Source organism: Erythrobacter litoralis (assembly GCF_029760855.1).
Taxonomy (GTDB): Bacteria; Pseudomonadota; Alphaproteobacteria; order Sphingomonadales; family Sphingomonadaceae; genus Qipengyuania; species Qipengyuania litoralis_A.
The window spans coordinates 398,489-452,953 of the sequence record NZ_SOSI01000003.1 but is presented as its reverse complement, the minus strand read 5'-3'; the positions used below and the strand labels follow the sequence as shown (position 1 = coordinate 452,953).

Sequence of the window (54,465 nt, the reverse complement as noted above, 5' to 3'; positions counted from 1 at the left end):
GAGCGGTTTTCGTATCCCCCGTAGGCGGTGAAACTCAAAGGACTGGCCGTGGTATATGTTGCCGAAACTGTCGCAGTGTTGAACTGGTCTTCGGTAAGGTTGCCTTCCGTACTCGGGGGCAGGGCTGCACTGTAGACGTAATTGCGATCGCGCAGCGAATAGGCGGCTCCGATGTTCCAGCGTTCGTTGACAGCGTAATCGGCGTTCACGCCATACGTCGTTTGCTTCATGTAAAGGGCGTCGTTGTTCAATACGGGCTGGACATCCTTCCCGAATTGCACCCCGAGCGAGAGGCGCGGCGGGAAGGTGCCGTTCAAGCCGATATTCCAACCGAGGCCGTTGTAATTTTCTTCGACAGCGGTCACGGCATTGGTATCGATATAAAAGCCCTCGATCCGCGCATTCCAGCGTGCGCCGATATCGCGAGAATATGCCGCCCCAGCGCGAAATACGTCAAAACCATCGAACTCGTCGCCAATCATCCGATTTTCGTATTCCGTACTCGCCTTGGATGCATAGAGATCGAGCGTACCGATTGATGGTTGCTGATATCCAAGGCCGCCATAGTAAGTGAACGTATTGAAATCGGCGAGCTGCCGCAGGTCGCTCGAATTATCGCCGCTACGGAAGCTGACGCCGCCGATGGGACGTAACCCAATGGAACGACCGCAGGCGACGTCGAGCTTGTATTCCTGGATCGTCTGCACGTTGTCGATGGCGATGCCGGGATCGATGACAAGCGAACGGTCGCCTCTTTCGGCTTGCCGGCGCTGGAAATTGATACCGGGGCGCAGTTCGCAAACGGAGAGTGAAATCAGACCGAGCAAATCGACGGAAATGCGTTCGCTGTCCAACCGTGGGTTTTGAAGGTGGAAATCGTAACCGATCAAGGCAGAGGCGCGCACGGCATTGCGCCCGAAGGTTTTGTTGATGGCTGCGGTAAGCGATGGCGTCACCACCTGGTCATCTCTACTGAAACCGCGAGCTTCCGCGCGCTGCGCATTGCCGTTTATGACGTTGCTATCGTAACGAAGATCGACTTGGCCGCCAAACTCGAGATAGTCTTCGCCTACGGTCTGCGCAGACACCCCGCTCGCGAAGGCAACCGAAGCCAATGCTGTGGCAAGTGTTGCGGTAGCGCGCAGATTGCGAAGTGTTTCAGCCATCGGAAATCCCCTAAGATGCAGCGACATGCGCGAGGTCCGCAATTCGGAATACTCGCGGAAACATGCCGCAATCCAACCCTTTATCAGATCCGTCCCTGAAAGACACGGCGTAACGTGCCGAGAAACTCCTTCAAAAGAAGATGCGGCCGCTCTTTTCGGGTCGCCTTAGCGACATGTAAACCTCTCATTTTAGGAACCGGTTTGCCAGCAACGCGCCATGCCGCCATCCGGGCGGCAATGCGCCGCTTCCGGCGCGCTTGGGCCGGTTGCATAAGGTTTACCTCGTCGATGTCGAGCCGCTCCGTGGCTACGATGCTTGTACGCCGCGCCCGATCGAGGAAGCGCCTGCCGCTCTCGGTCCGAACCATAACGAGGCTGCGGCCGTCCGCTTCGTCGAATTGGGGATAGCCGCTTTCGCCGCCATACCAAGCGTCTGCGCATGCTATGTCGGCGACGCCGCCTACGGGGTCCGGACAAATTTTGCAGCGAAACTGGACCTGGCTGGAGAGGTATCGGCCCCAGCTTTCTTCGTACGACATTTCTGCCGTTCGGCCGTCAGTATCTTCGGCGTGGGTGAGTCCCGGCCAGCCGTTGCCGCGATAACGGAATTGGCTCAAACGCTGTGGGTCGAGGCCCATTGTCTCGACGATGCGATCCGCGCCTGCATGGCTCGGGACTCCGCCGCAAAAGAAGGACAGCTTCAAGGGAAAAACGCGGTCGATACGCTCGTCGAGCAGAGCGAGCGAGCGGAGAGCCGCGACATCGCACGGCTTCCCGATGAATACGGTAGGCGTTCCATCGTCCAGCATTGCTTCGACATTCTCAAGCGGCGAGGAGGGCGCATAGCGCGATCCGGCCCGTGCAAGCACCTCCTGCGACGTCCGCGAGATGGCAGTGCGGTTGCCAGTCGGCTTCGTGGGATCGCCTTCGATATGTAGAACCTGCTGCGCCGCCCCCGTCTCGAGCGCATGCATGGCTAGCGCCGAGATCATGCCGCCGGACGAGCCGGAATGGCGGGTCTCGTCTTCGGTCGCATGGCCCGTAAGGCATTCAATATAGGGGCCCCAAGAAACATCGCTTGCGGTCGCTTCGGTCATCCGGTCCCAGCTATAAACTTCGAGTCCGGGGCAGGCTTGTTCGATTGCGCGCTCGACTCGATCGGAAATTTTCGCCACCTGTTCGGGGCGCGCGTATCCAGGCGCCTCCACTTCCATCGCGATCGCATCGTCCGAAATGCCCGCGCATAATCCGCAGCCCGCGCACAGTTTACCGCGCTCGACTTTTCTCAGGGCCGGTGAATCGGTCATGCGATCAGGCACCTTTGGCGAGCTGTTCTCGCAGCACGGCGCGATACCCGTCGAACATCGCATCGACCTTGTCCAAAACTGCGCGTTCGGCTCGCTGCATCGCGGCGCTCTCATCGATCGCGGAGACGACGAAGCTGAAGGCCTCGTCCTCGCTCATTCCCGATACCGGTGTGAGCCAAGGATATTCGAGCAAACCGAACAGGCCGGAGAATTTGCGGCTATAGGAAATCGGAACGACCGGTGTGCACGAGGAGAAGGCCGCGATGCACGCGTGCATACGTCCCGCCACGAGGAAATCGAGACCGGAAATATAGCTTTTCGCCTCGCTCGGATCCTTGAAATCCGGTACCCGGATGGCTTCGGGAAATTCCGCCCTCAGCGCATCGGCACGTGCGCCGTCGTCGTCGCTCTTGTCGTTTGCGCTGTTCGCATGAGTGACGAGGTGGACCTCGACGTTCTCCTGCGCAGTAAAATGCGCGATCAAACGGCGGTGCAAGGCGAGATAATCGAAAGAGAGGCCGAAGCGGTTTTCGCCGGTCTCGGCCTGGCGACACAGTAAGCCCGATGCATTGATACCCATACGGAACTTGCCGTTCGATCCGCGCAGCTGCGAGCGATCCTCGAACGGTAGCTTGAACGCGACATCAACTGCCAATTGCGCGTTCGCCTTTGGCGCGACCTCGGTAATCGCGGTAAGGGATTGACGGTCGCGAGCAATGACCGCCTTTGCCTGCTTCATAACCGATCCGGCGAGTGGGCGCAGGGCAGGGTTCTTGAACGGGCCAATGGTCTGCGGCGCCAAGATCAGCGGCACACCGTGCGCGGTCGTCAACTGCTTGGAAAGCCACATGAAGCCAAATCGCTTCGCGCCGTAAATGTCGGCAAAGCTGTCGCCCGCGCCGATATCGATAACGCAATCGAGGGTGCCGACCTTCTTCCAGAAACCATTGGGAGACAGCATCTTGCGGCTGTCGATCTCGTATTGCTCCACCCCCGGCGCGATCGAATCGGTATAGCTCTCGCGCATCGAGAGGACGACGAACTCGATCTCTCGCCCGACTTCCTCGGCAACGGCGCGAATTAACGCCATATTCCCGAGGGTCAGCGCGCCAACGCCGAGATTGCCGGCTCTTAGCGAATGCCAGAGCAGCCCGATACGAAAGGGTTTCAAAATAAGGCCTCGATTTGAACTGACCTGCAAGGCCGGTCGGATAGGATTAGTCGGGCGATCCGATCGGCGCCTGCGATCCAGCCGAACCGTTGCGAACGCCCTGCGGCGCGCCCGGTTGCTCCGGTGCCGAGAACTCGTCCGAATAGCGCACGGTCTTCTTCTTCTCGTCGATCACCGACTTGAAGACACTCTGCGCTTGCCCGCCAGACCGCTGCTGCGCCACCATTTCGCGTGCAAGATTCAGGGCCTGATCATCACTGATCGGATAGGTTTTTCGAGAAACGACCGCATTAATGCGCGCTCCGTTACCCTGCGGCAGGATGTAAACCTCGCCCACCCCGAGATCGACGAGCTGCTGTGCCACGTTCGGAGCGACCGTCAGCGAATCAACTGTTCCCATCGTGGAGGAATAGCGGACATTGTTCTGATCGAGCAGGGCGCGTACGCCGTCCAGCGTATCGATCGGCTCCATACGGCGGAGGAGGGCTTGATCAACCTGGGGGACCACGAGCTGTTCGACCACCGTCACGAACCGTTGGTCGAACATCGCCGGATTGTCGGATATGAAACGCCGCGCCTCGTCGTCCGAGGGGCGGGGAGACTGCGACTGCAGTTCGTTGCGCAGAAGGCCAACCAGAGCGGCCTCTTCGGCCCGTTGAAGTGCAAGCGCGCCCTGCGGTGTCTTGTCCAAACCGCGCTCGCGCGCTTCCGCCGCGAGTATTTTGCGATTGATTGCGGCATCGAGTGCGCGATTGGCGAGTTCCGGGTTCTGGGCTTGCTGCGCGACACCTAGCGCGGCGAGTTCCGAGCCGACCTGACTGACCGTGATTTCCTCGCCATCGACTGTCGCGGCAACCTGGCCGCTAGGCGCGTCACTGGAATCGCATCCTGACAGCGCAAGCGCGCTTACCGCGAATAAGACCTTTACGGATTTCATGATCTTCCTTAATTCCCCGGCTTCGACATAGGATGGCACGGTTGGGGTGCCGCCGTCGATGCGTCCGATACCACACTCGAAGGCACGTTAAAGGGAAAAGGTTTCAGTTGTTCCAACACCGTAAACCTCGAATTTAAATCTGGCGCTTTATACGCCGATTGACACCTTTATCGTAGCACCCAAGGGAGTTCGCGACCGACATGGCAGACGGAGAGAAACGCTTGCGCGTCTGCCTCGCCGCATCCGGCGGTGGCCATGTGCGCCAACTCCTTGATCTCGAACCCCTGTGGAAGCGGCACGACAGCTTCTTCGTAACGGAGGAATCGGCGCTGGGCCGTTCGATCGCGCAGACGCAGGAAACCTATTTCGTACCCCATGTCGCGCTTGGTCAGGCGCGTTTGGGCAAGCCGTTCAAGATGCTCGCGTCTGCTTTTGCCAGTTTGCGGATCTCGTTCAACATCCTGCGCAAAGCCAGGCCCGACGTAATTTTAACGACCGGCGCCGGCTCCATGGCTTTTTTAGTCCTTCTCGGCCGGCTGCTCGGCGCGCGTATTGTCCTGATCGATTCGTTCGCGCGCTTCGAAAATCCGTCTGCCTTTGCCAAGCTGATCGGTCCCTTCGCGCATCTGCGCATCGCGCAGGCGGCGAAGCTGGCAGAAAACTGGAAGGGTGCTTTGGTGTTCGATCCTTTCAGGACGATCGACGAACCGCGACCGGAAAAGGACGCACTTTTGTTCGGCACGGTCGGCGCGACACTGGCCTTCCCCCGGCTGGTTGATCTGGTAACGACCGCCCATCGCGACGGGATTGTGAAGGACAAGATCATCCTTCAAGTCGGCAACGGGGCGATTGTAGAACACGAAGGAATCGAATGGGCGGAAACCTATCCGTTCGACGATATCCAAGCCATGCTGTCGCGGTCGGATTATGTTGTCTGCCACGGCGGCACCGGCTCGTTGATCACAGCGCTTCGCGCAGGATGCCGGGTGATCGCCGTGCCGCGTCGCTACGAACTGGGCGAGCATTACGACAATCACCAGGCGGAAATCACCGAGAATTTCCAGAAGCGCGGTCTGATCGAGATCGCCGATACGCCCGAAGAGTTTGCCGCCGCAATCGAAAAACTACGTGCGCGCGAGCCGACGCGCGCAACCACGGATTATACGGCGCTAATGGCTTATCTCGACGGGTGGATGGCGCAACGCAGCTAAGGGCGACGCGCCGGATCGAACGATAAGTGTCTGGCCGGGTTCGAGAGTGATTTCGAGAGGATTTCTCGCTGCGGGAACCGGATCGCCTAGCCTGTTCGTTTCCAGCGGGACGTCGCCAACGAAATGCCTAGCGCAGTTGCCCTCGACCCGGCCGCCGAACTCTTCGATTCGCAGGAACGACGTTACATCGTCGTGCGACAGGATCGTGTTTTCCCGAACCTCGCCGTCGGCTGCGCCCGACACGCAAACTCCGTTTCGCAGCCCTCCGTCGATAAGGTTGCGAAGCACGCTAACACGGCCGAATCGCGGTCGGTCAGCATAGATACCGCGGACGAAGATGCCTTGCGCAGGCAGCCCTGTTCCACGGGTGAAAACATTGTCGGCAATAACGATGTCGTCGTTGTCTGTGTAACCAGCCAGTGGCCAGAACTGAATAAAATCGGGATGATCGCCTGCGCCACCCGTATCGATGGGGCGAAAATCGGTCGCCGTGTTCCGCAGGATCGCGACGCGGGAAGAGCCGCCGCCCCGGATCGCATCGATGCGCATGTCGGAGAAGGTGCAATCGCTGATTTCCAGTCCGTCCACGCCGCGATGCGCGATGCCATGTTTGAGGCCCTCGAACCGCATTCCGCGAAAGGCGATTTTACTCCCACGATCCACAAGGATGGCGCCTGCGCTGCGGTTCGCCCCGGTTACCCTGCCGCCTTCGAACGAAAGGCCGCAGCACGCATCGAACCGGAAGCAGCGCGCGGTGTCGTTCGCACACTGGAACACTCCGCCGCGTATGGTCACCGGCGGATCGAACACCGACCCTCGCAGATGGAACGGCGGGATGGGCTCGTCGCCCAAGTCGATTGTGTCACCGGCGATGGCGCGTGCGAGGCGATCAAGCATGGAGACGCTCGCCGTTCTGCGAAGAGACAATCGGGGCAGACGGACCTTCGGGACCGGCGGAGTGGGTGGATTCTTTATCGGTCTCTGTTACGCGGATCATCGATTTGCGAACCTTTCGGTTTGTGAGGGGTGGCCGCATAAGCCGTCCTCAATGCAGTAGGAAAATCCTTTGTCGTCACACTCGCCCGATCCTCGCCCGGCAACGGTTACGGCGCCCGAAATGGCTGTTATCGCGGTAAATTATCGGTCGCCGGAAGATACGATCGAATGCCTGGCCTCACTGTTTTCCGGCGAGCGCGTTCCTTACGTGATCGTTGCGGACAATGCGTCGGGCGACGGTTCTCTGGAGACCATCGCTGCTTGGGCGAAGGGCGAACGGGAAACGCGTTATGCAAGCGAATTCCATCGTAACGAGGCGACTGCGGCGATCCGGTTTCCGATTGAATGCGACCTGCGTGGTCCAGACGATCTTGATCGACCGATCGAAAAGCCGCTGACGCTGATCGATACGGGCGCGAATTTAGGCTTTGCCGGTGGTAACAATCGCGGACTGCAGGTCGCGGCGGGCAATCCGGCGGTCGAACTGCTATGGTTACTCAACAACGATACGACCGTCGGTCCGGAAACGGTCGGCATGGTGATCGACGCCTTCGGCGCGCATCCTGAATGGGGCATGGCGGGCACCCCCGTCCGCCTTTACCATGAGCCGCATACCCACCAGCTCGTCAACGGAATGCGCTTCAACAAGCTGACCGGAACGGGCCGCGGGATCGGCGCGGGAAGCGCTGTCGATACGAAGCTCGACCCGGACGCGGTAGCGCGGCAGACCGATTTCGTATGTGGCGCGTCGCTTATAATGAGCCGGGAATTTTTCGAAGACGTCGGCTATCTCGAGGAACGGTTCTTCCTCTTCTACGAAGAGATCGACCTTGCAACCCGCGGGAAGCAATACCCCATCGGGTTCATTCCCGACGCGGTCGTTTACCACAAGGAAGGCGCATCGGCCGGTTCTTCAAGCCGGTTGCAAGCGCGTTCGCCCTTGGCCGAATATCACCACATTCGCAGCAAGATGCTGTTCGTGCGCAAGCACTACCCGCTTTTGCTGCCGCTATATTTCGCGCAAAATCTTGTTATCGTAGCACGGCGCCTGATGCGAAGGCAGCCTCCCCAGGCGAAGGCGACGGCGCGCGCCACCTTCGGTTTGCCCCTCAGGTGATCTCGGAAGTCTGCATCGGATGATATCGCCCAGTCAGGATATTCACGCCGGTCAGTTTCCGCACTGCGACCAAGCTCGCGATGTTCCTGACGATAAGGATCGTGCTCATCACCAGAACGAGACCGAGCAACCCGAAATTCTGAGCGGCGAGGGGCAGGGCAATCAGCAGGACGACAAGACTAACGATCGTAAAGAGCAGATTGATGCGCTCATTTCCCGTCATTGCGAGCACAAGGCCCGAGGGGCCCGTACAAACATAGAGGATCTGTCCGGCCAACAGGATTTGAAGGATCGGGGCACCTTGATTGAATTCCGGACCAACGATGGTGAGAATCGGATCAGTGAAGATAATCGTGAACAGGCCAACTGGCAGGACGAGGAGACAGGACAGGACGGTCGCGGACCGTGCGAGCCTAGCGATCGCGGCGAAATCGCCCTTGGAATGAGCGACTCCGAATTTCGATGCGAAGACACTGAAAATGCCGATCGTAATGACGGGCAGGGCCGATGCGACCTGCATCGCGACGCGGAAAATGCCCGCATCGTACAACGAAAGCAGTGCTGCGACGACAGCCAGACTATACCAGTCGCTGAGGTTTTTCGACACGGCGACGCCCCAAAGAGGAACCGCCCTTTTAAACAAAGGACTCATCGGAACGTCGAGCGCGTCGACTGATCGACTGGTTTTTACCAAGCTCGTCGTTAAGCCCACACCCGCTGCAACAAGCCCGGCCAGCGCCGTCGAGAGTAAAACAGCGAATAGCGTATAGGTAACGCTGAGCAGGATCAGCGATACGACTATGATCGGAATGATCAGGACTTCGACCACGTTGCTGAACACATAGAGCGCCTGCGAGCGGAGAAAGCCGCTGGTGAGCCGTGTGAAGCTTCGCGAGACTGCGATCGCGATGAGGAAAACAATCGCATAGGGGGTCGTCGATCCTTCCAGCAGTTTCTCTCGGATCAAGCCTTCCAGTGCCCATACGACAGCGGAAACGAGCAGGAGGAGCAAGCTTGAAACCAAGACGAGCTTGCCGAAGGATTTTGTCCGCGGAAGCACTTTCTTCGCACGCGCCTCCGAAAAGCTACGTATGACGGAAAGGTCGAGGCCGCCTGCGCACACCAGAGAAAGAAACATGCCTGTCTGCGTTATCACGCCATACTCGCCCAATGCTTCGGGACCCATTGCCCGGCCGATAAAGAGCGTAATCAGAAATCCGAGCCCCACGCCGCCGATCCGGATCGCGATGGAAAGCAAGGAGTCGAGGTGAATTGTAAGGTAATTCGCAGCTTTTGCGATCATGCGAGGCACATTGGTTTCCTTTGGCGCAGGCGGCAGTTAGGCAATACGGATGCTATTAGCTAGCGGCTTGCGGCAGGTCCCTTTTAACTGGTTGGTTTCGAGACATCGATGACGCTTCTTCTCCATCCCGGATTGCACAAGACCGGAACGACCTGGCTGCAGGAAGCCGTCTTTTCGAACAGTCCTCTGTTCAACGATCTCATGACGCACCAAGAGATTTTTGATGTTTTTGTCCGTCCTCATGATTTCGATTTTGATCCACAGGTCGCGGCGGAATACCTCACCGATCGTCGGCGACAGATGAGCGACGGAAGGGTGGACGTGATTTCATCGGAAACCCTGTGTGGGACACGAATGACAGGGCAACGCGAAAGCCGTATCATCGCGGACCGTCTCGCTCAGACCTGCCAACCGGCGAAAATCCTGATTACCATTCGCGAACAGAAGGCGACGTTGAAGGCGTCTTACTTCCAATACATCAAGCGTGGCGGACGTAAGAGCATTGACGAGTATCTCAGTTTTCGTCCGGAACCGGGATTTTATTTCTTCGATAAGGATCAGCTCTCCTATGACCGTTTGATCGAGCACTATGCCAAGCTCTTCGGCGCGGAAAATCTGTTGGTACTTCCGCAAGAAGCACTGGCCCGGAAGCTCGAGGCGTATTTTGACCAACTGGTCCTGCACGCGACAGGACGGTTGCCCGATATCCATACGCCGATGCCGGATCGCACGCGGATCGGCGCAAGCCCCCCTGCAAGCGGCCTTCCGCTTTTACGGTTGTCGTCACACTTCAGGCGTACCCCGGTCGACAATGACCCGTTCATGCCGTTCGAGCCCATCGGAAACCTACTTGCGAGCTTAGGCTATCGCTGGAAAATCGGTGAGCGGGCCGCCGCGCATCGAATTGATGAGGCGATGTCGGCGGCGACCGAAAACCGTTACGCCGCGTCCAACGCGAACATACAGCGCTATTGCCCGTTCGATCTCGCCGAGCTTGGTTATCAGGTCGCGGGTGGCCCCCCAGTCGACTAGCCTCTTTCGAACATCGTCGGACGTTGCGCCATGTCGCGCGCCATGTCGCCGTAAATACGATCCAGCCCCTCTTGTATGGACGGGTCCATGCGGGACACGGACGACAACCGTTCGCGTTGCGGCGGGAAGGCACGCCTTTGCTCATCCGAAAGGTCGAGAAAGTCGAAGAACCTGTCGATGTTCTCATAAAGGTGATCGAAGCTGACGAAGAGCGTCGGGAAATTGGCCGGCTGCGTCGTCCAGTTCGACCAATGCCGGTTCAGGCCGAAGCGATCTTCTCCCGCCGCCAGCATGTCTTCCAATGTGAAGTTCCTCGAAGCCTCGCGTATAGCTCGATTGTATTCGTTCGCGTTGCGGTAGTCTTCGGCCGTCAGCTTGGCCGACATGTGCGATTGGAAATCGCGCCGGAAGAGCGAAAGCGCGGCTTTCGCCGGATCGCTATAAATATATACACACCGACTGATGGACAAGGGTTCGAAGACCGGATGCTGGGGGCTGTTGGCATGCTTTATGCCATCATTATGGCTGTCCCAACTGTTCACGCGCATGAAGTCCGACAGGTATTTCAGGATGAATGTGGTTCCACTGCCGCCATAGGAGACGAGAATGGTGTCGTACGCGTCAGACCTATTGGCTGATCGATATCGCCGTTCGGCAAGTTCATTGTACTTCGCGCGTGCCGCATGAACGACTTTTCTCATCTTGATATTCCTCGCAATCGCCCAAGCCGCCGTATCCCGCGAATCCGCTGGCTTTGAATTAGGTCGCTCCTAACCATACGACGCTCCTCTATCCATATTCCGCCTTCGATTGTGGCGAAAGTTTGATCCGTCTTCAAATCGGCACGCGTCACCGACCCCCTTGTTGCAGCAGCCAAGCGAATGGGCATGGAGCCGCCACGGCCATCGTTTCCTTCGCATTTCCAAGATGCGTTTCGGGATCGGAAGCGGTGGATCGCATCACAATCAGGAGACGGGATTTGCACTCTGCCCTTATCGGCAAACTGACAGGGTCAGCTTTTTTACTATCTGCTTTCACAATCGGCGCTATGCCGACGGCATCCGCCGCACCGGGACAAGCGGTGGTCGAACCGACGTCGCAATCTGTAACGGTATCGTCGAAAGCCGATATCCTTCGCGTATTAGAAAGGATCAATACGCCAACACGCATCCTGCTGCGACCAGGCAATTACGGTCGCCTCTTTTTGAAAGACATTGCCGTTCCGAACGGGACGGTTATCCAGTCCGCCGAAATGCGCCGTGTGGCAACATTCGAAGGCATTCGGCTCGATGGGGTTCGCGGTCTTTCGTTTGAGGGACTGGGCATCGAACCGCCAGCTAGCGGGCCAGTCGCGGGCCGTTACGGTATGCTAATTGTAAACAGCAGGTCGGTGGAAGTCGACCGTTTGGCATTTCGAGGACCCGGCCGCACGGTAAACGACCGCTTCGGAGCGGCACTTATGCTTCGGAACAGTTCTTCAATTACGGTCAAGCGTTCCTACTTCAAGAATTTCCGACATGGTATCGCGATGCTGAAGCTTGAAGATGCCACGATCGAGCTTAATGAATTCGAGGAATTGCAGACCGACGCTATTCGTGGCGGCGGTGTCAGTGACACGCGGATAGCGAACAATGTCATCACGAATTTTTCGCCTGCCGCCAAAGACCATCCGGACGGCATCCAGCTATGGTCCAATCAACAGCGCAAAGCAGCGAAGGACATCGTAATCGAAGACAACCTCGTCGTGCGCGGAAAGGGCGGGCCGACGCAAGGCGTTTTCATTCGCGACAATCGCCTGCGTCTTCCGTTTGAGAACCTCCGGGTCACGGGAAACCTCGTTATCGGCGGGTTGTACAACGGGATCAGCATCGGGGGAGCCGATGGAGTTCGTCTGCTCGACAATACGGTCATATCCCGACCGGATCAGAAAAGCTGGATTCGGTTGGAGCATACCCGGAATACCTATGCCGCCGGAAACAGCGCGGCAGCGTATGTGGTGAAGAACAATCCGATGCCTCCCAAGGTTAGGAACAACGAACTCACCGACCCTGTACGCGGCGATCTGACTAGGACAATCAGCGAATGGGTCCGCTCGAAAGAAGGGTTCGCAACCTATCGCGGCGCGGTGCTCCAGCGCCTGATGAAACGAGGTGAATAGTGCCGCGCGGAATTAGCGTTACGCTGCTCGGAATACCGGCCGCAAGAGCTTTGAGTTCTTGCGGCCGGAGCGTTTTTCTCCTGTGCCTAAGACCTTGAGGTCAAGACTTTTCAAGTCCTCCGCTGATCGCACGCGAATCTGAAGGAGCGAGAAGAGCAAGCCCGTCAGCATGGCGAAGAGAGCACCGAATCCCGCGGCCGCCGGAATGGCGAAATTCGCTCGCGGATAGTAGACATCTCCACGGGCCGACACGGCTCCCCCGGACGATGCACCGGGGCGCTGCGACACGCTGTCCAGCGCATAATTTTCCCGCTGCTGGGTCAAAGCTGCAAATCGCGCTTCTAGCAATTCGAGTTCCGCGTGATAGCGCTTGGCGGTTTCGATCGCTCCGGCCTTGGCGAGATACTCGTTTTCACGTTGCTTCCGAATTTCCTCAGGGCTTGGCCCGCGCTCGACCGGTTGAGGCGTTACGATCTTGTTAGCGGCCACCGCTAGTTCCTCGCGTTGGGCTCGAAGATCCTTTAGCCGCGGGTGGTTCGGTCCAAGACTTTGAGAGAATCGCGCGATCTCACCGTCGATTTCTGAAAGCTGCCGATCATAGGCTGCGGACCCCACCGGAATTTCCACTTTCGGTCTGCTCGGCAGGACAAGGGCAGAGACGGCGCTATTCATGCGCATCTCGGTAAGCGAGATGCCATCGGCATTGAGAATGACGTCGTTCGCTTTGCCAAAGGCGGTGTTCCGATCCTCGATTGCGGTCATGCGCTCTCGTAGCTGCGCGATTTCGCGATCCAGTTTCGCTTCGTTTTCACCGGCGTTTCGGCGCCCCTCGTAGCGGGAGTTTTCGATATATGCATCGCGGATAAAGCCGACCATCGTTTGCGCTTCGACCGGTGAAAGCCCGACGTAACCGACGGTGAAGGAGGGGCTGCCTTCGGTGAAGTTCAAGATGATCCCATCCGCGATTATGTCGCCTAGCCATGTTCTGAAGTCGCGATTGCCGGCAGCCGACGAATTGTTGAATTGTTGGGCGAGCGCGTAGGAATTGGTCCATCCCAGCCTCTCAGCAACCATACCCGTTACGCGCGGATCCTTGATCACGGCCGCTTGCGATTTCACAAAATTGTCGATCTGCTTGTTGGTAACTGCATATTGCTCTGCATTCGCCTGAAATTTAGTCTCTAGCTGAATGGTAGCTGTCGCGAGATAGCGCTCGGGAGTTAGCCAAACGATGACAGTCGCTGCTGCTGCGCAAATGCCCGCTGAAAACACGATGAAATAACGAAGCTTCCAGATGCGTTCTAGGATTTGGGACCACGTCATGGTCTTGCTGCCCCCCGCTCGATTTTAATGCGCCAACACATGGCGCATAGAGCACCAAGCGTCGCAAACACGAGGGGATGGTTCTCCTGCTGTGCGAATACAGACTTGACGATAATAAAAACGGAAATGAGAATCATAAACGGAATGAGAAGCAGGTGCTCGCGGGTTTGAACCTGGAAGAGATATTTAACGCCGTACAATAAGGCGCCAAAAAATATCCCCGCGTATACAAGGAAGCCGATGACGCCGAATTCTAAAGCTAAGGCGAGGTAATATGTGTCGATCGTAAGCCCGCCCGCAAGATTACGGTAATTAAGCGTTTCTGCCCCTTTACCGATACCGTGACCCCAAGGGCTGGACCAAACCATCGGAAGGCCCATTTCTACCTGTGCTTCGCGAGCCTGACTGCTGAAAGATTGCGCTTTTGTACCCCAGACCATTGCTCTCAGACGTCCGACTACGAATGTCGCTATCATAAAGGCGATGAAAATGAATGGGTAGGCGATAGTGAAAGCCGGGCCGAACACGCTACCCTTCTCCTTCTTCCACTGGGTTACGCTCCACGCCACAAGAAACAACAGGATCGACATGAAGAAACCCGCCGCGCCAAGGCGGGAATCGGTCCGGGAAATCGACGTGAACAAAAGCGGAAGGGTCGCCAACGCGGCGGCACGTACCAAGACGTTCTTCCCGTAAACGAGGAAGTAGATCACGAAAGGCGTTGAAAATGCCAGAAACTCGGCGAACCCGAGCGGCGTAGTAAACTTGCTCTGCACGCGATAAATACCTGTAGCGGCGCGCGATTTGGCTGACAGGATGTTCTGGATGACGGGATCGTCGACCGCGATGAACGAAGGGATGTGATTAGCCCAAGGAATCTGTTGCATACGCCATTCCTGAATGCCGATCATGCACGTCAGAAGGGCGAAGAACCAGATGACATAGGCAAGTATCATCGCGTTGCCGGGCTTGGAAAAGATCCAAACGGCAGCATAGAATATGATGAACCAGTATAGGATCGCGACGATAAACTTGTTCAGCGAGTCGGTCGGTTCGGCCGACAAACCGATGCTGAGTCCCGCGATAAGGGCAAAAATAAGAAGCAGCCGGTTGACGATGATGGTCGGCGCCAGTCGATCGCTCAATTGATTTCGATACCAGCCAGAGACCGAAAGGCTAACTAGAAAAACGAATGCCAGCGGAACACCGAAAATCCGCAGTGCGGTTATCCACGGGAGCCCTGGAAAGTCGAAAGCGAGATAATCGGGCCAGAACAGCAGGGCTATGATGAAAGCGAAGAGAAGCCGCCCAATCCATTTGACAGGGGGATTCTTGCTTTCCGGCAATGCCCAAACGATCAGTAGGCCGATAATCGCCAGCGCACCAGAAAACGGCATCAGCATATTGGTACCGGAGGTCGCGAGTAACGCGCCCATGGATACCAGTACACCGAGATAGATCAGCGCGTACAGCCAAAGTCGTTTCTGCCATACCTCGCCGGAGGAATATCCTCCGAGAACGGGCTCGTTACGAGGAAATAGCACCCCCAATATCGCGGTAGGTAATTTCATTGCGGTTCGGCCAGTTTAGTCCCTCGTGTCTCGCACATGCAGTTAGCACGTTCATCGAGATAGTGCATGAACATAAGCTGCCTTACACAAACGAAAGCGCCACCGGAATCTCTTCTGGTGGCGCGTTCGTATTCGGTACGGAGGCGTCAGAACCAGATGTCGGGCGTGGCGATCGTGTCGATACCCTCGAGCAGCAATTGGTAGTCGGCAACGCCGTTGCCATCCATATCGCCAAGCAATGTGACACCTTCGGCCCCCACCTCATAGCGCAATTCGCCGGCAGTTCCGGAGAATGCATTCATGCCGACGAAGGTGAAGGCTTGATCGCCTTCCATCATTGTGTTTGCGTCTAGGAAACGCACATCGATAATATCCTCGCCGCTTGTGAAGTCGAGAATGGTATCGGTTCCGTCGGTACCGTTCGATGCGTCGCGCATGATGAAGCGGTCCGCCCCGACGCCGCCCATCATCACGTCCGACCCCGAACCGCCTACGATGCGGTCGTCACCGGCCCCGCCGAACAGGCGATCGTTTCCGGCTCCGCCATAAAGGCGGTCGTTCCCTTGGCCGCCTTCGAGGATGTCGGCGCCGCGCCCGCCGAACAGGTTGTCGGCTCCGTTTCCGCCGTAAAGCTGATCGTCGCCAAAGCCGCCGTACAAGCGATCTGCGCCCGCATGTCCGTAAAGAATGTCATTGCCCCCGGCGCCTCTGATGACATCGTTACCGTCATGTCCGAACAGTCGGTCATCGCCCAGATTTCCGAAGAGGAGATCGCCGTATTCGCTGCCTTCGATCAGATCGTCCCCTCCTTTGCCGAACACCTTGCTGCCGGTTTCCGAAGCATGAAGAGTTTCGCCATTCCAAGAGCCGAGAATTTCGCCTAGTGTTTCCGCGGCATTAGCTACGCTCGCGTTGGGGTCGGCCTGTGATGAGGTTTCAAAACCTTCAATCGGCGCCGCCTGCAGCAGCATTTGCGCGAGTTCGCTGACATTTGTCGAACCTGATTGCTGCCATTGTGCGAAGACCGTCTGAGCGAAGTCGCTCGACTCATCGACGGATTCGTTGTTGTCGAGATGGGCACTATCGCGAGTCGCAAAGGCATAGGACGTCGATGCATTTCCCCGAACCGAATATTCGTGCTCCATAATTACGCGGAGGAACGACCGCTGATCGGGGTAGCCGAGGACGAGATTTTGCGTAACCTCTCCGCCGATCACACCATCGACGCTAATACCGTTGTACAGACCACCGAGAATTACATTGCCCGACACATTCACGTTCTCGAACGGCATATTATCGCGCGTATCACGTATGAAAATGCCTTGGATCGGACTACCGTCGCCGCGGTAGACGAGGTTGTCGGAGATCGTGATGTTGCGGCCCGGCTCGTTCTGGTTCGTCGACCAGAACTGAATTGCATCGGGGTGGTCTCCGGACCCCCCGGTGTTGAGCGGGTGGAAATCCGTGAACGTGTTGTTCGTCACGATCGCGTTCGAAACACCGCCGCCCCGAATGCCGTCGCAACGAATATCGTGGAAGCTGTTGCCGGAAATAACCACGCCGTCGACGTCCAAAAGCTTCAAAGCATGCATGGCGTTCGAAAAATCGGAATTAATGACCGTGACATCGGTGCTCGACCGGATAAAGAAAGGCGAAACCTCTTCCCCGCTTCCGATGTTGTCCGGGCCCTGTACGGTGACGTTCGAAAAGACGATAGCGTTGGATCCGCTGATGGTGAAGCAGTTGGTATCACCTTCGCCGCCGATAAAGGACAGGTTGGAGAAACGCAGGCCGTCTGCGCCGGTGATGTTCAGTCCGGTGATGACCGCCTGATCGTCGGGATCCATCGATGTCAGCGTAACATCGAGATGGCCGGCATTACGAAGCGCGATCTTGTCATACGTACCTGGAGCGAGATAGATGGTATCACCCGGCTGGGAATTCTCGAGAAATTCTTCGACCTGATCGCTTGTCCGTGCGTAAAAATTTGCCATCGTTTGTCCCGTTCCGTCGTTTTTGATCGCCTACGCAAAGGGAACCCCTGCGTTTGCGGCGCTACGGAACGGTATTAGGGCGGCAGCCCCTAGGATGGTCTCAAGGCCTAGAGTTAAGCGGAACGCAAACCGCGGCATCCGAAGTATGCTCGAATACCGCGGTAAACACTTGAAATACAGACGGTTATTTTGTTAATTTGTTTGTAAGTAAGGTTTACGTCACGAAGTTGGGTGTACTTTCGGTTATTTCCTTAAAAAGACGCGCCCTTTTTCAAGCCCAGGCGCTATGCCGATCAGTTGAGATATTGATATACAGGAAGTCGCGTGCGGCAGACTGAGATCTAAGTGCGCTTACGCCGTGATAGCTGTTGTTTGAGCACGGGAAAAATACGCCCAGATTTTGCTCGGGCCGGAGGGTCGCGACGGCCTCTACGTCCGATGGACGTGGGTGGCGTTCGTGAGCACGTGGGTCCACTTTTTCTTTGTGCCTGAACAGGCTGAGATCCCCACCTTCAATCCCCTCCGCTTCCATATCGGTGAAATAGACAATCAGCGAGCACAAGCGGTTTTGCCGGTCGCAGTGCGGGGGTTTCGCATACCCGCCGATGCTGCGTTCGATATCGAGACGGGTGAACAGATTACCGGAACTGTCGTTGCTGCGAGAAAAGAGCCTGTGCGACAGATTTTTCGCCTTGTCGGACAAAGTTGCCTTCTCGGTCAGGACCTCGCGGCCTTCCACGAGGCCGCGATCATATGCGTCGCTCTCAATCCTGATGGAGCAACCGAGCGCATCGAGATCGGGGCCGAACACGTCCAGGAACTTCTCGACGAAGGCCGGCGAGTTGATCCAGTCGTCGAACTGCTTCCACGCTGGCGAAGTGACGATCAACCGGTCGTAGGTCTTATCGCCGCGGTAGATATCGAAGCCCGTACCCTGCCCGACACGGCTACCTGTCGAACCGCTAATCTCCGTTTGTCCGGCAAAATGATCCTGACTCGGAAAATCTGCCCGCAATGCTTTGTAAAGGTCCAAATCCAGGATGCCCTTTTTCACCACATGCGGGAAAGGTGCCTGCTGGACGTCGTTCCGGCTGATATTCAACATATTTCGTATCCTTCGGCGTAGCGCTGCCAAAAAGTTTTGCGTTTGCGAAAGAGAACTAGCCGCATTAAGCGCTGGAACAAGATCGGTTGTGTGCAAAAATTGCGGTGCCTCAAATCGAGAAATTTGCGCTATACGGTGTTTGCGCAAATACCAGTCCAACGACGACACGGCTACAGGGTTCGCGTTGTCGCCCAGGCAGCGAGTTATGTCCGACGAAGGTTCAGGCTTGATGGCACCACGTTATGAACCGGCCAAGAAGGCGGGTATACGCGGTGCCGATGCAAGATTTGCGGCCTTTCTGTTACTCGGCATGCTCGATCTCGGCGCCCTATGGGCGGGAAGCCTTGTCGCCTTCGATCTCGCTGGCCGAAATTCCGAACTGCCGAGCGGCTTCGCGCTGCTCTCGGTTTCCTATCTTTTAGTCGCCGCGCTTTCGGGTGCGTTTAGTCGACAGGCGTTGCTAGCTCCCATCCTTTCCGTGATTAGGGGGGTGAGATCGACGCTTACGGCTACGGCGGGGCTATGGGTCGTCGCGGTTCTGGCAGACGTTTGGGATCCGGGAGATACGCACGGGATCGTGTTGGGATGCGGGATCGCGATGGTACTGCTGTTCGCCGGGCGGATAACGCTCGCGGTTCTTTCTAATCTCGTGGCGGCTCAATTCAGCAACGATCTTCTGATTGTCGACGATGTCGAGCCTGCCTCCATCCCCGATCGCTACACAGTGGTTGGTTCGGCGAAGCTGGGAATGGGCGCCGACGATCGGATCGGGTCCATCGGCTTTTCGCGAATCACCAAACTAGCTGCAAAAGCGGATCGCATCCTTGTTTCATGCAGCGCGGGGCGCCGACGATTCTGGTCCGACCTGTTCGATACATTCGGAGTGGATGCCGCCGTCATCGTATCTGACATCCGGCAGATTTCGGCGGTTGACAAGGATTTCGATACTTACCTGCCGATCCTGCGCGTCAGTCGCGGTCCCTTGGTACTTCGGCAGCGCATCGTGAAGCGTCTGTTCGATCTTGCGATAGCCGTTCCATTGTTCGTCATCCTCACCCCGGTCCTCGCCGCGGTGTGGATCGGCCTCGCCACGCAAACCCGAAAGCGCAAGGTCACGAGGTCGCGCACGTTTTTCGGCATTCGGAACCAGCCCTTTCGCAGCCACGTGTTCGTCGCGCCCGATCCATCCGGTCGCAAGGGTGTCCTGTACCGTACGGGGTTGTTCAGATTGCCGATGCTGCTCGACGTGATTCTGGGTCGAATGAGCATCGTGGGGCCGACGCCTGTGGAGTTAAAACCAGGCTCTGCACAGCACCACATGCGCAGGAACGTGAAACCAGGCTTATTCGAACCGCGCGTAGAGGCGAACGGCTCGTCCTATCGCGAAGGCTGGACGTTGTGGCGCGACATCGCCAGTCTGGCTCGCCTCAATCCATCTCGGCCGAAATAGGCAGGCGCTTGGTCAGAAACGCGCGAGCAGGGATTGCCACCAATCCTCATTGGTTAGGTACCAGTCCAGCGTTTGATTCAGACCCTGCTCGAAGTCGCGGCTCGGCTGGTAGCCCAAGCATTCCCGCGCCTTTCGTTCATCGATCGCATAGCGGCGATCATGGCCTGCGCGGTCTTCGACGAAGGTCTTGAGGATCGCGGAAGGTTCGCCGCGAGCGGCGGGCGCGTGAGGATAACGGCGCGCGAGAGTCGGATCCTTCGCAAACGCGCCGTCCACCGCGTCGCAAATGCGTTCGATGATTACGAGGTTCGGCACTTCTTCGCCCCCGCCAATATTATAGGTCTCACCCGGTTCGCCGACCTGCAGGACCTTCTCGATCCCGCGGCAGTGGTCTTCCACATGAAGCCAGTCGCGCACATTCATTCCGTCGCCGTAGATCGGCAGAGGTTTGCCGTGCAGGCAGTTGATCAGAAACAGCGGAATGAGCTTCTCGGGAAATTGGAACGGTCCGTAATTGTTCGAGCAATTGCTGGTCGTCACCTCCAGCCCATAGGTATGGTGATAGGCACGCACCAAGTGATCCGAGGCAGCCTTGGACGCCGAATACGGCGAATTCGGCGCGTAAGGCGTCGTTTCGCTGAAGGCCGGATCATCCGGCTCGAGCGAACCGTACACCTCGTCGGTGGAGACGTGGTGAAACCGGTGTTTCCGCCCCCCTTCGCCCAACCATGCCGCGCGTGCTGCCTTGAGTAGGCTGTGCGTGCCGATGACATTGGTGGACACGAAGGCATCGGGACCGCTGATCGACCGGTCGACATGGCTTTCCGCTGCGAAATGGACCAGCGTCGCGATGTCTTCGTTCCGCAGCAGGTTTTCGACCATTTCGTTGTCGCGAATGTCGCCCTTCACCAGCGTCACGCCATCGAGGCCATCAAGATTGGCGGCATTGCCGGCATAGGTGAGCGCGTCGAGCACGACGATCCGATCGTCCTCGTGGTGCTCGCGCCAATAGCGGACGAAATTGGTGCCGATGAAGCCGGCACCTCCGGTAACGAGCAGGGTCTGCATCAAACGCGGTCCTTGAAAATCGAGCGTAGCGCCTGCCGCCAATGGCGGGCGGGCGCGCCGAGGTGTTTGTAGGTCTCGCTGCAATCGAGAACAGAGTAGCTAGGGCGCTGTGCCGGCGTGGGAAAGTCCTTGGTACGGATCGGTTTAATCGGGATTGCTCTTTCGAGCAGGCCAGCGGCATTCGCTTCTTCCTGTATCGCGAGCGCAAAATCGTACCAACTGGCTACACCGCTATTCGTGAAGTGCAGGGTCCCCGTCACCTCTTTTTCGGCGAGCGACCACAGCGCGGTCGCAAGATCGTCGGCTAGGGTCGGCGTTCCGAGCTGGTCGGAAACGACGCCGAGTTCGTCGCGCTCTTGCATCAGGCGCAGCATCGTGTTCACGAAATTGCGGCCATCGCGATCGTACACCCATGCCGTACGGACGATCAGCGTTTCGGGAGCGGACAGTGCGGCGTGCTCGCCGTCGCGTTTGCTTGCGCCATAGACGCCTAGTGGCTGGGTCGGCGCATCGGGCGGGTAGGGCATACCCGCATTTCCGGCGAAGACGAAATCCGTCGAGACATGAATGAGCCGGGCCTTCGAAGCTTGGGCAGCTTGCGCCAGATGGCCAACCGCTTCGGAATTAATTCGATAGGCTGCTTCCGGATCACTTTCGGCTGCATCCACGGCGGTGTAGGCGGCGGCGTTAAAGATGGCGGTCGCGCCGCTCCGTTCGACGGCTTGGCTAACGGCGGCGCCATCGGTAATGTCCAACTCATCACGGGTGAGCGACGTAACTTCGGCGCCAGTCGGCGCGCTCCTCGCGAGCGCGCGGCCCAATTGCCCAGCACCTCCTATAATCAGCGCTTTCATGCGAAAAGTGGCGCTTCCGAGAACGGCAGTCCGGCGCGGTCCTTGTCGGACAAGAGCGGTTCGATGTCGCCAAGCGGCCATTCGAGGCCGAGTTCGGAGTCGTTCCACAAAAGGCTATGCTCGTTCGCGGGATCGTAGAACGCGGTGCACTTATAGAGAAAGTCCGTACCGTCTTCCAAAGTCAGGAAGCCATGCGCCAGCCCGGGCGGCACCCACAGCATGCGCTTGTTGGCTGCCGAAATTTCGAAGCCCGCACTCTTTCCGAAGGTCGGCGAGCTTTCCCTCAGATCGACGACGGCATCATAGACGGCTCCGGCGACGACGCGGACCAGTTTTCCCTGGGGATTGGGCTTCTGGTAATGCAATCCGCGAAGCACGCCGCGCGAGGAGCGGCTATGATTGTCCTGCACGAAGTGTAGGTCGAGACCCGCGTCGGCAAAGGATCTGGCGTTCCAGCTTTCCATGAAGAACCCGCGATCGTCGCCGAACACTTTCGGTTCGATCAAGGCGCACCCGTCGATGCCGGTCGGGATCAGTTCCAATTGACCGTCCTGTCGAGCAGGCCGAGCAGGTAATCGCCATAGCCCGATTTCTTCAGCGGAGTCGCGATCCGCTCAAGTTGTTCATCATCGATGAAGCCCATGCGCCAGGCTATTTCTTCGGGACAGCTGATCTTCAGGCCCTGCCGTTCTTCGGTGATACGCACATAGTCGGCCGCTTCGAGTAACGAGGCGTGGGTGCCGGTATCGAGCCAGGCATAGCCGCGGCCCATGATCTCGACCGAAAGGTCGCCCTTATCGAGATAAAGCCGATTGAGATCGGTGATTTCCAGTTCACCGCGTGGCGAGGGCGCGAGATCGCGTGCGAGATCCACCGCCTGCCCATCGTAGAAATAGAGCCCGGTCACCGCATAGTTCGATTCGGGGCGTTCGGGCTTCTCTTCGATCCGGGTCGCCTGTCCGGCATCGTCGAACGTGACAACGCCGTAGCGTTCGGGATCCTTCACGTAATAGCCGAACACCGTTGCACCGCTATCGCGTGCCGCCGCGTTGCGAAGCAATTGGCTGAGGCCGTGGCCGTAAAAAATATTGTCGCCCAAAACGAGAGCGGACGGTTTGTCTCCCACGAAGCCAGCGCCGATATGATAAGCCTGAGCCAAGCCCTCTGGCTTCGGCTGCGCCGCATATTCGAGGCTGAGACCCCAATCCGACCCATCGCCCAGCAGCGCCTTGAACATAGCCTGCTCATGCGGTGTCGTGATGATCAGGATTTCGCGGATACCGGCGAGCATGAGCACGGACAGCGGATAATAGATCATCGGCTTGTCGTAGACCGGCATGAGCTGTTTGGAGACGGCCTTGGTCAGCGGCCACAGCCGCGTGCCCGATCCGCCCGCGAGAATAATCCCTTTACGCATCAACTACTCGAATCCGATCTCGTTAGGGCCTGCCGTTTGGCGACGCGGAGAAGGCTTTGCAACCGTAGCATCGGATCGAATGCATACCGTATCGGTTCATATAAGGTAACGTCGCAGACTGAAACGCACGTCCAAACGGCGCTGGTCATCGGTTTGAATGTTTAATAACGCGTTAACTTGCTGTAAGAGGTTTCGCCATGGGGCACTCGTTCGCATTGCTGAAGAAGAAGACGGTGGCGTATCCCGCGGCCATCCTCACGGCTGCGGCCGCCGGCATTGTGTCTATGGCCATCGTCGGCCCCCGCGAAAGCGGCGCGGCGCGCCTTCTCCAACAGACGACATCCGCGTTGGAGGAATATCTCAACCGTTCTCCGGGCGAACGGGACGAAACCGCGCTTTTGAAGGGAAAGGGGAAAGGCAAGGGCAAGTCCGGCGCGATGGCGAGTCGTGAAATTCCGACCGGAGAGCCGGAGCAGCAAGCCCTCGGTAAGGTCTTCGAAGAACCGGGCGTTGTACCCGATACACTTCCCGGTGCCGAGCCGCTTGCAGACGCTCTGCCGGAAAGCCTCGCGCTGGCTACGACGCCCGACGTTCTGGCGCCTGGCGGATTCGCACCCATCGGCCCCGGAGGCGGGGGCGGGGGTATCATTGGCGGTGGCGGAAATCCCGGCGGTGGCGGTGGCGGTGGCGGCGGTGGGGGCGGTACTCCCGGCGGCCCCGGTGACGGGGACGGCGATCCGCCGCCCGTATCGCCGGTTCCGGAACCTTCGACTTGGGCGCTGATGCTTCTCGGGTTCTTCTTTTCCGGTGCTGCCTTGCGTTCGAAGGCGCGCGCAACGCGAGCGGCGCATCATGCGTAGGGTCCTACTTGCCACATTTGGCGGTCTTTCCGTATCCGGGGTCGCCGCGATTGCGCTGGCAGCCCCGGCTGCCGATCCTGCAGCTGTCACGGCGAATATCGAACAGGCGCAGCCTGCTGCGAAAAACATTCGATTCGAACTCGGAGCCGCGTCGGCCGGTATAGCTGCGGAAAAGAAGCTGCTCCCGAAGGGTGTGAAAACACTGCTCAAGGTCCCACAAACGCTCGAGCACGGCGATTATGTGTGGAACGATGAAGGCGTCGCGCCCGGCAAACTCACCGTTTTCGTCGATATGCGCCGGCAAATGATTTCGGTGTTCCGCGGCGGTCACGAGATCGGCACCGCCGTCATCGTTTATGGCGGCAATGGGCACGAATCGCCGACCGGCAAGTTTCCGATCCTGCGCATGTATCGGGACTATCATTCGCGCAGCTACGACGCGCCGATGCCGTTTTCGATGTTCGTGACGAATGACGGGGTAGCCTTGCATGGGAGCCCAATGGCCGCCGACCGCGCAACTCATGGTTGCATCGGTTTGCCGATAAGCTTCGCCCGTCTTCTTTTCGAGCAAGCCAGCAAGGGTGACGTCGTCGAAATCGTTCGCTCCAACGCGACCTGAAGAGGTTCGTCGCCGAACGGGGCGAGTTACCGTTTTTAAACCTTTTCATAGCATCCTCTCCGGGCACGAACCTGGAGAACTCTGGACATGCATGGTCGGCTGCGAACGATAGGAAAGCTCGGTCTGATGACGGCGGCTCTGGCCATGCTACCTGGTGCGCAGGGTCAGTTCACCAATTTCGAGAATCGCCTCCTGAACAGTCATAACAGGGAACGAGATCTGCATCGGATCGCCGACCTCCAATGGGATACGGAACTTGCCGAGGGTGCGCAGAAATGGGCGACGTATCTGGCGCGCACCAACCGTTTCGAGCATTCGCCAAATACGCCCGGCGAACCTCTGGAAGGTGAGAATATCTGGGGTGGTAGCCACGGCGCGTTCGGCCCGGAAGCCATGATCGATCTGTGGGTTTCGGAAAAGCGCTATTTTAAACCCGGCCGCTTTCCGAACAATAGCACGACCGGCAAGGTGCAGGACGTTAGCCATTTCACGCAGGTCGTGTGGAGCGGCACGCAGAAGGTGGGTTGCGGCCTTGCCCGTAACGACCGCCGCGATATCCTCGTTTGCCGGTACAGCAATCCCGGCAATGTGTACGGCTACCGGGTCCTGCGTTCCGTTAGCTGACGCAGAAAGAGCGACGGACCCAAGCCCGCCGCTCTCTTTTCCGAACCAGGTTTCAAGTTCAGGCGTAGGTGACGGTCGCCGTTTGGTCCGTTTTTGTATTCCGCATTCGCATGGCGAAGCCCATGGCACCGAACGCGATCAGGAAGAGCGCCCATGTTGCCGGCTCGGGGACTGCACCGCCAATTGTTCCAGTGGTGTAGAGCACGGCGTTCGAAAAACCCTGCGTGTTCGCCAAGGTGATCGACGAAGCACCGGTCGTTCCAAAGTCGAACAGGTAGAAGCCGGTCACGTTTCCGCCCGGACCCGCCACGTTGCCGAAGTGAATGCTCACGATGGTTTCGCCGAACAGCATGGTGCCGAAATCGATCATGCTCCCGCCGGTCAACGTCGTCGTCTTGGCCAGATCGCCGAAATTCCCATCGAAGGTGTAATTCGCGCCGAGGGCGGCGACCGCAACCTGCTGCGCTTCGATCTTGGCCGGGCTACCGCCGTTGAGATTGCCCTCATAATAACCCGAGCAACTCTGGGCGCCGACGAGCGCGGTGTCGCACGCGGGCGGTCCGGTCTTGATCGGTTTGGCCGCCATAGCTGCCTGGGGAAGTGCAATGCCGATCGCCCCTGCGGCGATAAGCGAAGTGAAGGCGGCTTTCGCCGCAAACGTCGTCTTCTTCATAGTTACCCTCACACTGTTTCCGGCGATCTTCGCCGATATGTTCGCTTGCACCGAAGCTTACCGGAACAGTCGGAGGTCGATGATTCGATCTTAACCGTTCGGGTTGCCGAAGGGTTAATCTAGTAATGCGATCATGCCTACGCGAATAACGTAGCTGTCGCTTTTCCGTACGTTTCGCACAGAACGCGGTTAAGGTGCATCCTTAACGTGTAGCGCTTGCGAAATGTGAACCAAACCGTGATCAATTCACTTGAGGCATCGCAGATTGAAATCAGGAAGGAACTCCGATGGTCGCACAACGGCTGAAAAAAATGCGGACGGCCTTGCATCGCACCGCGCTCGCAGGCGGTCGTCGAAACTATCTGCGCAAGGTATGGGGCATGCACATCGGCGAAGGGTCGAGAATATCCCTAAAGGCGAAACTCGATTTTACCAATCCGGGCGGAGTGCATATTGGAGACTACACCATCGTTACCCCAATGGTGCAAATCTTCACTCACGACTTCGTCCGTGCAAAACATCTTGATACTTATATCGGTAGCTATTGCTTCATAGGCGCAGGGTCGATCATCCTGCCAGGGGTCCGTATCGGAGATCACTGTATCGTCGGAGCAGGTTCGGTGGTGAACAGCGACGTACCCGATCGCTCGATCGTCGTGGGCAATCCCGCCAAAGTCGTCAAATCCAACATTAAGACCGGTCAATTCGGCATGCTGGTAGGTCGGACCGTCCGATAATCTGCGATTTACGACATGGTTCCCGCAAAAATGAAAAATATATGACGGGCGCTGGTTTTTGTTTACCATGCGGGTTAAGACGTTTTTAACGGGAAGGCAGCAAAGTCTGTAGGGGAAGGAGAAGTCCCATGGCTGGCAAGAATCTCAAACGGGTCGCCGCGACGGAAAACGGTTTTGAACCTGCAACGGTTCTCAGGCCCGAAGCGGGAAGCTTCGTTGCCGGAGGCACCGTTGGAGAGCTTCACCAGCGGCTTCAACAAGAGCTCGGAATGGATTGGGACGATCCGATCGTCTACGCGCCCAGTGACGCGCCAATCGCACAACGGGTCGAGCGCAAATTTTCGGCCCTCGTGGGCGTCGCAGCCCTCGGCGCGGGTTATGGACTTGCCGCGAAGCTCATCTTCTAATCGGGCTCAAGATTTTGTTCGGGCGTCCTATTCCTGAACTCGTCGTACGCCCCTAGCTTGTTCTCGATGCGTAAAGCGGTAAAAGCCTGCTTCGTATACGCATAGGCGCATCTCAGGGGCTTCGATTTGGAAACGATCTACGACTGGCTGACGGTCCTGATTTTCGCAGGACTGATCACCTTGTTCCTGCAGCGTTCGTCGATGGACGAGCCGCCTGATACGATCTGGCATTACATGCCGCCCGCCATCGGGTGTGCGGTGGCGAACTATCTCGGAAACGAAGAGATGCACGTTCTCGCCGCAGCGGCCATCGCTGCGGTGCTCGGCTATATTCTCGTCATATTGAAACCGTTTCAGCGCGCATGACTTACGTCGATGCGTGGACTATACGTATCTTCGCGGTTTCAGGGTTTGCGACACCGTCTGAGGTTTCCATTGCCTGACCAATCACATGTAAATGTCACATTCTCGATACCAAAGGTATCTAAGGTTACTGCATGAGCTACAGCGAAAAGCCGGGATTTTTCGAACGCCTTTTCGGCCGGAAAGCGGACGAGGCGGAAGCCGGTTCGAAGCCGGTGTCCGATAGTCCGGAACCAGCAATGCCGACGGCCACTCAACCGGCACGGACGCAGCCAGCTCTGACGCGCCCCGTCCCTGTGCGTACGATCGCTTCCGCAGCACCGATGGCGGAGCAGCGGCGATCCGGGCCACCCCCCGCTCCGCAACCAGGGCCGAGCCTGCCCAAGTTCAGCCGGGCGGCAGGACGCAACCCGGGTGCTGCGCGTAATGCGTCGAACAGCAGCCGTGTACGCGACGCTTTCACCCCGTCGCATCCCATCTCTCAAGCGCAGAGATTCGCCGGCAGACGCGATTTGATCGAGAAATTGATTCACTTGATCGAAGACCAGCGCCTGCACGTGGTACTGTATGGTGACCGCGGCATCGGCAAAACGTCGATTCTCAAAATCGTTTCGAATCTCGCACGCGAAGCGGAATATCACGTGTCTTACGCCTCGTGCGGATCGGATACCTCGTTCGACAGCCTGTTTCGCCAATTCGCTCGCGAACTGCCGCTGCTGTTTCACCGGAATTACCCGCCGACACATCCCGACGTCGAAGCGGGGCGCACGTTCGCGCATCTCATGCCGGACCGAGATCTGACGGTCGCCGACGTCACCGCGGTGCTTGAAAACGTCCAGGGCACGCAGATCCTTTTGATTGTCGACGAGTTCGATCGCGTCGCTTCGGCACGAATGCGTGAGCAAATTGCCGAGGTCATCAAGAACCTGTCGGATCGCGGGGCCTCGATACAATTCTTCATTGCCGGTGTCGCATCGAACCTGACCGCGCTTGTATCGCACATCCCTTCGATCCGAAGGAACCTCATCGGCATCCCGGTGTCGCCACTCGATCCGGAGGAGACCGCCCAGGTCATCGAGGCGGGCGCGCGCCGGAGCGGGCTCGCATTCACCGACGAAGCCACGTCCGAAATTGCTGCCCTGTCGCGCGGATTACCGTATCTCGCGCAGCTCCTTGGTCTCCATGCCAGCTTTGCCGCTGCGAAACGCGACGCGGGCGAGGTCGAGCGTGCGGACGTCAGCGCAGCAGCATCGCATGCCGAGGAGGAGATTGGTTTGCGTATGTCGGAGAAGGGGCTTCGAGCGGTTGATCAAGCGATTGAGAACGTTGGCATATCCTCGGTCCGGTCACTCGCGGAACATGCGCTGATGAATAATGGTCAGCTTGATCCGCGCGAGGTCGATGTGCTCGATGATCGATCACGTGATTCGCTGCTTGAGACGGCAGATGAAGAGGAGGGCGGATGGCGTTTCCGCGAGGAAGCGGCGATCCCCTATATCTGGCTGAAAGGTCGGGAAACCACTGCTCGTCAGACCCGCGACTAAGCTGTCGTCCGCCAATTTCGCGCGCACATGTGCGCTCCATTGAGAACACCTGTTCCATCCGCGAGTATTGAAAATGCCTGATCAAACCTGCGACATCAGTGTCATCGTGCCGCACTATCAGGACTTAGCGCATCTCGACCAGTGCCTCGACGCACTTACCGCGCAAACGGAGCTTGGCGGGCAAACATTCGAAGTCATCGTGGCCGACAACAATTCGGCATGCGGCCTCGACGAAGTCCGTCGCGTTGTCGCGGGACGTGGGCGCGTTATACTCGCCCGCGATCAGGGGGCGGGGCCCGCGCGAAACGCAGGCGTTGCGGAAGCCAAGGGAACGATACTCGCCTTTACGGACAGCGATTGCGTTCCGGTGCCGCAATGGCTGTCGAAAGGAGTGGCTGCTCTTCGAAATTACGATCTCGTCGGCGGTCGCGTTATAACTTCGGTCACGCGCCCCAGAGGCATGAACGGGATCGAGGCGTTCGAGCGGGTCTTCGCGTTCGACAACGAAAGCTACATTCGCACGAAGGGTTTCACCGGATCGGGCAACCTCTTCTGCACAGCCGAAACCTTTGCCAAGGTCGGCCCCTTCAAGACCGTCGTATCCGAGGACCGCGAGTGGTCGATTCGCGCAACGTCGAAGGGGTTCGCCCTAGGTTATGAAGCCGAAGCGATCGTCGAGCATCCGGCGCGTGAAACATGGACAGATCTTACGGCGAAGTGGCGCCGCATTAATCGGGAGACCTACGCTTTCGAGCGGCAGAATGGCGGGTCGAATTTGCGCTGGATCTTTCGCACTTGGCTATTGCCAGCATCGATCGTGCCGCATTCGTTGAAAGCCGTGCGATCCGATGCACTCGTTGATGTTGGTGACAGGATCCGCGCTATAGGAATGCTCGCCAAACAGCGGTTCTGGCGCTTTTACGATGCTCATAGGCTCCTCTTTGAGCGGACGCGATAATGCAATGTGTCCCACTATGGCGCAGTTGCAACAAACCCCTGAGTTTCTACGCCGAAACGGAACGGAAACCATTGCCAGACAGTTACCAAACCGTTAACACCCTTTTATCGGTGTGAAGCGCAAAATCGTTCGTATGTCAGGAAACTGGCTTAATGTCCCGTCAGGGAGATAGGAATTTATTATGAAAAAACTCGCACTTGCATTGGCCGGTGGCGCTGTTTTCGCTGTCGCCGCGCCTGCTAGCGCCGCGACCATCGTTCTTGAGAGCGACGAAGGCAGCGATACGCTTACCGGGGAATTTGCCGGTACCGTTCGCAACTCTGGTCCGTTCACTCGTGAATTCACATTCGTGTTGCCGGAAGCTGGTCGTACCGCTGCGTCGATCACGACTGCAGCTGTCAGCATGGCTGGTAACATCGACTTCACGTCGGTTACGTTGAATGGCCAGAATTTCAATCTGACGCCTAATGGTCAGTTCGAATTCGGCAGCATCGCGCTCAATACAGACTCGGGCCTTCAGACGCTTATCGTGAACGGTATCGCTCAGACGACGCCGGGCAACAACGCTGCATTCAGTGGCGTCGTAACCTTCGCCGCTGGCGCGATTCCCGAGCCGGGCATGTGGGCTCTTATGATCCTCGGCTTTGGCTTCGTCGGCGGTGCGCTGCGTTCGCGTCGTAATTCGTCGGTCAAGACGAACTTCGACTTCGCGTAAGCGATCTCGATTTAGAGTGTTCGAAAGGGAGGCTTCGGCCTCCCTTTTTTGTTGTGCCCGGGGGAAGTGGCAGAGCGAGGTTATCTGGCGCTGGACGAGCAGCGCCATCACCGTCATTACCCTTCTCGAATGAGGAGAATGATTTGACGACAGGAACCGCAAACGGTCCGCTTGTTGGCTTGAAGGCCGTGGAATTTCAGGGCATTGGCCCAGGACCCCATGTCGCGATGATGCTGGCGGATATGGGCGCCGAGGTGGTCCGTATCGAACGGGAAGGCTACCGGCCCATGAATCCGGTTGTCGAACGTGGGCGGCACCGGCTTGCGCTCGATCTCAAAAGTGACGGCGGCCAGCGTCGGTGTCTCGAAGCATTGCAAACGGCCGATGTCTTGATCGAGGGATTTCGTCCTGGCGTCATGGAACGGCTTGGGCTTGGGCCGAACGAAGTTCTCGCGGCAAACCCTCGCATCATTTATGCGCGAATGACGGGCTGGGGACAGGACGGTCCGCTTGCAAAAGCGGCAGGCCATGATCTGAACTATATTGCCATCACCGGCGCACTCGACTCGATCGGCCAGCGCGGCGAATTGCCCGTTCCGCCGCAAAACCTCGTTGGCGATTTTGGCGGCGGTTCGCTGTATTGTGCGATGGGTATCCTCGCCGCACTGTATGAGCGCCAGACCAGCGGAAAGGGACAGGTCGTCGATGCCGCGATTGTGGACGGCGTAACAAGCCTGATGAGTTTTTTCCATGGCCAACCCCAAGGCGCAATTCGTACGGTCGAACGGGGGAAGGGGCTGCTCGGAGGCGCCGCCCATTTCTATCGTTGCTATCGTTGTAAGGACGGCCGGGAAATCAGTGTCGGTGCCATCGAGCCGCAATTCTATGCGGAGCTGCTTGAGCGGATCGACGCGCCTGCCTCGCTCCGCGACGGGCAGCTCGATCCGGCGAATTGGGATACTTACGCCGATCGGCTTGCCGAACTCTTCGCCACGAAAACGCAGGCGGAGTGGTGCGATTTGCTGGAAGGCACCGATGCATGTTTCGCGCCGGTCGTTCCGCTTGGCGAGGCGAAGGAGCATCCTCACCTCAAGGCGCGGGAGAACTTCGTCGAGCAGGATGGCCTGTGGCATACCGCGCCGGCCCCGCGTTTCAGCCGGACACCTCCGAAGATCAGGCCCTCGGCGCAGGATGGCGCCGAGATCGTTGCGAATTGGGAACGGGAGAGAATGCGCTGATGGCTGGACGATATTTCGACGAATGGTCGCTTGGCGATACGATCGAGCATGAGATTCGCCGCACAGTGACCGAGACCGACAATCTTCTCTTCACAACCATGACGCACAATCCTCAGCCGCTTCATCTTGACGTGGAGGCGGCGAAACACAGCGAATTCGGCCGGATACTGGTCAACGGCACCTTCACGTTTTCTCTAATGGTCGGGCTGAGCGTGGGTGATACGACCTTGGGAACGCTGGTTGCTAATCTCGGCTACGACAAGCTCGTCATGCCGAAGCCCGTTTTCATCGGTGACACCTTGCGCGCGACCAGCGAGGTGATCGGCCTGCGTGAAAGCAAGTCGCGTCCGAATGCCGGTATCGCGACTTTCAGACATGAGGCGATCAATCAACACAGCGACGTCGTGTGCCGCTGCGAACGATCCGCTCTGCTTCGCAAGTCAGGATAATCCGGACCGATCTTCCGTGCAGTCAGTTGGGACTATCGGGGAGACGCTGATGGCGCATAAGACAGACGGCGTGGAAGGCGTCGACGGGGTTCTTGCAGAGCTCGACGATCTCGCTGCAGCCAATGAGGCCGTTAACATCGGCGATGTGCTTGACGATTTCGGTGAGCGCAGCTTCGGTCCGTTCATCCTTCTCCCGGCTTTGCTGGAGATTTCACCAATCGGCGGCATTCCCGGAGTACCGAGCGTTCTCGCAGCATTGATTGCAGTGATTGCGGCACAGCTGCTTTGGGGCAAGGATCATGTCTGGTTGCCGCAATTCGTGCAGCAGCGCGGCGTGTTCGGAAAGAAACTGCACAAGGCGGTCGGAAAGCTGCGCGGGATATCCCGCTGGCTGGACGAACACAGCCAGGACCGGCTCGAGCGATTGGTGGAGGGTGTCTGGATTCGGATCGCCGCCGGATTGGTCATTCTGCTGTGCTGTACCGTACCGCCGCTTGAATTCCTGCCGTTTGCCAGCACGCTGCCAATGGCGGCGATCGCAGCATTTGGCCTAGCGCTTACTGTGCGCGACGGCCTGTTCATGCTGATTGCGCTGATCGTGTCGGGGATCGCTGCGGTCGGCGCGGTGTGGTTCTACTTCGCGCCCCCCGGTTCGAGCGGGATGCTGCCCTTTCTTTGAATGCTGCGCGTCGCTCGATCTCGGCAATCGAAAATGCCGCCGAACGGGAGCGATTGCTAAACTTGTCATTCACCAGTCCTGCATTACATTCCAAGCGTACGAAAGGATTACCCGCTCATGCGCGATCAGAACTCCGACCCTTCGAACGAACCCGAAGGTGGCGGCCCCAACCCGTGGATCAAGAGCCTGCTCATCTGGGGCGGGGTGTTTCTCGGCCTGTTGCTGCTGGTGTCCGTCTTTGGCGGATCGAGCCAGGCGTCGGGTACGCAGATCCTGTATTCCGATTTCAAGGAAAAGGTTTCGCAGGGCACGATCAGATCGGTGGAGATTTCGCCGAACCGGATCACCGGAGTTACGAAAAGCGACGAGGCGTTCAACACGGTTCCCGTACAGAACGATGCTAGCCTTACGCCTTTGCTCGAGCAGAACGGCGTTCAATATTCGGGCGTCGAGGCCGATAGCGGCAATATCCTTCTCTACGCGCTGATCAATATCCTTCCCTTTGTGCTGATCCTCGGGATTGCGTTCTTCGCTCTACGGCAAGTCCAGAAGGGCGGCGGCGCGGGCGGCGCGATGGGCTTCGGCAAATCGAAGGCCAAGATGCTCACCGAAAAGCAGGGACGCGTGACGTTCGACGATGTCGCCGGCATCGACGAAGCGCGCGAAGAGCTGGAAGAGGTGGTCGAATTCCTCAAGGATCCGCAGCGTTTTTCCAAACTGGGCGGTCAGATTCCGAAGGGCGCGTTGCTCGTCGGCTCGCCCGGTACGGGTAAGACGCTGCTCGCACGCGCCATTGCGGGCGAGGCGGGCGTGCCGTTTTTCACCATTTCCGGCTCCGACTTTGTCGAGATGTTCGTCGGCGTCGGCGCCAGCCGCGTGCGCGACATGTTCGAACAGGCGAAGAAGAACGCACCGTGCATCGTCTTCATCGACGAAATTGATGCGGTCGGTCGTAGCCGTGGGCACGGTCTCGGCAATTCGAACGACGAGCGCGAGCAGACGCTGAACCAGCTGCTGGTCGAGATGGACGGGTTCGAGGCGAACGAGGGCATTATTATCGTCGCTGCTACCAACCGGCCCGACGTGCTTGACCCGGCGCTGCTACGTCCGGGGCGTTTCGACCGCCAGGTCGTCGTTCCGGTTCCCGATATCGATGGGCGTGTGAAGATTCTCGAGGTGCACATGAAGAAGGTGCCGCTGGCGCCCGACGTAAATGCCCGCACGATCGCGCGCGGTACGCCGGGCTTCTCCGGCGCGGACCTCGCCAACCTCGTGAACGAGGCGGCGCTGCTGGCCGCGCGGCGGAGCAAGCGGCTCGTCGCGATGCAGGAGTTCGAGGACGCCAAGGACAAGGTGATGATGGGCGCGGAACGCCGCTCCATGGTCATGACCGACGACGAGAAGAAGATGACCGCCTATCACGAGGCCGGCCACGCACTCGTATCGCTGAACGAACCGGCGTCGGACCCCATTCACAAGGCAACCATTATTCCCCGCGGCCGCGCGCTCGGGATGGTCATGCGCCTGCCGGAACGCGACAGCTACTCCTATCACCGCGACAAGATGCACGCGAACCTTGCAGTGGCAATGGGTGGCCGCGTGGCTGAGGAAATCATCTTCGGGCACGACAAGGTCTCCAGCGGTGCGAGCGGCGACATTCAGTACGCAACCGACCTTGCTCGCAATATGGTCACTAAATGGGGCATGAGCGACAAGCTGGGCCCGCTTCAATACGAGCAGAGCCAGGAAGGCTATCTCGGCATGAGCGGCACGCAGCGAACCATGGGTGGATCGGAAACGAACAAGCTGATCGATGCCGAGATCAAGGATCTGGTCGAGAGCGGCCTGACGCGCGCGCGCGATGTGTTGACGGAGCAGGAAGACAAGCTTCACCTCCTCGCGCAGGCGTTGCTTGAATACGAAACCCTGACCGGTGAAGAGATCGACAAGCTGATGAAGGACGGCAAGGTCGAGAAGAGCGACGAACCCCGCAAACCGCAGGTCCGCCCGGTCGGCGGGAGCGCGGTGCCGAAAGCGGGCCGCAAGTTCGGCGGAAGTGGCGAGGGCGCTCCGCAAGGCGCCTAAGCAGGATCGGTAGAGAACAGGGGCGCTCCTATTTGGGGCGCCCTTTTTCATTCGGCGATCAGACGCTGCCCAGAACGAACAGGAATTGGGCGAACAGCGCGGTCGTGATCAGGACGAATATACTGAGCACGATGAGCCGCCACAGTGCTCCGAAGCGCGACAGGTCATAGGTACCGCGAAGCTGCTTGTAGATGTGCAGTGGCGGCACGATGAAAAGCAGCGTGCCCCATATCGCCGCCGGCGTACCGATCGTCACCAGAAGCGAGAACGTCACGAAGAACAGCGACATGAAGGCGATCGAATAGGTGACGAACACCGCATGATCGTAAGCCCCGAACCGCCTCTTCCAGAAGAACAGCAACCATACGAAGGGCACGGAGATCGGAATGAGCATCCAGCTGAATTTGTAGCCGTTGGACTGCAGTTTGTAGACCATCAAGCCCGGGTTCTTCTCCCATTTGGAGAAAGCATGGTCCAAGAATCCGCCATCACCGGCGGATACTTCGGATAACTCTTCCAACCCTTCGCCCCCTATTATCACTTCCCCCGCCTGCGTTATCTGCTTGAGATCGTCGGCAGCGTCGTCGCGCATTAGTTTGGCATAACGATAATCGTAGCTCCCGGGCTCGGCGGCATCCATGTCGCGCTGGTAGCCGTCTCGGACAGCAATCGTTTGTTCGCGAAGGGTGACCATCTCGCCCTCGACGTCTGTGCTCAAGGCCATCTCGCTCGGCGCTGACAGTCCGATCGCTTGGAACACGGCGAACATCAGAAAAATCGAGAACAGGAAAATCCCCATCGGCGACACGAACCGCTTGCGCTCGCCGTCGATATAGCGCCGCGTCAGTTCGCCGGGTTTCAGGATGAGCGCAGGCAGCGTGTGCCACGTCTTGCCTTCGAAATGCAGCGCGCCGTGTAGCAAATCGTGGAACAACGCGCCGACCGTGCGATGAAGATGCGCTTCCTGACCGCATGCGTGACAATGTGCGCCGAGGAGTTCCGCGCCACAATTCAGGCAAACGGTCTCCTCGAAATGGCCGGTAGACGGTCGGGAAACCTCGTGAACCGGGCAATCGTTCGAGTCACTCTTCGTACTATCCACCCGCCATCCTCCCCTGCACGATATAAACGCAGAAGGCGGCGTCGATCTACCGGAACAATACCGGAACGGAACAGTTGGATCGATAAAGGAGAATTACCCATGAGTGCCACCCAACCGAAGGAGCAACCCAAGTCCGATCCGGTATCCAACGCACAGAAGGATCCCGACAACTGGACGACGGGCGACGAGCGCATGACCGGAGCGCAGGCGAGCTACCTCAAGACGCTATGTGAGGAGGCGGGTTGTCCGGAGCGGTACGATACGGAGCTTACCAAGGCCGATGCCTCGAAGATGATCGACGAATTGCAGGGCGAGACTGGTCGCGGTCAGTGAGCCTGCCCATCAATACGAACGAAAAGGCCGCCCGAATCGCTTCGGGCGGCCTTTTTAATGCAAGCTGCAAAAAGATCAGCCTTCGTAATCGCCACCGATCGAGGTCGAGCGGGTAGGTGCAGAGGCCGTGATCCGCAAGGCTTCGGCCGATTGGCTGAGCGAGCCGACTTCGTCCGCATCGTCCTCGTCGTCGGGAAGAATCTTCTGAAGATTGAGCACCGCCGATTCCTGAAGCTCTTTCGGCTTCACGGTCTGCTCGGCAATTTCACGCAGAGCGACGACCGGGTTCTTGTCGCGGTCGCGGTCGATCGTAAGCTCGGCACCGCCCGAAATCTCACGGGCGCGCTGCGCCGCGATCAGAACGAGATCGAAGCGGTTGGGAACCTTGTCTACGCAATCTTCAACGGTAACGCGCGCCATGTGGCACTCCAGTCTTCGGCAAAATCAGGAAAGTGCAGCGGATAGACGGTGGATGGCTTCCCGTCAAGGAATTGCACCCTTTCATCCAACCGTTACAGTCGCCGGATGGGAGACGATCCAGCGCCGACGCAAGCCAGTGAGTATCGCGATCCGCCGCCGTTCGAAGCGACTGCCGCAGGCCAGCACCTTACCTTCTTTCCCGACGGAAAGGACCGGCGCGAGGCGCTGCTGAAGCTGGTCGCAGAAGCGGAGGAGCGGTTGGACGTCTGCTTCTACATCTTCGCGGAAGACGCCATCAGCACGGAGTTTCGCGACGCCCTGTGCGAAGCGGCACGACGCAGCGTCGAAGTGACCTTGATCATCGATCGGTTCGGCGCGGCAGCCACCGATGAATTCCTCAAGCCTCTCACCGAATGCGGCGGGCGGTTCCTGTGTTTCAGCGCGCGCTGGAGCCGGCGCTATCTCATCCGCAACCACCAGAAAATCGTCATTGCCGATGGCAAGCGCGCGATGTTCGGCGGGTTCAATATCGAGGACGATTATTTCGCCCCGCCGCGCGACAACGGATGGAACGATCTCGCTATCCTCATCGAGGGGTCGACTGTCGCGGGGCTGACGGACTGGTTCGCCAATCTCCTGGAATGGACCGAAGATGAGGACGCGCAATTTCGCGCGATTCGCCGCGCAGTCCGGCAGTGGGAATGGCGCGATGGAGAGGCCCGCTGGCTGATCGGCGGTCCGACCCGCGGGCTATCGACCTGGGCGAAAGACGTCAGCGACGATCTGGAGGAAGGCGAACGGCTCGATATTTTCATGGCCTATTTCTCACCGCCCAGGAGGCTCCGCCGCCGGATCGGTCGTATTGCGGAAAAGGGGCGGACGCGGCTGCTGATGGCGGGCAAATCGGACAACGGGGCGACCATCGGCGCAGCGCGCGCGCTCTACAGAGAACTGCTCGATCATGGCGCCTGCATTTGGGAATTCATGCCCTGCAAGCTGCACACCAAGCTCATCGTACTGGATGATGCCGTATACATGGGCAGCGCCAATTTCGACATGCGCAGCCTCTATCTCAATCTGGAACTGGTGCTGAAAATCGAGGACAAGGCTTTGGCCAACCGGATGCGCGAATTCGTGAGCCAGCACCTGCCCGCATCGGAACGCATTACGCCGGAACTTCATGCCCGGCGCTCGACGCTTTTCAACCGCATGCGATGGTGGGCGGGATGGCTGCTCGTATCCGTCGTCGATTATACGGTGTCGCGGCGGCTCAATCTTGGTATCTGACTGCCGATGGAACGTCGGCCTGCTTAAAGCCGTAGGCAGGCGATAGGAGAACGAATTTTGCGATACGTACTGGCCCTGACTGCTCTCGCTTTCCTTGCTGCATGCGGCGATCCCGTGCCCGAGGATGCGGTGAACGAACCGATAGTCGTGCCGCCCCGTATCGAAACTTCGCCGTCGCCCGCGCTGACCCCTGCGCCCACGGCGCTGGTTCCGTCCACGATTGATTCCGCCCTGCGCCGCGATCGCGGTTTCGAAGGCGAGCTCGGCTGCGTATTCCGGCGCGGGCAGGATGTGCTGCTGGTCGGCGTGGCCAACGATGCGTCCCGCGAAAACGCCGAGGCCCTGATCGTTATCGATGGCGAGCCGCAAGACCTCCGAATGGACGGCAGCGGCGGGTATAACGCGCTGTCGGGCACGCCCAGCTTTGCCGGTCCGAACGACCTTCAGGTCGATATCGATGTAATTTCGGAAGCGTCCGATGCGGCGAGCGAATCGGAACTGACCGGACCGGCGCCGCTTGCCGCAACGATGAACCTAGCGCGCGGCGGCCAATCGCTCAGCGTGGAAGGGATCTACGAATGCGGTCCGCAATCGGACAGCTGACCTATTCGTAATCCTCATAGCCACCGCGCAATTCGGGCGATGTGAACTTGGTGATCTCACTCTGGAACAGGAGCGGGACGTTGCCGGTCGATCCGTGGCGCTGCTTGGCGACGATCAGGGTGGCGCGGTTGACGAGTTCCAAATGCCGCGCTTCCCAGTCGGCATATTTCATGCGAACTTCCTCGCTGCTTGTTTCGTCCGGCGTGTCGGGCTTGATGGCGTTGTGATAATATTCGGCGCGATAGATGAACCACACCATGTCGGCGTCCTGCTCGATCGAACCCGATTCGCGAAGGTCCGATAGCTGAGGGCGCTTGTCCTCGCGCTGCTCCACAGCCCTGCTAAGCTGCGACAGTGCGATGACCGGCAGGTTGAGTTCCTTCGCCAATGTTTTCAGTCCGCGGCTGATTTCCGAAATCTCGTTCACCCGGTTGTCGTTCGCGCGGCCCGATCCCTGCAGCAATTGCAGGTAGTCGACGATGATCAGGCCGATATCGTGCCGCCGCTTCAGGCGCCGGGCGCGCGTGCGAAGCGCACCGATGGTGAGGGCGGGAGTGTCGTCGATATAGAGTGGAAGCTCGTTCAATTCCTGGCTGGCGAAGCTGAGCCTCTGGAATTCCTCGCGACTCAGCTTGCCCGAGCGCAGCTTCTCACTCGAGATTTCCGCCCGTTCGGCGAGGATGCGGGTGGCGAGCTGATCGGCGCTCATCTCGAGGCTGAAGAAGGCGGTTGCCGCACCGGGCGATTCGCTCGGATCGATGCCCAGCTTGATATCCTCCATCAGCCGGCTGGCGGCGTTGAAGGCGATATTGGTGGCGAGCGAAGTCTTGCCCATCGCCGGACGGCCCGCGAGGATCACGAGGTCGGAATTGTGGAGGCCGCTGGTCTTGTCGTTGATCGTGTCGAGCCCGGTGGTCTTGCCCGAAAAGCGGCCGCCCGAATTGATTGCTGCTTCGACCAGCTTGAGCGCGCCGAGGGCGGCGGAGCGGAAGTCCAGTGCTTCGCTCCCGCCGGTCGCGCCTTCGGCCACGCGGTAAAGGTCGGCCTCGGCTTGGCTGATCTTGTCCATTGGCGCGACCTCTTCCGAGGTGTCGAGTGCGCCTTCGACCAGCGTGCGGCCGACATGGACTAGCTCGCGCAGCAAAGCGAGGTCGTAGATCTGTTCCGCCAGCTTCCCGCTCGCGAGCAAACCCTGTCCGTTGGCAGTGAGTTGCGCGAGGTAGGTTGTGCCGCCCAGTTGCTTCAGCGCCTCGTCGCTATCGAAGTAGGGCTTCAGGGTCACCGGCGTCGCGACGGAATTACGATCCAGCAGCTTGAGTGCGCGCTCGTAAATTCGCTGGTGCACCGGCTCGTAAAAATGTTCGGGCCTTAGCGCGGTGTTCAGTTCCTCGACCACCTTGTTATCGATCAGCACCGCGCCCAAAAACAGCGCCTCCGCCTCGACGTTTGCGGGCATGATCTGACCCTCATCGCCGGAAGCGGTTGGCGAATCGTCGGGGCGAACGAGAAGGTCGGTCTGGGCCATGGGCGGGCAGTGCCCGTTCGCATGCCGTGCTGGCAAGCGAGGAGGGCGATCGGGAACCTGTGGAAAGCGGGGATGATGCCTTCGGCCTTGCCCCTTTGCGCTCCGCTTGCGAAAGCAGCGCGTTCATCATGAGCGAATCCGCAGCACCTTCTTCCGATCATCGCATCGCCAAAATCGACCTCGACGAGGATACGATCATCTGGCGCAATGCCGATATCGAGCAGGAACGGCGTATCGCTATTTTCGACCTGATCGAGGAAAACACCTTCCGGCCGGTCCGTGCCTCCGAGCGCGGGGCGGACGGCCCGTATCACCTGACGCTGGCGGTTCGCGACGGAAGGCTGCTTCTGACAGTTTGCGACGAAGGCGGGCAGAAGCTGGAAGAACTATTGCTCGGGCTCGCGCGCTTTCGCCGACCGATCCGCGAATATTTTGCCATCTGCGACAGCTATTACCAGGCGATCCGCAAAGCGACCCCTTCGGAAATAGAGACGATCGACATGGCTAGGCGCGGCGTTCACAACCGCGCGGCAGAGTTGCTGCTGGAGCGGCTGGAGGGCAAGATCGATACCGATTTCGCCACGGCGCGGCGGCTGTTTACGCTTATCTGCGTCCTCCATATCAAGGGCTGAGCGAAAGCCATGGCACGCTCGCGGCGCGGTTCTCGTAGGACCTCGAATATTACGAAGGTCGTGATGGTCCTGCTTCTGGCAGCTATCGTCATAATAGCGGTCGCGTGGTACAAATCACGGGAATGGCGCCCGGACGAAAGTCTTTGGCCAGACCAGGGCGCGCTGATCGGCGCGTCGGACGGTACAGTCGATTTCGAAACGCTCAAAGGCTTGGGAGCCAGCTTCGTCTATTTGCAGGCGAGCGCAGGGGCGGGGCAGAAGGATGCGAACTTCGGCCGCAACCTCGATGCGGCGCGGGCTGCCGGTTTGCAGGTCGGCGCGGTTCACGAATTCGATCCGTGCCTGCGTGCTGACGAACAATCGGCGAATTTTCTGACCATGGTCCCGCGCGAGGCCGAGCTGCTTCCGCCCGCCATTCGCATGGCGCGGGACACGGCCTCTTGTCCGAATAGCATTCGCGATGCAGCGGTGCAGAGCGAGCTCATCACGCTGGTCAATCAGATCGAGATGCATACGGGCTCGCCGGTCGTCCTCGCGCCGAGCAGGACATTCGAACAGCGCTTCGGAATCGGAAGCCGCATCGAGCGAGCCTTGTGGCTGGAGCGCGATTACCTCGAACCGGAATACGGGGCGCGCCCATGGCGAATGTGGACCGCCAATTCGACTTACGACACGGCGGCGGCGGACAAACCGCTACGCTGGCTCGTGGTGCGCCCCTGACCAAAGGATGATCCTGATGAACGACGAAGCGAAACTGATCGATGCGGCTAGAGAAGCGGCGCGTAAATCTTACTCGCCGTATTCATCGTTCCCCGTAGGCGCCGCACTGGCGTTCGAGAATGGCGACATCGTTACCGGCACGAATATCGAGAATGCGAGCTACGGCCTTGCGCTCTGTGCGGAGACCGTAGCCGTTGCGAAGGCGATGGATGCGGGAACTCGCGGTGGTCTTATTGCCGTGGCGGTTACGGGTCCGGGGCCCGAACCAATCACGCCATGTGGGCGATGCCGTCAGGTGCTGAACGAACTGGCTCAGCTTGGGGGGACCGATCCCACAATCTTGTGCATCGGCCCGGACCGGACCATCCGGCTGACGTTATCGGAACTGCTGCCGCACGCGTTCGGACCGGCCGCCCTCGACTAGCCGAAGCGTATTTTGACGTTCCGGTTCGGTCGACGTCGCATTGCGTAACCGGTGCCGAAAAAGCCGAGCAGGAGAAGCGCCCAGGTGGATGGTTCGGGAATGGCTCCAGCATTGCCGCCTCCGCCACTGCCAGCATTCGCGGTGAAGCTGAAATTATCAACGCCGTATTCGAACAGCGTGGTGAACTGAACGGATGCAATCCCGTCGAACTCGAGGGAAAACACCGCAGGAAAGCCGAAAAAGTCGACCACGCCCAGATTGGTGCCGTCGGCGGCGAACGCCGTGGCGCGGCCCGAGGATTGCGCGACGTTCTCGAAGCTAAAGAAACTGATCGGATCGAAGAAGCTTACGGTGATCGGATCGATGAAATTCGAACTCGCGGCGAACACGCCGAATTCGGGCGTTGGGCACCCACCTTCGCAGCGCTGGAAGATCGCGCCGGAAACCGAGAAGCCTTCCGCCACGTAGGTATCGCCGATCGTGTCGCCGGGTACAGTAAGCGCCCCGCTAGGCGTGGTTTCGAAATCGATCGTGGTCGCAGCCAAAGCAGGGGTTGCAACGCATAGCGCAGCGGCTCCGGCGAGAGCCGAGAGAAGTGTTCTGTTCATCGCTGTCGTCCTTCTGTCGTTTTTATGCACAAGACCGCAGCAACCGACATACGTTTCCGAATGCCCGAACGGTAAACCCCCTGGAAACCGCCTTATGCGATGGTTAAGGCAAAATCAAAGCGTGACTGCATCTGTCCCGAAGTGAGACAGATTTTGAAGCCTACGCCTCGTCTTGTATTTCGATCCATTCGAGCAGTGCCGCCAGGCAATCGCGTGCGAGCATCTTGCAGCGCTCCGGGCTCCAGCCCTGTTCCGGCTCGGGATTAGCCGGGTTGTCCTTGTACGGCATTTCCAGGGTCATCGCCGTCGCACCGAAGCGCTCGGCGACCTGATTTGTACTGATGGTCAGGTTGGCCTTTCCGGGGGCCGATTTCACGTATCCCTTCTCGGTCTGGAAATCGGGCGTTCGCCGGTCGAGGATGCGTTGATAGCGATAGAAGGTCTCGCCCTGCTCGTCGCTCCAACTCGGAATGCCTTCGAACCCTGCAAGGAAGGCCACCGGGATGGCTTCGTCACCATGTACGTCCATTGCGAAGTCGACATTGGTTTCATCCATCCGGTTGCGGACGGCGAGGATTTCGGGCGACTTCTCCGCACTGGGATCGGCCCATTCGCGGTTGAGGTTGGTGCCGATCGCATTGGTGCGTAGATGGCCGCGCCGCGATCCATCGGGATTGCAATTGGGCACGATGTGCAGCCGGCAATGCTTACGCAATTCGCGCCCCACGGTGTCGGCCGGATCGGTCAGCACTTCGAGCGCGCCTTCCATCCACCATTCGGCCTGCGTTTCGCCGGGGTGCTGGCGTGCGTAAAACCAAACCTGCATGTCGCCCTCACCCATTTCCAGGCAATCGAGCGGCTGCCCGTCCAGCGTTTCGCCGAGGCGGACATATTCGACGCCTTCGAACGACGCCGCTTCGGCGATAAGGTCGTGGTGCCGTTCCATCGAATAGGGAGCGAAATAGGCGAACCATGCGATGTCGCTTGCCGGCGTGTAGCGGATGGTCAGCGTGCCGCCGTCCTCGTCCTTGTCGAAGCTCGACGCCGCGCGTCCCCAGTAAAGACGGTCTTCGGAAACGCAGGCGTCGTAATCGGGCCAGCCGCCGGGATAGGCGCTCGTATTCAGGTTGCAGAGCTTGAGTTCCAGTTCGCGGCCCGCCGTGCCGGCGACGCGGAAGTGGAACCACTGCGCGAACTCGCTCTGATTGTCTTTGCGCAGCGCAATCTTCGCGCTCGCCCCGTCAACGGATTGAACCTCGATATTACCGCTGTCGAAAGCCGAATCGATCCGGATGTCGCTCACTCGGAAACCTCTACCTCTATTGTCTCGCCATTATTGCCGGGAAATCCCTCGAACAGGGCGGCGGCGACCGTCTGGGCGTTTGCCGGACCGCTGGCAAGGGGTGAGTTGTCGCTCGCCTGGAAGTCCGCGCGGCCTTCCCACAGGGACTGTCCCGTCACCGCATCGCGGATGGTCACGGCAAGCTGTGTCCCGATCCTGTCGCGCTGTCCGCCACCCAGATTGATGCCAAGGCCAAGGCCGGCGCCCGAGCCGAACGTGCCCGTGCTGCCACCGACGCCGACGCTGACGGGTGAGCGGTTTCCGGTCCCGCTGATTTGGTACCGCTCAAGGCGCACTTCGGCGATCTGACGAGCCGCAGTGCGTGCACTTTCGTTGTAACCGAGCTGCTGCAATTCCTGTGCGACAGCCGCAGTGTAGGGCGACAGTGCGAGCGGGCTCGCATCGCCCGCAGCAGCTTCCACGAACACCGGCCCGCTCCCGAGCCGGGCCGCCGTATCGGCTCCGACGAACCGCGTCACCTCGACAGGGCCCGTATATTGCGTCGCGCAGGCTCCGAGGCCGAGGGCGGCAGCCATAAGAGACGCGGTTCCGGCTATGCGTTTCATCGTGCGATCCTTTGCATGAAAATATCTCGTAATTCAGGAACGCCCCACGTGAACTTCCGCTCCCTGCGGGTAATTGCTCCTTATCGAAGCTGTGCTACCGCGAGGCCATGACACAGGTTTCGAAAATGCCCGTACTCGTAACGGGCGGCGCGGGTTACATCGGCAGTCACGCAGTGCTTGCCCTGGGGGATGCCGGATGGCCGGTAGCCGTGATCGACAACCTTTCGACCGGCTTCGCCTTCGCCCTGGCTGACGATGTCCCCCTTTACGAAGGCGATATCGCGGACGCCGATCTGCTGCGCCGTATTTTCGCCGAGCGGGGCATCGGGGCGATCATGCATTTCGCCGGTTCTATCGTGGTCCCGGAATCGGTCGAACAACCACTGCGCTATTACGAGAACAATACGGTCAAGAGTCGCGCCCTCATCGAGACAGCGATCGACGCCGGGGTGCGGCATTTTATCTTCAGCTCCACCGCCGCGACCTATGGTGCGCCAGACGTTTCGCCCATAACCGAAGATACGCGGAAACAGCCGATCAATCCCTACGGCTGGTCCAAACTGATGACCGAGCAGATGCTGTCCGACGCGGCCAATGCCTATGCCTTCAATTACGGCGCATTGCGATACTTCAACGTTGCTGGTGCCGATCCTCAAGGGCGCAGCGGCCAGTCCACGGCAGGGGCGACACACCTGATCAAGGTCGCCTGCGAAGCCGCGACGGGCAGGCGCGATGCGGTGAGCGTGTTCGGGACGGACTATGCGACGCCGGATGGAACGGGCGTGCGTGACTATATCCATGTCAGCGACCTTGCCGCGGCGCATGTCTTGTTGCTTGAGACATTGATGACAGAGCCTGATCGCTCGCTTACGATGAACTGCGGCTATGGCCGAGGTTTCTCGGTCCTCGAGGTTCTCGATGCGGTGGACCGGGTTACCAATCGAACGATCGAACGCCGAATCGAGCCGCGTCGCGCGGGCGATCCGGGCGAACTGGTCTCGGACCCTTCACGAATACGCGCGGCCCTGCCATGGAATCCGCAATACGACGATCTCGACACCATCGTGCGCCACGCTCTGGAATGGGAGCGTGCGCTTGCCGAAAAGCGTGGAATCGGTTGACGGACCGACAGGGCGCCATTAACGGGCGCGCTTGCATTTCGGTAGGCCGCTCTCCATCTGCGGTCGCCTACAGCCATTCGCGAGAGATACGATGAAAGTCCGCAACAGCCTCAAGTCGCTGAAGAACCGCCACCGCGATTGCCGCGTGATTCGCCGCCGTGGTCGCACCTATGTGATCAACAAGACCAACCGCCGCTTCAAGGCCCGCCAGGGCTGAAGCCGCCGCCGGATCAATCGTCCGGCGTCATTGTTTGAAAAGGGCCCGGCTCTCAGGCGAGAGTACGGGCCGTTTTCTGTTGGGATATACGATGAGCGATACGATCGACGCGGTAGTCTTCGATGTGGGCCGGGTGCTGTTCCAGTGGGATTTAGCCAACCTCTTCGGCGCATTCGAGCCAAATCAGGACAAGCGCGAGCGCTTGCTGCGCGAAGTGATTACGGAGGAATGGCATTTCCAGCATGACCGGGGTCGGCCGCTTGCCGAAATGGTGCCGGAACGAATTGCCGAATTTCCGGAATTCGAAGCCCACCTGAACGCATATCGCACGCGGTTCAACGAGACGATACCGGGCCCCGTCCCCGGCAGCCTCGAACTGGTGGAAAGGCTACATGCGAACGGGGTTCCGCTCTTTGCCATTACGAATTTCGGCGCGGAGTTCTGGGCCGGGTTTCGGCCGACCCAGAAAGTGTTCGACCTGTTCGACAAGATCATCGTCTCGGGCGATGAAAAGCTCGCCAAACCCGATCCCGCCATCTTCGCGCTGGCGGCGAAGCGCTTCGGTCATGCGCCGCACCGGATGCTTTTCATCGACGACAATAGCGCGAACATCGAAGCTGCGCATAAGGAAGGGTGGCAGGTCCATCACTTCCGGGAAGCGACCGCGCTCGAACGGGATCTGGACGGGCGCGGCTTGCTTTAGACGCGCGCTCACCGGTTGCAGTGTGCGAGCGCGTCGGCATCAAGCGCTTCGCCCTTCACCGCGAACCGGGTGACGGACCCGGCCTTGCGTACGAGGTCGCGGCACATGCGCTCCGCACGGCCTTTTCCGGCAGACGTCGTGCAGGTCGTGCCGGCGCAGCGCCATGCCGTATTACCAGCGACAATCGTGCTCCGATCGGTTTCCGTCTCCAACGTAGCAGAATACGTTGGGGCAGTCTGGGCGACGGCGGGTGAGGGTGCCGTCACAGCGGATAGGCTGATGATGCAGAGGCTGCTTGCGATGATGAGGGATGCCATACGGCTCGCGACAGGTTTCATAATGCTCGCTCCTTAGAAGTAAGTTGCAATTTGCAACCCATTCACGATAGCTAGCATTTAGGTTGTTAATTGCAACCTTTATTTTAACCGCATTGGACTTCTCAGTTCGATGCGGTAAATCCCGCCGTGTTCGAGAGATAAGATGGCCGAAACCCGCGAAAACCTGAAAGAGCTGACCGAATGCGGATTGCCGTCCGCTCTCGAAGTCATGGGCGAGCGCTGGTCGTTCATGATCCTTCGCGCAAGCTTCAACGGCTTGCATCATTTCGAAGAATTTCTGAGCGAGCTCGGTATCGCGAGAAATATTCTCTCGAACAGGCTCGGCCGTCTCGTCGGACACGGGATCCTGAAACGCGAACTGTGCGAAGACGACCGCCGAAAGGTCGAATATCGGCTGACGGACAAGGGCTTCGATCTGTTGCCTGCAATGGTCGCGCTTCGGCAGTGGGGCCAGAAATACGGCGAGGAGGTGGTCGAGAACCCGGTTCTCGTCGATGAGCGTGACCGCCAGCCGATCGGACCGACCTCTATTTTGTCGCACGATGGGCGTATATTGCTCCCTGCCGACCTCAACTTGGTCGAACCGGACAAGATCGGGGTGAGGGCTGACGGGACTGAATCGGTTCGCTCGCACGATCTGGATCGAGCTTCCTACGCGCCGACAGCCTCCGATCCGTCCAAGGAAGCCGCCTGAGCGGGTTGCCGGAGCGCACGCCGGACGGGCGCTACATCATCGTCGACGGGCGGCTGTGGCGCGCGACCGATCCCTCGCTGGACGAGAGTGCGCGGCAGAAATTTGTCAAAGCTTTGATGGACGCTCGTCGCGCGGTCGGATCGGCAAAACGCGCGGGCGACGCTGAGGCGGAGCGCGAGGCGAGAGCGCGCGTCCATTCTGCCAAGGTCTCCCTGGGTGAACGAGGCCCGGTGTGGTGGGACGATGGGGCGCCCGATTATACGCGCACATTGCTGAAGAACACACCGTACAAAACTCAAGGGTGACGCCCTCGACCGGTCAGTTCGTGCGCGCCACGCAACAAACTGCTTTCGACATCTAAGCTTTTGTTATTTCGTATCTAACAGTTTCTGTTTTCGTTAATTTGTGGTAAACGATTCGCAACAGGGGAAGTCACAATAGGAGCAGTCGGCCGTTCGCTGCCGGCTGGGAGGTCAATCATGTTGAATAAAACTCGCCGATTCGGCGCCATGTTGGCGTGTGCCGGAATTGCACTTGCGTCAAACCAAGTTAACGCTGCACAATACGATATGTGCTTCGATGAGATAGCCGCACCATCGGCGCAAATACATCAATTCCAGACGATGCTGATGGTCGGTTCTTTGAAATGTCGCAATCTCGATCCGACGTCACTTCGCAGGTACGGAGATTTTGTCACTAGTCGCAACGGCGATCTCGCTGTGCACAGCGACAATGTCCGCGAAGCCTTTGCGGCGCGGTATGGCGAAGTGGCTGGAACAAGAATGTTTCGCATTTACGAAACCAGCCTCGGCAACGAATTCTCGCGGATCGACATGACGCGTGCGTCTTGCCAGGATCTGGGGACCTATGCTCGCATGGCAGAACGTGCCGACCACGCCGATATTGCAACGATCTCTGGCCTTGCGACCAATCGCTCCGTACCTTTCTGTCCGGCTGACTATTACGAACCGGAAGAAGAGGAATACGCTCCCTCCCCCGTAGCTGCCGTGACGCCGCCGCCCCCCGTTGCTCGTCGCGCCGTTGCAGCGAAACCGCGGCCCGGTCCGCACGAGGCGGAATTCGTCGAAGTGGTCGAGGCGCCGGTAGTGCCGATCGCCGACGAGACGGAATATGCGGTGGCTGAAGCCGAACTGCCCGAGCAGCCCGATGCGGGTGCCGATCTCGCTGCAAGGGAAGCCCGGCTATCGCAGGCGATTGAAGCTTTGAACAATGCGGCAAATGCCCTTCGCGAAATGCAGGACGGCCCTGCCACGAATTAACGAAAATGGCGACGCGGGGTGGGCCGCGGATGCTATTGTTAAAACCCTCTAAAGACCTTTCTGCGATGACGAGGCGGACCCGGCATTTGGTGGACGCGTGCGCTCGTGATCGAAATCGAAATCCAGAACGAGACTCATCAGAGTCAATTTCGCATTAAGGCGCTGTCGGTGCCGCGCATTGGCGAGGGATTGCGCCTAATGGAGCCAAGCGGCGCTTGGGCGAGCTACGACGTCCTCGACGTCTGGTATCAGCAGGCCGAATTCGGCGAGGTCTGGGTGCCTTACCTGCATGTCCGCATTACCGCAGGCCAGGCCGAAGCCCCGGCCGGCGATGCCGAAACCCGCGACAGCGTTCCCAATCAGGCCATGCCAATCGAGGAATTCCTGAAGCGGTTCGAAGGCACAAAGGAGCACGAACCGGTAAAGCTGACGCTCGACATGAGCGAGGACTGAGACATCTAGCGGACTCTGCCCCGGATCAGTCCGACCAGGAATACCGACCATCCGACGACCATCGCTACACTCGACGCTGTCACCAGCAGCGTAACGAGACCTTCGCCGGTCGCCGTCGCTTCGTAGCCCGCGCCCGCCAAAGCCAGCGCTTCGCTCGCGCCTATCACTGCGGCGAGCGTGAGAGCAGACCAGAGGCCAAACATCGAGACGATCAGCAAAAGCCTTGTTGCGGCATCCCACTTGACTTGCAGATCGACCAGTTCCCACACCGCCCCAGCAGCGATCAGGGCCGTTCCGCTTTGCACCGCAGTCAGATGCGCGGACAGCGCCATGCGCGGGTTCGAATGCAGATCAAGCAGCCCGCCTTGAAGCAAACCGAGCAGGAAAAGCACAGCTCCGGAAATCACAAGCGAACGCGCCACCGGTATTCCTCCCGCGGCACGTTCTAAGCGCGCGGCGGCTGGCGTCTATAGCTAAGCGCCTCGGCCACATGAATGCGGCCGACCTTCTCCACACCCGCCAGATCAGCGATCGTGCGTGCGACGCGCAGGGTACGGGTGTAGCCGCGCGCCGACAGCCGCATCGCGCCTGCCGCCTGCATCAGAAGCGTGCGCCCCGCCTCGTCCGGGCCGGCGAAGGTTTCCAAGGCGTCGCCTTCCAGCTCTGCATTGGTGCGCGCGCCGCTCTCGCTCGCCCGGTGAGTCTGGATGTGGCGTGCATTCGCGACGCGAGCGCGAACTTCGGCGCTCCCTTCGGCGGGAGGAGGCAGAGCGAGGTCGGCGGCTCTTACCGGATCAACTTCGACATGAAGATCGATCCGATCGAGTAGCGGACCAGAAACCTTGCTCTGATAATCGGCAGCGCATTTGGGCGCGCGGCTGCAAGCAAGCGCCGCATCGCCGAGATGACCGCAGCGGCACGGGTTCATCGCCGCGACGAGCTGGACATTGGCAGGGAAGGTCACATGCGCATTGGCGCGGGCGACATCGACCTTGTTCGTTTCTAATGGCTGGCGGAGCGAATCGAGCACGGCGCGCTGGAATTCCGGCAATTCGTCGAGGAACAGTACGCCGAGATGCGCGAGACTGACCTCGCCCGGCTTAACCTTCAGCCCCCCGCCAGTGAGCGCCGCCATACTGGCGGAATGATGCGGCGCGCGGAAAGGGCGGGCACGGCTGATCCGGCCGTCTTCCAGAAGACCGGCGACCGACTGCACCATGCTGACTTCCAGCGCTTCGGCAGGCGACAAAGGCGGCAAAATACCGGGCAGGCAGCTTGCCAGAAGTGATTTGCCGGCTCCGGGCGGGCCAACCATCACCAGGTTGGATATGCCTACACTCGGTCACGTATTGGCTGTGGAAGAGTGGCGGAATGGCAGGAAACGGGCCGGAAGCGGTCAGTCCGGATCTGGCCTGGTAACGTCACAATGCCGCCATTCCGCTAGCGACGCCATAGAGGCCATCCTGAATGGCGAGCGCCAAACATAGAAGCGGACACCTCGGTATAACTGACGGCTACCGGTCGTGCATTCCCTTCCGTTGCATGATCGCCCGGCGCCGCTTCTCGATCCGGCGCTCGCGCGTCTCAGGTTTCTTCGCCTCGGTGAAATGCAGCAGATAGCCGCGCTGACGCCCCGGTGTGAGCGCATCGAACGCTCCCCTGAAGTCTGGATCGTCGTCGAAGGCATCAACCAATTCCTTGGGCAGTTCGATCTCTTCCCGGTCGTCGAAATCTACTTCCTCGCCCGCTTCTTCCATTGCAATCGCTTCCTTGACGGTGTCACGGATAAGCTTTTCCTGCCTTTCGATGTCGTCGAGGCTTTCAAAATGCAGGCGGCGCATCGCTTTCGAATGCTTGCCCGGTGCAACAAGGTTCTCGCCCTTGTCCTCAAACAAGCTGCCTTTGAAGAAGCCGATCGCGCAGCTGTCAGCCATACCATAAATGATGGCGACGTTGCCGCCATCATGCGTGTAGGTTAGCTTGTTCCATTTGACGGCTTCCTCCAGCCCGCAATCCAGCAGGATTTCACGCAGTTTCTTGCGCTCTTCGTGCCAATCCTTCTGCTTCAGCAGGCTCGCGACCGTTGTTCCCATCTGTCAAATCCCCATAAATTTGTGCCGATTGACATTCCATAACCGGATAGTTATTCACAAGTTATAGCTGATTGGTTATGAGATAATCGATGAACATGCAAACGGCGGTCTTCAAGAGCTTGTCCGATCCGACTCGGCGAGCTGTGTTCGAGCGCCTTTGCCGCGAAGGAGAGTTGACGGTGGGCGCTCTGGCAGAGGGCTCAGGAGTGTCGCAACCGGCCATCACCAAACATCTTATGGTGCTCGATCGCGCGCATTTGGTGGCGATCCGGCGCGAAGGACGAAACACGCATTGTCGTGCGCGACCTGAGGGCATTGCGCCGCTCACCGACTGGCTCGGTGAGATGAGCCGGTTCTGGGACGCTCGGCTCGATGCGCTCGAAGACCTGCTCAAAAGGATGGATCAATGACGACCGAAAATACCGAATATCGCTCGCTCGAATTCGAGCGTCAGCTCGAGCATCCGCCGGAAAAGGTCTGGCGAGCATTGACGCAAAAGGAATTGATCGGCGAGTGGATTATGCCGTCGGATTTTGTGCCTGAGGTCGGCAAAAGCTTCACGATGGCGGCGGAGTGGGGTGAAGTTTCCGGTGAGGTCCTCACGATCGAGCCTGAAGAGCGCCTGTCCTACACTTGGAATGGTCCCGGATTGACCAGCGAAGTGACATGGACACTCACGCGAAAGGAAGGTGGCACGCTACTGCGGCTGGATCACACGAAGATCCCCTCCAACAGCAAGCAGGCTTACCACGGCGCAAAGGCTGGGTGGCCCGGATTTCTCGATGCGCTTGAGAAAACCCTGTCGGACATCGAATGATTGTCGATCTTTAGAAGGCTCGAGGAATTATGAACTTCAATCGCACCGTGCGTGTCTGGCATCGCTGGCTCGGCCTGGTCTTCACATTGGCTGTGCTGGCCAATTTCGTCGCTATGGCGACCGTCGGAGAACCGCCCGCTTGGATTACCTATGCACCGCTTGGACCGCTAGCGCTCATCATCCCTTCGGGAATGTATATGTTCTTCAGATCTGGCGATCGTGGCCAAGTCGTGCGTGACAGAGGATTGTAATAATTCAATTCTCACGCAGGCTCTTCCTAGCGCGGTGCTGAAAGCTGACTTCACTTGCCCCCCTTATCGGACATTTCTAGGGCGCCCCGCTTGCTTCGGAGGCGAACGTCGTTGAGGCCTGATGCCTATGTCCGCTTTCGGGAACACAGAACTTGAGCCGGAACGTCCAAATTTGGGGCGCTGGGCCGCCGTTGAGTCCCATGCAACAAACGGTAAGTGATGAGCCGATTGGATATGCTTCATTCCGATTCGTTTCATCGAAGGCGTAAGTGCGCAAGGCGGCCATTCGACTTCCGACCCGAGACTGCGTTTACAACAGCGCATTCGAGATACCGTCAAAAATAGTCGAGCCGGACCGAACGCTTCATCGAGACGCTCTCGCGTTCCTCACATCATCAATCGTATCGGCGATGACGCTCTGGAGAATAGAGAGCGGTTTGTGGAACCGGGTTCCAAGAGAAGTGAGGGAATAAGTCACCTGAGGGGGAACCGTGGCGGTTTCGGATCGATTGACGAGTCCATTCAGCATCAACGACCGAAGGGTCTCCGCGAGCATCTTCTCACTGATGCCTTCAATGCGGCCGCGTAGCTGAAAGTATCTTGCCGGCCCCTCGCCCAAGATCAGGACGATCAGCATACCCCATCGTCCGGTGAGTGTGCGAAAGATTTCGAGACCTTCGCATTCGGCAGGAAAGCTGCTGTCGGTGCGTGTATCGGTTATGGACTTACCTCCAAGTGCGTTCTTGGCGCGTGACCCTGCGCCTGCCAGATATGGCTTCAATGTCCCAGAATTTGAGAGAAATTATGAGCGCTTCCGAACATCTCCCACATATACAGATCATTGTCGGTAGTGTCAGGCAGGGCCGGATGTCGAGGCCCGTCGCCGACTGGGTAATTGAGCACCTCCAGAAACGTGACGACCTGACCTGCGAACTCATTGATCTCGCCGATTGGTCTTTTCCCCAGTTTGACTTGCGGAAACCTCCAGCGATGGGAAATTATGAAGACAGACTGCAGATAGCGTGGGCTCGCACGATTTCGCGCGGCGATGCCTTTCTCTTCGTCAGCCCCGAATACAACCACGGTTACTCCGGAGTGTTGAAGACCGCACTCGATTACCTGATGGGGGAATGGCAGGACAAACCGGCGGCATGCGTAAGCTTCGGAAACGTGGGCGGCGCCCGGATGGTCGAAAACCTGCAGCAGGTCTGGGTTGAGCTCGGAATGATCCCGGCGTCACCCTCGACCCACCTTCTCGGTGCACACGGCAAGCGCAATGGCAACAAGTTCGTGGCTGAAGACAGCGATGGGAGAGCTCTCGATCGGACTGTCGCGCGGTTGGTCGATCATGTCCACCGGACCAAGAAGCAGGAAAGGGCTGCCAACGATCAGAAGTGGCCCCGCATTCTGGTTCTGGGTCTGGGTGAAAGGGCGATACACTCGGTGGTCTTGCCCCTACAGCTCAATGGCTGGTCAGTGAGCGGTATGACCGTGCCGGACGTGATTGCCAGAAGCCCTGACGCGCAAGACCTTGATGTGATCAGCTTCGGCAGAGGAGCGCTTGGTGTCGACGCTGACCAGCTGAAGAACAAGTTTGCATCGAGCAATCCGGAAGTTCGAATCGTCGAGACGTTTCTGCCTATCGCAACCAGGCAGGTTGAAGCAGCCTGTGACGCCTTAGAAGGAAATGCGCAGGCGCTGGATGCCGCGGTTGTGTCGCATATGGGAGACCACTTCGCTCTGAATGCTGAGATCGCCATGGAGACCCGTCTCGGAGTCTCCGCGTATACCATTGAAGGAACCCT

The 54,465-nt window shown here is 58.8% G+C and carries 61 protein-coding genes and 1 pseudogene (2 of these 62 only partly in view); 35 read left to right on the top strand and 27 right to left on the bottom strand.

The window, feature by feature from the left end:
* From E3U23_RS07940 to E3U23_RS07925, 4 genes are all read right to left on the bottom strand, one after another.
* Positions 1–1,166, bottom strand: partial view of a hypothetical protein gene (locus E3U23_RS07940; protein ID WP_279350697.1) — the 5' portion only. The gene continues 73 nt to the left of window position 1, outside the view; 1,166 of the gene's 1,239 nt are visible here — the first part of the coding sequence; it begins with the start codon at positions 1,164–1,166; its stop codon lies off the left edge, out of view.
* 83 nt (positions 1,167–1,249) lie between these two features.
* Positions 1,250–2,473 carry a Coenzyme F420 hydrogenase/dehydrogenase, beta subunit C-terminal domain gene (locus E3U23_RS07935; RefSeq protein ID WP_279350696.1) on the bottom strand — a complete coding sequence of 408 codons (1,224 nt, stop codon included), beginning with the start codon at positions 2,471–2,473 and terminating at the stop codon, positions 1,250–1,252.
* A gap of 4 nt (positions 2,474–2,477) precedes the next feature.
* Positions 2,478–3,644 (bottom strand): polysaccharide pyruvyl transferase family protein, encoded by a 1,167-nt coding sequence (locus E3U23_RS07930; RefSeq protein ID WP_279350695.1) that lies wholly within the window; start codon positions 3,642–3,644, stop codon positions 2,478–2,480.
* A gap of 46 nt (positions 3,645–3,690) precedes the next feature.
* Complete coding sequence (locus E3U23_RS07925) at positions 3,691–4,581, bottom strand: SurA N-terminal domain-containing protein (protein ID WP_279350694.1); 891 nt, start codon at positions 4,579–4,581, stop codon at positions 3,691–3,693.
* Positions 4,582–4,781: 200 nt separating this feature from the next.
* Between E3U23_RS07925 and welK the strand changes: the two genes are divergently transcribed.
* Complete coding sequence (gene welK / locus E3U23_RS07920; RefSeq protein ID WP_279350693.1) at positions 4,782–5,792, top strand: beta-1,4-glucuronosyltransferase WelK; 1,011 nt, start codon at positions 4,782–4,784, stop codon at positions 5,790–5,792.
* Here welK and E3U23_RS07915 read toward each other — a convergent pair.
* The gene (locus E3U23_RS07915; protein WP_279350692.1) at positions 5,751–6,689 is read right to left on the bottom strand and encodes a right-handed parallel beta-helix repeat-containing protein; all 939 of its coding nucleotides are present in this window, start codon (positions 6,687–6,689) and stop codon (positions 5,751–5,753) included. The genes welK and E3U23_RS07915 overlap by 42 nt on opposite strands.
* Before the next feature lie 220 nt (positions 6,690–6,909).
* On the opposite strand from E3U23_RS07915, the gene E3U23_RS07910 reads away from it, so the two are divergent.
* Positions 6,910–7,905 (top strand): glycosyltransferase family 2 protein, encoded by a 996-nt coding sequence (locus E3U23_RS07910; RefSeq protein ID WP_279350691.1) that lies wholly within the window; start codon positions 6,910–6,912, stop codon positions 7,903–7,905.
* Here the strand turns inward: E3U23_RS07910 and E3U23_RS07905 are convergent.
* Positions 7,898–9,208 (bottom strand): lipopolysaccharide biosynthesis protein, encoded by a 1,311-nt coding sequence (locus tag E3U23_RS07905; protein ID WP_279350792.1) that lies wholly within the window; start codon positions 9,206–9,208, stop codon positions 7,898–7,900. The two genes, E3U23_RS07910 and E3U23_RS07905, sit on opposite strands and share 8 nt — an antisense overlap.
* 108 nt (positions 9,209–9,316) lie before the next feature.
* On the opposite strand from E3U23_RS07905, the gene E3U23_RS07900 reads away from it, so the two are divergent.
* Complete coding sequence (locus tag E3U23_RS07900) at positions 9,317–10,240, top strand: hypothetical protein (protein WP_279350690.1); 924 nt, start codon at positions 9,317–9,319, stop codon at positions 10,238–10,240.
* Here the strand turns inward: E3U23_RS07900 and E3U23_RS07895 are convergent.
* Complete coding sequence (locus E3U23_RS07895) at positions 10,237–10,941, bottom strand: hypothetical protein (protein WP_279350689.1); 705 nt, start codon at positions 10,939–10,941, stop codon at positions 10,237–10,239. The genes E3U23_RS07900 and E3U23_RS07895 overlap by 4 nt on opposite strands.
* A gap of 347 nt (positions 10,942–11,288) precedes the next feature.
* Here E3U23_RS07895 and E3U23_RS07890 point away from each other — a divergent pair, with 347 nt between their 5' ends.
* Complete coding sequence (locus tag E3U23_RS07890; protein WP_279350688.1) at positions 11,289–12,398, top strand: right-handed parallel beta-helix repeat-containing protein; 1,110 nt, start codon at positions 11,289–11,291, stop codon at positions 12,396–12,398.
* An 18-nt stretch (positions 12,399–12,416) separates the two neighbouring features.
* Here E3U23_RS07890 and E3U23_RS07885 read toward each other — a convergent pair whose 3' ends face one another.
* The 4 genes from E3U23_RS07885 to E3U23_RS07870 all read right to left on the bottom strand — a co-directional run bounded on the left by E3U23_RS07885 (position 12,417) and on the right by E3U23_RS07870 (position 18,391).
* On the bottom strand, positions 12,417–13,721 hold the full coding sequence (locus E3U23_RS07885; RefSeq protein ID WP_279350687.1) for a hypothetical protein: 1,305 nt from the start codon (positions 13,719–13,721) through the stop codon (positions 12,417–12,419).
* A complete protein-coding gene (locus tag E3U23_RS07880; RefSeq protein ID WP_279350686.1) occupies positions 13,718–15,292 on the bottom strand; it encodes an O-antigen ligase family protein in 1,575 nt (524 codons plus the stop codon). The genes E3U23_RS07885 and E3U23_RS07880 overlap by 4 nt, the downstream gene beginning before the upstream one ends.
* A gap of 146 nt (positions 15,293–15,438) precedes the next feature.
* Positions 15,439–17,286 (bottom strand): right-handed parallel beta-helix repeat-containing protein, encoded by a 1,848-nt coding sequence (locus tag E3U23_RS07875; RefSeq protein WP_279350685.1) that lies wholly within the window; start codon positions 17,284–17,286, stop codon positions 15,439–15,441.
* A gap of 271 nt (positions 17,287–17,557) precedes the next feature.
* The gene (locus tag E3U23_RS07870) at positions 17,558–18,391 is read right to left on the bottom strand and encodes a 2OG-Fe(II) oxygenase family protein (RefSeq protein WP_279350684.1); all 834 of its coding nucleotides are present in this window, start codon (positions 18,389–18,391) and stop codon (positions 17,558–17,560) included.
* Between the two features lie 229 nt (positions 18,392–18,620).
* Here E3U23_RS07870 and E3U23_RS07865 point away from each other — a divergent pair, with 229 nt between their 5' ends.
* Positions 18,621–19,841 (top strand): sugar transferase, encoded by a 1,221-nt coding sequence (locus tag E3U23_RS07865; RefSeq protein WP_279350683.1) that lies wholly within the window; start codon positions 18,621–18,623, stop codon positions 19,839–19,841.
* Positions 19,842–19,853: 12 nt separating this feature from the next.
* Here the strand turns inward: E3U23_RS07865 and rfbB are convergent, their stop codons facing one another.
* The 4 genes from rfbB to rfbA are packed head-to-tail and all read right to left on the bottom strand — an operon-like array spanning position 19,854 to position 23,180.
* The gene (rfbB, locus tag E3U23_RS07860; protein ID WP_279350682.1) at positions 19,854–20,909 is read right to left on the bottom strand and encodes a dTDP-glucose 4,6-dehydratase; all 1,056 of its coding nucleotides are present in this window, start codon (positions 20,907–20,909) and stop codon (positions 19,854–19,856) included.
* Positions 20,909–21,763: a dTDP-4-dehydrorhamnose reductase gene (gene rfbD, locus E3U23_RS07855; RefSeq protein ID WP_279350681.1), complete on the bottom strand. Its 855-nt coding sequence runs from the start codon at positions 21,761–21,763 to the stop codon at positions 20,909–20,911. Before rfbD ends, rfbB begins: the two co-directional genes overlap by 1 nt.
* The gene (gene rfbC / locus E3U23_RS07850; protein ID WP_279350680.1) at positions 21,760–22,305 is read right to left on the bottom strand and encodes a dTDP-4-dehydrorhamnose 3,5-epimerase; all 546 of its coding nucleotides are present in this window, start codon (positions 22,303–22,305) and stop codon (positions 21,760–21,762) included. The genes rfbD and rfbC overlap by 4 nt, the downstream gene beginning before the upstream one ends.
* Complete coding sequence (gene rfbA, locus E3U23_RS07845) at positions 22,296–23,180, bottom strand: glucose-1-phosphate thymidylyltransferase RfbA (RefSeq protein WP_279350679.1); 885 nt, start codon at positions 23,178–23,180, stop codon at positions 22,296–22,298. The genes rfbC and rfbA overlap by 10 nt, the downstream gene beginning before the upstream one ends.
* 197 nt (positions 23,181–23,377) lie before the next feature.
* Here rfbA and E3U23_RS07840 point away from each other — a divergent pair, with 197 nt between their 5' ends.
* The 3 genes from E3U23_RS07840 (at position 23,378) to E3U23_RS07830 (ending at position 25,283) form a co-directional block, all read left to right on the top strand.
* Positions 23,378–24,040 (top strand): PEPxxWA-CTERM sorting domain-containing protein, encoded by a 663-nt coding sequence (locus E3U23_RS07840; RefSeq protein ID WP_279350678.1) that lies wholly within the window; start codon positions 23,378–23,380, stop codon positions 24,038–24,040.
* Positions 24,033–24,659, top strand: coding sequence for a L,D-transpeptidase family protein (locus tag E3U23_RS07835; RefSeq protein WP_279350677.1), 627 nt, complete (start codon positions 24,033–24,035; stop codon positions 24,657–24,659). The genes E3U23_RS07840 and E3U23_RS07835 overlap by 8 nt, the downstream gene beginning before the upstream one ends.
* A gap of 126 nt (positions 24,660–24,785) precedes the next feature.
* The gene (locus E3U23_RS07830; protein WP_279350676.1) at positions 24,786–25,283 is read left to right on the top strand and encodes a CAP family protein; all 498 of its coding nucleotides are present in this window, start codon (positions 24,786–24,788) and stop codon (positions 25,281–25,283) included.
* 58 nt (positions 25,284–25,341) lie between these two features.
* Here the strand turns inward: E3U23_RS07830 and E3U23_RS07825 are convergent, their stop codons facing one another.
* On the bottom strand, positions 25,342–25,956 hold the full coding sequence (locus E3U23_RS07825) for a PEP-CTERM sorting domain-containing protein (RefSeq protein WP_279350675.1): 615 nt from the start codon (positions 25,954–25,956) through the stop codon (positions 25,342–25,344).
* Positions 25,957–26,243: 287 nt separating this feature from the next.
* Here E3U23_RS07825 and E3U23_RS07820 point away from each other — a divergent pair, with 287 nt between their 5' ends.
* From E3U23_RS07820 to ftsH, 10 genes are all read left to right on the top strand, one after another.
* Complete coding sequence (locus tag E3U23_RS07820; RefSeq protein ID WP_279350674.1) at positions 26,244–26,693, top strand: acyltransferase; 450 nt, start codon at positions 26,244–26,246, stop codon at positions 26,691–26,693.
* A 128-nt stretch (positions 26,694–26,821) separates the two neighbouring features.
* The gene (locus tag E3U23_RS07815; protein WP_279350673.1) at positions 26,822–27,100 is read left to right on the top strand and encodes a hypothetical protein; all 279 of its coding nucleotides are present in this window, start codon (positions 26,822–26,824) and stop codon (positions 27,098–27,100) included.
* Between the two features lie 126 nt (positions 27,101–27,226).
* Positions 27,227–27,466, top strand: coding sequence for an XrtV sorting system accessory protein (locus tag E3U23_RS07810; RefSeq protein WP_279350672.1), 240 nt, complete (start codon positions 27,227–27,229; stop codon positions 27,464–27,466).
* 131 nt (positions 27,467–27,597) lie between these two features.
* On the top strand, positions 27,598–29,007 hold the full coding sequence (locus E3U23_RS07805; RefSeq protein WP_279350671.1) for an ATP-binding protein: 1,410 nt from the start codon (positions 27,598–27,600) through the stop codon (positions 29,005–29,007).
* Positions 29,008–29,080: 73 nt separating this feature from the next.
* On the top strand, positions 29,081–29,965 hold the full coding sequence (locus E3U23_RS07800; RefSeq protein WP_279350670.1) for a glycosyltransferase family 2 protein: 885 nt from the start codon (positions 29,081–29,083) through the stop codon (positions 29,963–29,965).
* Between the two features lie 181 nt (positions 29,966–30,146).
* Positions 30,147–30,680: an FxDxF family PEP-CTERM protein gene (locus E3U23_RS07795; RefSeq protein WP_279350669.1), complete on the top strand. Its 534-nt coding sequence runs from the start codon at positions 30,147–30,149 to the stop codon at positions 30,678–30,680.
* A 143-nt stretch (positions 30,681–30,823) separates the two neighbouring features.
* Positions 30,824–31,918 (top strand): CaiB/BaiF CoA transferase family protein, encoded by a 1,095-nt coding sequence (locus tag E3U23_RS07790; protein ID WP_279350668.1) that lies wholly within the window; start codon positions 30,824–30,826, stop codon positions 31,916–31,918.
* On the top strand, positions 31,918–32,367 hold the full coding sequence (locus E3U23_RS07785; protein ID WP_279350667.1) for a MaoC family dehydratase: 450 nt from the start codon (positions 31,918–31,920) through the stop codon (positions 32,365–32,367). Before E3U23_RS07790 ends, E3U23_RS07785 begins: the two co-directional genes overlap by 1 nt.
* Before the next feature lie 49 nt (positions 32,368–32,416).
* Positions 32,417–33,046 (top strand): exopolysaccharide biosynthesis protein, encoded by a 630-nt coding sequence (locus E3U23_RS07780; RefSeq protein WP_279350666.1) that lies wholly within the window; start codon positions 32,417–32,419, stop codon positions 33,044–33,046.
* A 117-nt stretch (positions 33,047–33,163) separates the two neighbouring features.
* Complete coding sequence (gene ftsH, locus E3U23_RS07775) at positions 33,164–35,131, top strand: ATP-dependent zinc metalloprotease FtsH (RefSeq protein ID WP_279350665.1); 1,968 nt, start codon at positions 33,164–33,166, stop codon at positions 35,129–35,131.
* 58 nt (positions 35,132–35,189) lie between these two features.
* Here ftsH and E3U23_RS07770 read toward each other — a convergent pair whose 3' ends face one another.
* Positions 35,190–36,233: a DUF3667 domain-containing protein gene (locus tag E3U23_RS07770; RefSeq protein WP_279350664.1), complete on the bottom strand. Its 1,044-nt coding sequence runs from the start codon at positions 36,231–36,233 to the stop codon at positions 35,190–35,192.
* 99 nt (positions 36,234–36,332) lie between these two features.
* Here E3U23_RS07770 and E3U23_RS07765 point away from each other — a divergent pair, with 99 nt between their 5' ends.
* Positions 36,333–36,566, top strand: a complete 234-nt coding sequence (locus tag E3U23_RS07765; protein ID WP_279350663.1) for a DUF3072 domain-containing protein — start codon at positions 36,333–36,335, stop codon at positions 36,564–36,566.
* 75 nt (positions 36,567–36,641) lie between these two features.
* Here E3U23_RS07765 and rpoZ read toward each other — a convergent pair whose 3' ends face one another.
* Positions 36,642–36,986, bottom strand: a complete 345-nt coding sequence (gene rpoZ, locus E3U23_RS07760) for a DNA-directed RNA polymerase subunit omega (RefSeq protein WP_279350662.1) — start codon at positions 36,984–36,986, stop codon at positions 36,642–36,644.
* A 105-nt stretch (positions 36,987–37,091) separates the two neighbouring features.
* Between rpoZ and E3U23_RS07755 the strand changes: the two genes are divergently transcribed.
* Both E3U23_RS07755 and E3U23_RS07750 read left to right on the top strand, forming a co-directional pair.
* On the top strand, positions 37,092–38,273 hold the full coding sequence (locus E3U23_RS07755; RefSeq protein WP_279350661.1) for a phospholipase D-like domain-containing protein: 1,182 nt from the start codon (positions 37,092–37,094) through the stop codon (positions 38,271–38,273).
* 57 nt (positions 38,274–38,330) lie between these two features.
* On the top strand, positions 38,331–38,876 hold the full coding sequence (locus E3U23_RS07750) for a hypothetical protein (protein WP_279350660.1): 546 nt from the start codon (positions 38,331–38,333) through the stop codon (positions 38,874–38,876).
* Position 38,877: 1 nt separating this feature from the next.
* Here the strand turns inward: E3U23_RS07750 and E3U23_RS07745 are convergent, their stop codons facing one another.
* Complete coding sequence (locus tag E3U23_RS07745) at positions 38,878–40,401, bottom strand: replicative DNA helicase (RefSeq protein ID WP_279350659.1); 1,524 nt, start codon at positions 40,399–40,401, stop codon at positions 38,878–38,880.
* Positions 40,402–40,529: 128 nt separating this feature from the next.
* Between E3U23_RS07745 and E3U23_RS07740 the strand changes: the two genes are divergently transcribed.
* The 3 genes from E3U23_RS07740 to E3U23_RS07730 all read left to right on the top strand — a co-directional run bounded on the left by E3U23_RS07740 (position 40,530) and on the right by E3U23_RS07730 (position 42,177).
* Complete coding sequence (locus E3U23_RS07740) at positions 40,530–41,033, top strand: UPF0262 family protein (RefSeq protein ID WP_279350658.1); 504 nt, start codon at positions 40,530–40,532, stop codon at positions 41,031–41,033.
* 63 nt (positions 41,034–41,096) lie between these two features.
* The gene (locus E3U23_RS07735; RefSeq protein ID WP_279350657.1) at positions 41,097–41,753 is read left to right on the top strand and encodes a glycoside hydrolase family 25 protein; all 657 of its coding nucleotides are present in this window, start codon (positions 41,097–41,099) and stop codon (positions 41,751–41,753) included.
* Positions 41,754–41,760: 7 nt separating this feature from the next.
* A complete protein-coding gene (locus E3U23_RS07730) occupies positions 41,761–42,177 on the top strand; it encodes a cytidine deaminase (protein WP_431732669.1) in 417 nt (138 codons plus the stop codon).
* Here the strand turns inward: E3U23_RS07730 and E3U23_RS07725 are convergent.
* From E3U23_RS07725 to E3U23_RS07715, 3 genes are all read right to left on the bottom strand, one after another.
* Positions 42,174–42,785: a PEPxxWA-CTERM sorting domain-containing protein gene (locus E3U23_RS07725; protein ID WP_279350655.1), complete on the bottom strand. Its 612-nt coding sequence runs from the start codon at positions 42,783–42,785 to the stop codon at positions 42,174–42,176. The genes E3U23_RS07730 and E3U23_RS07725 overlap by 4 nt on opposite strands.
* A 160-nt stretch (positions 42,786–42,945) precedes the next feature.
* Positions 42,946–44,088 (bottom strand): M14 family metallopeptidase, encoded by a 1,143-nt coding sequence (locus E3U23_RS07720; protein WP_279350654.1) that lies wholly within the window; start codon positions 44,086–44,088, stop codon positions 42,946–42,948.
* Positions 44,085–44,693: a DUF4136 domain-containing protein gene (locus tag E3U23_RS07715; protein ID WP_279350653.1), complete on the bottom strand. Its 609-nt coding sequence runs from the start codon at positions 44,691–44,693 to the stop codon at positions 44,085–44,087. The genes E3U23_RS07720 and E3U23_RS07715 overlap by 4 nt, the downstream gene beginning before the upstream one ends.
* Before the next feature lie 107 nt (positions 44,694–44,800).
* On the opposite strand from E3U23_RS07715, the gene galE reads away from it, so the two are divergent.
* The 3 genes from galE to E3U23_RS07700 all read left to right on the top strand — a co-directional run bounded on the left by galE (position 44,801) and on the right by E3U23_RS07700 (position 46,734).
* Positions 44,801–45,814 carry a UDP-glucose 4-epimerase GalE gene (gene galE, locus E3U23_RS07710; RefSeq protein ID WP_279350652.1) on the top strand — a complete coding sequence of 338 codons (1,014 nt, stop codon included), beginning with the start codon at positions 44,801–44,803 and terminating at the stop codon, positions 45,812–45,814.
* 91 nt (positions 45,815–45,905) lie between these two features.
* Entirely contained in the window at positions 45,906–46,031 is a 126-nt protein-coding gene (ykgO, locus tag E3U23_RS07705; RefSeq protein WP_011415100.1) for a type B 50S ribosomal protein L36, read from the top strand.
* A gap of 91 nt (positions 46,032–46,122) precedes the next feature.
* Positions 46,123–46,734, top strand: a complete 612-nt coding sequence (locus E3U23_RS07700) for an HAD family hydrolase (protein ID WP_279350650.1) — start codon at positions 46,123–46,125, stop codon at positions 46,732–46,734.
* A gap of 8 nt (positions 46,735–46,742) precedes the next feature.
* Here the strand turns inward: E3U23_RS07700 and E3U23_RS07695 are convergent, their stop codons facing one another.
* A complete protein-coding gene (locus E3U23_RS07695; RefSeq protein ID WP_279350649.1) occupies positions 46,743–47,072 on the bottom strand; it encodes a CC_3452 family protein in 330 nt (109 codons plus the stop codon).
* Between the two features lie 142 nt (positions 47,073–47,214).
* On the opposite strand from E3U23_RS07695, the gene E3U23_RS07690 reads away from it, so the two are divergent.
* The 4 genes from E3U23_RS07690 (at position 47,215) to E3U23_RS07675 (ending at position 49,499) form a co-directional block, all read left to right on the top strand.
* Positions 47,215–47,766 carry a winged helix-turn-helix transcriptional regulator gene (locus tag E3U23_RS07690; protein WP_279350648.1) on the top strand — a complete coding sequence of 184 codons (552 nt, stop codon included), beginning with the start codon at positions 47,215–47,217 and terminating at the stop codon, positions 47,764–47,766.
* 5 nt (positions 47,767–47,771) lie between these two features.
* Positions 47,772–48,071 carry a hypothetical protein gene (locus E3U23_RS07685; RefSeq protein ID WP_279350647.1) on the top strand — a complete coding sequence of 100 codons (300 nt, stop codon included), beginning with the start codon at positions 47,772–47,774 and terminating at the stop codon, positions 48,069–48,071.
* Between the two features lie 264 nt (positions 48,072–48,335).
* The gene (locus E3U23_RS07680; protein ID WP_279350646.1) at positions 48,336–49,046 is read left to right on the top strand and encodes a hypothetical protein; all 711 of its coding nucleotides are present in this window, start codon (positions 48,336–48,338) and stop codon (positions 49,044–49,046) included.
* A gap of 105 nt (positions 49,047–49,151) precedes the next feature.
* On the top strand, positions 49,152–49,499 hold the full coding sequence (locus E3U23_RS07675; protein WP_279350645.1) for a hypothetical protein: 348 nt from the start codon (positions 49,152–49,154) through the stop codon (positions 49,497–49,499).
* 5 nt (positions 49,500–49,504) lie between these two features.
* Here E3U23_RS07675 and E3U23_RS07670 read toward each other — a convergent pair whose 3' ends face one another.
* The 3 genes and pseudogenes from E3U23_RS07670 to E3U23_RS07660 form a co-directional block, all read right to left on the bottom strand.
* Positions 49,505–49,921 carry a hypothetical protein gene (locus tag E3U23_RS07670; protein WP_279350644.1) on the bottom strand — a complete coding sequence of 139 codons (417 nt, stop codon included), beginning with the start codon at positions 49,919–49,921 and terminating at the stop codon, positions 49,505–49,507.
* Between the two features lie 23 nt (positions 49,922–49,944).
* Positions 49,945–50,838: pseudogene (locus E3U23_RS07665) on the bottom strand (YifB family Mg chelatase-like AAA ATPase); the annotation flags it as partial.
* A 175-nt stretch (positions 50,839–51,013) separates the two neighbouring features.
* Positions 51,014–51,592, bottom strand: coding sequence for a YdeI/OmpD-associated family protein (locus E3U23_RS07660; RefSeq protein WP_279350643.1), 579 nt, complete (start codon positions 51,590–51,592; stop codon positions 51,014–51,016).
* An 89-nt stretch (positions 51,593–51,681) separates the two neighbouring features.
* On the opposite strand from E3U23_RS07660, the gene E3U23_RS07655 reads away from it, so the two are divergent.
* The 3 genes from E3U23_RS07655 to E3U23_RS07645 are packed head-to-tail and all read left to right on the top strand — an operon-like array spanning position 51,682 to position 52,660.
* Positions 51,682–52,002 carry an ArsR/SmtB family transcription factor gene (locus tag E3U23_RS07655; protein WP_279350642.1) on the top strand — a complete coding sequence of 107 codons (321 nt, stop codon included), beginning with the start codon at positions 51,682–51,684 and terminating at the stop codon, positions 52,000–52,002.
* Positions 51,999–52,409: an SRPBCC family protein gene (locus E3U23_RS07650; protein ID WP_279350641.1), complete on the top strand. Its 411-nt coding sequence runs from the start codon at positions 51,999–52,001 to the stop codon at positions 52,407–52,409. The genes E3U23_RS07655 and E3U23_RS07650 overlap by 4 nt, the downstream gene beginning before the upstream one ends.
* A gap of 29 nt (positions 52,410–52,438) precedes the next feature.
* The gene (locus E3U23_RS07645) at positions 52,439–52,660 is read left to right on the top strand and encodes a hypothetical protein (RefSeq protein WP_279350640.1); all 222 of its coding nucleotides are present in this window, start codon (positions 52,439–52,441) and stop codon (positions 52,658–52,660) included.
* A gap of 364 nt (positions 52,661–53,024) precedes the next feature.
* Here the strand turns inward: E3U23_RS07645 and E3U23_RS07640 are convergent, their stop codons facing one another.
* Complete coding sequence (locus tag E3U23_RS07640; protein WP_279350639.1) at positions 53,025–53,441, bottom strand: winged helix-turn-helix transcriptional regulator; 417 nt, start codon at positions 53,439–53,441, stop codon at positions 53,025–53,027.
* Positions 53,442–53,464: 23 nt separating this feature from the next.
* Between E3U23_RS07640 and E3U23_RS07635 the strand changes: the two genes are divergently transcribed.
* Positions 53,465–54,465: the 5' portion of an NADPH-dependent FMN reductase gene (locus E3U23_RS07635; protein ID WP_279350638.1), read on the top strand. 136 nt of this gene lie beyond the right edge of the window; 1,001 of the gene's 1,137 nt are visible here — the first part of the coding sequence; the start codon lies at positions 53,465–53,467; its stop codon lies off the right edge, out of view.

Excerpts from the sequence above, each read along its gene's own strand:
- E3U23_RS07795 (WP_279350669.1), top strand. The coding sequence starts at position 30,147 with ATGAAAAAACTCGCACTTGCATTGGCCGGTGGCGCTGTTTTCGCTGTC.
- rfbA (WP_279350679.1), bottom strand. The coding sequence starts at position 23,180 with ATGCGTAAAGGGATTATTCTCGCGGGCGGATCGGGCACGCGGCTGTGG.
- E3U23_RS07645 (WP_279350640.1), top strand. The coding sequence starts at position 52,439 with ATGAACTTCAATCGCACCGTGCGTGTCTGGCATCGCTGGCTCGGCCTG.
- E3U23_RS07935 (WP_279350696.1), bottom strand. The coding sequence starts at position 2,473 with ATGACCGATTCACCGGCCCTGAGAAAAGTCGAGCGCGGTAAACTGTGC.
- E3U23_RS07695 (WP_279350649.1), bottom strand. The coding sequence starts at position 47,072 with ATGAAACCTGTCGCGAGCCGTATGGCATCCCTCATCATCGCAAGCAGC.
- E3U23_RS07680 (WP_279350646.1), top strand. The coding sequence starts at position 48,336 with ATGTGCTTCGATGAGATAGCCGCACCATCGGCGCAAATACATCAATTC.
- E3U23_RS07875 (WP_279350685.1), bottom strand. The coding sequence starts at position 17,286 with ATGGCAAATTTTTACGCACGGACAAGCGATCAGGTCGAAGAATTTCTC.
- E3U23_RS07785 (WP_279350667.1), top strand. The coding sequence starts at position 31,918 with ATGGCTGGACGATATTTCGACGAATGGTCGCTTGGCGATACGATCGAG.
- E3U23_RS07900 (WP_279350690.1), top strand. The coding sequence starts at position 9,317 with ATGACGCTTCTTCTCCATCCCGGATTGCACAAGACCGGAACGACCTGG.
- E3U23_RS07805 (WP_279350671.1), top strand. The coding sequence starts at position 27,598 with ATGAGCTACAGCGAAAAGCCGGGATTTTTCGAACGCCTTTTCGGCCGG.
- E3U23_RS07745 (WP_279350659.1), bottom strand. The coding sequence starts at position 40,401 with ATGGCCCAGACCGACCTTCTCGTTCGCCCCGACGATTCGCCAACCGCT.
- E3U23_RS07840 (WP_279350678.1), top strand. The coding sequence starts at position 23,378 with ATGGGGCACTCGTTCGCATTGCTGAAGAAGAAGACGGTGGCGTATCCC.
- E3U23_RS07885 (WP_279350687.1), bottom strand. The coding sequence starts at position 13,721 with ATGACGTGGTCCCAAATCCTAGAACGCATCTGGAAGCTTCGTTATTTC.
- welK (WP_279350693.1), top strand. The coding sequence starts at position 4,782 with ATGGCAGACGGAGAGAAACGCTTGCGCGTCTGCCTCGCCGCATCCGGC.
- E3U23_RS07700 (WP_279350650.1), top strand. The coding sequence starts at position 46,123 with ATGAGCGATACGATCGACGCGGTAGTCTTCGATGTGGGCCGGGTGCTG.
- E3U23_RS07925 (WP_279350694.1), bottom strand. The coding sequence starts at position 4,581 with ATGAAATCCGTAAAGGTCTTATTCGCGGTAAGCGCGCTTGCGCTGTCA.
- E3U23_RS07870 (WP_279350684.1), bottom strand. The coding sequence starts at position 18,391 with ATGTTGAATATCAGCCGGAACGACGTCCAGCAGGCACCTTTCCCGCAT.
- rpoZ (WP_279350662.1), bottom strand. The coding sequence starts at position 36,986 with ATGGCGCGCGTTACCGTTGAAGATTGCGTAGACAAGGTTCCCAACCGC.
- E3U23_RS07690 (WP_279350648.1), top strand. The coding sequence starts at position 47,215 with ATGGCCGAAACCCGCGAAAACCTGAAAGAGCTGACCGAATGCGGATTG.
- ykgO (WP_011415100.1), top strand. The coding sequence starts at position 45,906 with ATGAAAGTCCGCAACAGCCTCAAGTCGCTGAAGAACCGCCACCGCGAT.
- E3U23_RS07905 (WP_279350792.1), bottom strand. The coding sequence starts at position 9,208 with ATGATCGCAAAAGCTGCGAATTACCTTACAATTCACCTCGACTCCTTG.
- E3U23_RS07880 (WP_279350686.1), bottom strand. The coding sequence starts at position 15,292 with ATGAAATTACCTACCGCGATATTGGGGGTGCTATTTCCTCGTAACGAG.
- E3U23_RS07800 (WP_279350670.1), top strand. The coding sequence starts at position 29,081 with ATGCCTGATCAAACCTGCGACATCAGTGTCATCGTGCCGCACTATCAG.
- E3U23_RS07740 (WP_279350658.1), top strand. The coding sequence starts at position 40,530 with ATGAGCGAATCCGCAGCACCTTCTTCCGATCATCGCATCGCCAAAATC.
- E3U23_RS07715 (WP_279350653.1), bottom strand. The coding sequence starts at position 44,693 with ATGAAACGCATAGCCGGAACCGCGTCTCTTATGGCTGCCGCCCTCGGC.
- rfbB (WP_279350682.1), bottom strand. The coding sequence starts at position 20,909 with ATGCAGACCCTGCTCGTTACCGGAGGTGCCGGCTTCATCGGCACCAAT.
- ftsH (WP_279350665.1), top strand. The coding sequence starts at position 33,164 with ATGCGCGATCAGAACTCCGACCCTTCGAACGAACCCGAAGGTGGCGGC.
- E3U23_RS07865 (WP_279350683.1), top strand. The coding sequence starts at position 18,621 with ATGGCACCACGTTATGAACCGGCCAAGAAGGCGGGTATACGCGGTGCC.
- E3U23_RS07835 (WP_279350677.1), top strand. The coding sequence starts at position 24,033 with ATGCGTAGGGTCCTACTTGCCACATTTGGCGGTCTTTCCGTATCCGGG.
- E3U23_RS07895 (WP_279350689.1), bottom strand. The coding sequence starts at position 10,941 with ATGAGAAAAGTCGTTCATGCGGCACGCGCGAAGTACAATGAACTTGCC.
- E3U23_RS07730 (WP_431732669.1), top strand. The coding sequence starts at position 41,761 with ATGATCCTGATGAACGACGAAGCGAAACTGATCGATGCGGCTAGAGAA.
- rfbD (WP_279350681.1), bottom strand. The coding sequence starts at position 21,763 with ATGAAAGCGCTGATTATAGGAGGTGCTGGGCAATTGGGCCGCGCGCTC.
- E3U23_RS07820 (WP_279350674.1), top strand. The coding sequence starts at position 26,244 with ATGGTCGCACAACGGCTGAAAAAAATGCGGACGGCCTTGCATCGCACC.
- E3U23_RS07650 (WP_279350641.1), top strand. The coding sequence starts at position 51,999 with ATGACGACCGAAAATACCGAATATCGCTCGCTCGAATTCGAGCGTCAG.
- E3U23_RS07830 (WP_279350676.1), top strand. The coding sequence starts at position 24,786 with ATGACGGCGGCTCTGGCCATGCTACCTGGTGCGCAGGGTCAGTTCACC.
- galE (WP_279350652.1), top strand. The coding sequence starts at position 44,801 with ATGACACAGGTTTCGAAAATGCCCGTACTCGTAACGGGCGGCGCGGGT.
- E3U23_RS07735 (WP_279350657.1), top strand. The coding sequence starts at position 41,097 with ATGGTCCTGCTTCTGGCAGCTATCGTCATAATAGCGGTCGCGTGGTAC.
- E3U23_RS07915 (WP_279350692.1), bottom strand. The coding sequence starts at position 6,689 with ATGCTTGATCGCCTCGCACGCGCCATCGCCGGTGACACAATCGACTTG.
- E3U23_RS07725 (WP_279350655.1), bottom strand. The coding sequence starts at position 42,785 with ATGAACAGAACACTTCTCTCGGCTCTCGCCGGAGCCGCTGCGCTATGC.
- E3U23_RS07765 (WP_279350663.1), top strand. The coding sequence starts at position 36,333 with ATGAGTGCCACCCAACCGAAGGAGCAACCCAAGTCCGATCCGGTATCC.
- E3U23_RS07660 (WP_279350643.1), bottom strand. The coding sequence starts at position 51,592 with ATGGGAACAACGGTCGCGAGCCTGCTGAAGCAGAAGGATTGGCACGAA.
- E3U23_RS07890 (WP_279350688.1), top strand. The coding sequence starts at position 11,289 with ATGCCGACGGCATCCGCCGCACCGGGACAAGCGGTGGTCGAACCGACG.
- E3U23_RS07910 (WP_279350691.1), top strand. The coding sequence starts at position 6,910 with ATGGCTGTTATCGCGGTAAATTATCGGTCGCCGGAAGATACGATCGAA.
- E3U23_RS07825 (WP_279350675.1), bottom strand. The coding sequence starts at position 25,956 with ATGAAGAAGACGACGTTTGCGGCGAAAGCCGCCTTCACTTCGCTTATC.
- E3U23_RS07780 (WP_279350666.1), top strand. The coding sequence starts at position 32,417 with ATGGCGCATAAGACAGACGGCGTGGAAGGCGTCGACGGGGTTCTTGCA.
- E3U23_RS07815 (WP_279350673.1), top strand. The coding sequence starts at position 26,822 with ATGGCTGGCAAGAATCTCAAACGGGTCGCCGCGACGGAAAACGGTTTT.
- E3U23_RS07655 (WP_279350642.1), top strand. The coding sequence starts at position 51,682 with ATGAACATGCAAACGGCGGTCTTCAAGAGCTTGTCCGATCCGACTCGG.
- E3U23_RS07755 (WP_279350661.1), top strand. The coding sequence starts at position 37,092 with ATGGGAGACGATCCAGCGCCGACGCAAGCCAGTGAGTATCGCGATCCG.